Source organism: Pseudomonas sp. 30_B (genome assembly GCF_017491605.1).
GTDB lineage: Bacteria > Pseudomonadota > Gammaproteobacteria > Pseudomonadales > Pseudomonadaceae > Pseudomonas.
This window is the reverse complement of sequence record NZ_JAFGYY010000009.1, coordinates 171,825-229,495: the sequence shown is the minus strand read 5'-3', so window position 1 is coordinate 229,495 and position 57,671 is coordinate 171,825. Positions and strand designations below refer to the sequence as shown.

The 57,671-nt window shown below is 63.0% G+C and carries 45 protein-coding genes and 1 pseudogene (1 of these 46 only partly in view); 32 read left to right on the top strand and 14 right to left on the bottom strand.

The genetic code is table 11. The annotated features are described in order from the left end of the window. From J5M67_RS12670 to nudC, 6 genes are all read left to right on the top strand, one after another. Positions 1–1,544: the 3' portion of an arginine/lysine/ornithine decarboxylase gene (locus J5M67_RS12670; protein ID WP_207885683.1), read on the top strand. 709 nt of this gene lie to the left of the window's left edge; only the last 1,544 of its 2,253 coding nucleotides appear in the window; the start codon falls outside the window, past its left edge; its stop codon occupies positions 1,542–1,544. 100 nt (positions 1,545–1,644) lie between these two features. Further along, positions 1,645–3,831: a bifunctional diguanylate cyclase/phosphodiesterase gene (locus J5M67_RS12665; RefSeq protein WP_207885682.1), complete on the top strand. Its 2,187-nt coding sequence runs from the start codon at positions 1,645–1,647 to the stop codon at positions 3,829–3,831. Between the two features lie 217 nt (positions 3,832–4,048). Further along, positions 4,049–5,392: an amino acid permease gene (locus J5M67_RS12660; RefSeq protein ID WP_207885681.1), complete on the top strand. Its 1,344-nt coding sequence runs from the start codon at positions 4,049–4,051 to the stop codon at positions 5,390–5,392. 235 nt (positions 5,393–5,627) lie between these two features. Beyond that, positions 5,628–6,440 carry a crotonase/enoyl-CoA hydratase family protein gene (locus tag J5M67_RS12655; protein ID WP_207885680.1) on the top strand — a complete coding sequence of 271 codons (813 nt, stop codon included), beginning with the start codon at positions 5,628–5,630 and terminating at the stop codon, positions 6,438–6,440. Positions 6,441–6,482: 42 nt separating this feature from the next. Continuing rightward, a complete protein-coding gene (locus tag J5M67_RS12650; protein WP_207885679.1) occupies positions 6,483–8,156 on the top strand; it encodes a ferrous iron transporter B in 1,674 nt (557 codons plus the stop codon). Continuing rightward, complete coding sequence (gene nudC, locus J5M67_RS12645; protein ID WP_207885678.1) at positions 8,156–8,992, top strand: NAD(+) diphosphatase; 837 nt, start codon at positions 8,156–8,158, stop codon at positions 8,990–8,992. Before J5M67_RS12650 ends, nudC begins: the two co-directional genes overlap by 1 nt. Positions 8,993–8,996: 4 nt before the next feature. On the opposite strand, the gene J5M67_RS12640 is transcribed toward nudC, so the two are convergent. Next, the gene (locus J5M67_RS12640) at positions 8,997–9,779 is read right to left on the bottom strand and encodes a TSUP family transporter (protein WP_207885677.1); all 783 of its coding nucleotides are present in this window, start codon (positions 9,777–9,779) and stop codon (positions 8,997–8,999) included. Between the two features lie 159 nt (positions 9,780–9,938). On the opposite strand from J5M67_RS12640, the gene J5M67_RS12635 reads away from it, so the two are divergent. Further along, the gene (locus J5M67_RS12635) at positions 9,939–10,583 is read left to right on the top strand and encodes a hypothetical protein (RefSeq protein ID WP_207885676.1); all 645 of its coding nucleotides are present in this window, start codon (positions 9,939–9,941) and stop codon (positions 10,581–10,583) included. A 147-nt stretch (positions 10,584–10,730) separates the two neighbouring features. Here J5M67_RS12635 and J5M67_RS12630 read toward each other — a convergent pair whose 3' ends face one another. The 4 genes from J5M67_RS12630 to J5M67_RS12615 all read right to left on the bottom strand — a co-directional run bounded on the left by J5M67_RS12630 (position 10,731) and on the right by J5M67_RS12615 (position 13,967). Beyond that, positions 10,731–11,498 carry an SDR family oxidoreductase gene (locus J5M67_RS12630; protein WP_207885675.1) on the bottom strand — a complete coding sequence of 256 codons (768 nt, stop codon included), beginning with the start codon at positions 11,496–11,498 and terminating at the stop codon, positions 10,731–10,733. Positions 11,499–11,525: 27 nt separating this feature from the next. After that, complete coding sequence (locus tag J5M67_RS12625; RefSeq protein WP_207885674.1) at positions 11,526–12,593, bottom strand: phosphotransferase family protein; 1,068 nt, start codon at positions 12,591–12,593, stop codon at positions 11,526–11,528. 292 nt (positions 12,594–12,885) lie between these two features. Further along, complete coding sequence (locus J5M67_RS12620) at positions 12,886–13,197, bottom strand: SCP2 sterol-binding domain-containing protein (RefSeq protein ID WP_207885673.1); 312 nt, start codon at positions 13,195–13,197, stop codon at positions 12,886–12,888. Between the two features lie 59 nt (positions 13,198–13,256). Beyond that, the gene (locus J5M67_RS12615) at positions 13,257–13,967 is read right to left on the bottom strand and encodes a histidine phosphatase family protein (protein ID WP_207885672.1); all 711 of its coding nucleotides are present in this window, start codon (positions 13,965–13,967) and stop codon (positions 13,257–13,259) included. 211 nt (positions 13,968–14,178) lie between these two features. Between J5M67_RS12615 and sohB the strand changes: the two genes are divergently transcribed. Together sohB and J5M67_RS12605 are read left to right on the top strand one after the other, a co-directional pair. Beyond that, complete coding sequence (sohB, locus tag J5M67_RS12610) at positions 14,179–15,207, top strand: protease SohB (protein WP_207885671.1); 1,029 nt, start codon at positions 14,179–14,181, stop codon at positions 15,205–15,207. A gap of 62 nt (positions 15,208–15,269) precedes the next feature. Continuing rightward, the gene (locus tag J5M67_RS12605; protein WP_207885670.1) at positions 15,270–16,262 is read left to right on the top strand and encodes a YhdH/YhfP family quinone oxidoreductase; all 993 of its coding nucleotides are present in this window, start codon (positions 15,270–15,272) and stop codon (positions 16,260–16,262) included. A gap of 32 nt (positions 16,263–16,294) precedes the next feature. Here the strand turns inward: J5M67_RS12605 and J5M67_RS12600 are convergent, their stop codons facing one another. Both J5M67_RS12600 and J5M67_RS12595 read right to left on the bottom strand, forming a co-directional pair. Beyond that, positions 16,295–17,149, bottom strand: coding sequence for an alpha/beta fold hydrolase (locus tag J5M67_RS12600; RefSeq protein ID WP_207885669.1), 855 nt, complete (start codon positions 17,147–17,149; stop codon positions 16,295–16,297). A gap of 11 nt (positions 17,150–17,160) precedes the next feature. After that, on the bottom strand, positions 17,161–17,598 hold the full coding sequence (locus J5M67_RS12595) for a hotdog fold domain-containing protein (RefSeq protein ID WP_207885668.1): 438 nt from the start codon (positions 17,596–17,598) through the stop codon (positions 17,161–17,163). Positions 17,599–17,722: 124 nt separating this feature from the next. On the opposite strand from J5M67_RS12595, the gene J5M67_RS12590 reads away from it, so the two are divergent. Continuing rightward, positions 17,723–18,301, top strand: a complete 579-nt coding sequence (locus tag J5M67_RS12590; RefSeq protein ID WP_207885667.1) for a TetR/AcrR family transcriptional regulator — start codon at positions 17,723–17,725, stop codon at positions 18,299–18,301. A gap of 259 nt (positions 18,302–18,560) precedes the next feature. Here J5M67_RS12590 and J5M67_RS12585 read toward each other — a convergent pair whose 3' ends face one another. From J5M67_RS12585 to J5M67_RS12575, 3 genes are all read right to left on the bottom strand, one after another. Continuing rightward, a complete protein-coding gene (locus J5M67_RS12585; protein ID WP_207885666.1) occupies positions 18,561–19,064 on the bottom strand; it encodes a DUF934 domain-containing protein in 504 nt (167 codons plus the stop codon). Continuing rightward, positions 19,048–20,706 carry a nitrite/sulfite reductase gene (locus J5M67_RS12580; RefSeq protein WP_207885665.1) on the bottom strand — a complete coding sequence of 553 codons (1,659 nt, stop codon included), beginning with the start codon at positions 20,704–20,706 and terminating at the stop codon, positions 19,048–19,050. Before J5M67_RS12580 ends, J5M67_RS12585 begins: the two co-directional genes overlap by 17 nt. 249 nt (positions 20,707–20,955) lie before the next feature. Then, positions 20,956–21,450 (bottom strand): PaaI family thioesterase, encoded by a 495-nt coding sequence (locus J5M67_RS12575; RefSeq protein ID WP_207885664.1) that lies wholly within the window; start codon positions 21,448–21,450, stop codon positions 20,956–20,958. A gap of 941 nt (positions 21,451–22,391) precedes the next feature. On the opposite strand from J5M67_RS12575, the gene tssB reads away from it, so the two are divergent. The 22 genes and pseudogenes from tssB to J5M67_RS12470 all read left to right on the top strand — a co-directional run bounded on the left by tssB (position 22,392) and on the right by J5M67_RS12470 (position 51,243). After that, complete coding sequence (gene tssB / locus J5M67_RS12570) at positions 22,392–22,892, top strand: type VI secretion system contractile sheath small subunit (RefSeq protein ID WP_207885663.1); 501 nt, start codon at positions 22,392–22,394, stop codon at positions 22,890–22,892. 22 nt (positions 22,893–22,914) lie between these two features. Continuing rightward, positions 22,915–24,453: a type VI secretion system contractile sheath large subunit gene (tssC, locus tag J5M67_RS12565; protein WP_207885662.1), complete on the top strand. Its 1,539-nt coding sequence runs from the start codon at positions 22,915–22,917 to the stop codon at positions 24,451–24,453. 21 nt (positions 24,454–24,474) lie between these two features. Then, complete coding sequence (gene tssK, locus J5M67_RS12560; RefSeq protein ID WP_207885661.1) at positions 24,475–25,830, top strand: type VI secretion system baseplate subunit TssK; 1,356 nt, start codon at positions 24,475–24,477, stop codon at positions 25,828–25,830. Next, positions 25,827–26,498 carry a type VI secretion system protein TssL, short form gene (gene tssL, locus J5M67_RS12555; protein ID WP_207885660.1) on the top strand — a complete coding sequence of 224 codons (672 nt, stop codon included), beginning with the start codon at positions 25,827–25,829 and terminating at the stop codon, positions 26,496–26,498. The genes tssK and tssL overlap by 4 nt, the downstream gene beginning before the upstream one ends. A 2-nt stretch (positions 26,499–26,500) precedes the next feature. Next, positions 26,501–28,252 carry an OmpA family protein gene (locus tag J5M67_RS12550; RefSeq protein WP_207885656.1) on the top strand — a complete coding sequence of 584 codons (1,752 nt, stop codon included), beginning with the start codon at positions 26,501–26,503 and terminating at the stop codon, positions 28,250–28,252. Positions 28,253–28,264: 12 nt separating this feature from the next. Further along, positions 28,265–28,756 (top strand): Hcp family type VI secretion system effector, encoded by a 492-nt coding sequence (locus J5M67_RS12545; RefSeq protein WP_207885655.1) that lies wholly within the window; start codon positions 28,265–28,267, stop codon positions 28,754–28,756. A gap of 103 nt (positions 28,757–28,859) precedes the next feature. After that, positions 28,860–31,502 carry a type VI secretion system ATPase TssH gene (gene tssH / locus J5M67_RS12540; RefSeq protein WP_207885654.1) on the top strand — a complete coding sequence of 881 codons (2,643 nt, stop codon included), beginning with the start codon at positions 28,860–28,862 and terminating at the stop codon, positions 31,500–31,502. A gap of 2 nt (positions 31,503–31,504) precedes the next feature. Further along, on the top strand, positions 31,505–33,883 hold the full coding sequence (locus tag J5M67_RS12535) for a type VI secretion system Vgr family protein (protein WP_207885648.1): 2,379 nt from the start codon (positions 31,505–31,507) through the stop codon (positions 33,881–33,883). A gap of 90 nt (positions 33,884–33,973) precedes the next feature. Next, the gene (locus tag J5M67_RS12530; RefSeq protein ID WP_207885643.1) at positions 33,974–36,688 is read left to right on the top strand and encodes a hypothetical protein; all 2,715 of its coding nucleotides are present in this window, start codon (positions 33,974–33,976) and stop codon (positions 36,686–36,688) included. Positions 36,689–36,721: 33 nt separating this feature from the next. Further along, positions 36,722–37,642: a type IV pilus biogenesis/stability protein PilW gene (locus tag J5M67_RS12525; RefSeq protein WP_207885641.1), complete on the top strand. Its 921-nt coding sequence runs from the start codon at positions 36,722–36,724 to the stop codon at positions 37,640–37,642. 145 nt (positions 37,643–37,787) lie between these two features. Next, complete coding sequence (locus J5M67_RS12520; RefSeq protein WP_207885639.1) at positions 37,788–38,312, top strand: hypothetical protein; 525 nt, start codon at positions 37,788–37,790, stop codon at positions 38,310–38,312. A gap of 216 nt (positions 38,313–38,528) precedes the next feature. Further along, a pseudogene (locus J5M67_RS29925) lies at positions 38,529–38,708 on the top strand (hypothetical protein); the annotation flags it as partial. A gap of 91 nt (positions 38,709–38,799) precedes the next feature. Continuing rightward, positions 38,800–39,246 carry a hypothetical protein gene (locus J5M67_RS12515; protein WP_207885638.1) on the top strand — a complete coding sequence of 149 codons (447 nt, stop codon included), beginning with the start codon at positions 38,800–38,802 and terminating at the stop codon, positions 39,244–39,246. Between the two features lie 444 nt (positions 39,247–39,690). After that, positions 39,691–39,948 carry a PAAR domain-containing protein gene (locus J5M67_RS12510; protein ID WP_207885637.1) on the top strand — a complete coding sequence of 86 codons (258 nt, stop codon included), beginning with the start codon at positions 39,691–39,693 and terminating at the stop codon, positions 39,946–39,948. Positions 39,949–39,950: 2 nt separating this feature from the next. After that, a complete protein-coding gene (locus J5M67_RS12505) occupies positions 39,951–41,171 on the top strand; it encodes a hypothetical protein (RefSeq protein WP_207885636.1) in 1,221 nt (406 codons plus the stop codon). 9 nt (positions 41,172–41,180) lie between these two features. Next, complete coding sequence (locus J5M67_RS12500; protein ID WP_207885635.1) at positions 41,181–44,537, top strand: ImcF-related family protein; 3,357 nt, start codon at positions 41,181–41,183, stop codon at positions 44,535–44,537. A gap of 37 nt (positions 44,538–44,574) precedes the next feature. Beyond that, on the top strand, positions 44,575–46,161 hold the full coding sequence (gene tssA / locus J5M67_RS12495; protein ID WP_207885634.1) for a type VI secretion system protein TssA: 1,587 nt from the start codon (positions 44,575–44,577) through the stop codon (positions 46,159–46,161). A gap of 22 nt (positions 46,162–46,183) precedes the next feature. Next, positions 46,184–47,953, top strand: a complete 1,770-nt coding sequence (gene tssF / locus J5M67_RS12490; RefSeq protein ID WP_207885633.1) for a type VI secretion system baseplate subunit TssF — start codon at positions 46,184–46,186, stop codon at positions 47,951–47,953. Further along, positions 47,917–49,002, top strand: a complete 1,086-nt coding sequence (gene tssG, locus J5M67_RS12485) for a type VI secretion system baseplate subunit TssG (protein WP_207885632.1) — start codon at positions 47,917–47,919, stop codon at positions 49,000–49,002. The genes tssF and tssG overlap by 37 nt, the downstream gene beginning before the upstream one ends. After that, positions 48,983–49,534 carry a type VI secretion system lipoprotein TssJ gene (gene tssJ / locus J5M67_RS12480; protein WP_207885631.1) on the top strand — a complete coding sequence of 184 codons (552 nt, stop codon included), beginning with the start codon at positions 48,983–48,985 and terminating at the stop codon, positions 49,532–49,534. The genes tssG and tssJ overlap by 20 nt, the downstream gene beginning before the upstream one ends. Beyond that, positions 49,531–49,968 (top strand): type VI secretion system baseplate subunit TssE, encoded by a 438-nt coding sequence (gene tssE, locus J5M67_RS12475; protein ID WP_207885630.1) that lies wholly within the window; start codon positions 49,531–49,533, stop codon positions 49,966–49,968. Before tssJ ends, tssE begins: the two co-directional genes overlap by 4 nt. Before the next feature lie 15 nt (positions 49,969–49,983). Next, positions 49,984–51,243: an OmpA family protein gene (locus J5M67_RS12470; RefSeq protein ID WP_207885629.1), complete on the top strand. Its 1,260-nt coding sequence runs from the start codon at positions 49,984–49,986 to the stop codon at positions 51,241–51,243. Between the two features lie 148 nt (positions 51,244–51,391). Here the strand turns inward: J5M67_RS12470 and J5M67_RS12465 are convergent, their stop codons facing one another. From J5M67_RS12465 to metH, 4 genes are all read right to left on the bottom strand, one after another. Continuing rightward, the gene (locus tag J5M67_RS12465) at positions 51,392–51,607 is read right to left on the bottom strand and encodes a DUF2970 domain-containing protein (RefSeq protein ID WP_207885628.1); all 216 of its coding nucleotides are present in this window, start codon (positions 51,605–51,607) and stop codon (positions 51,392–51,394) included. Between the two features lie 76 nt (positions 51,608–51,683). Next, positions 51,684–53,009 (bottom strand): MATE family efflux transporter, encoded by a 1,326-nt coding sequence (locus J5M67_RS12460; RefSeq protein ID WP_207885627.1) that lies wholly within the window; start codon positions 53,007–53,009, stop codon positions 51,684–51,686. Between the two features lie 302 nt (positions 53,010–53,311). Beyond that, complete coding sequence (locus J5M67_RS12455) at positions 53,312–53,662, bottom strand: 50S ribosome-binding protein YggL (RefSeq protein WP_207885626.1); 351 nt, start codon at positions 53,660–53,662, stop codon at positions 53,312–53,314. Positions 53,663–53,925: 263 nt separating this feature from the next. After that, positions 53,926–57,618 (bottom strand): methionine synthase, encoded by a 3,693-nt coding sequence (gene metH, locus J5M67_RS12450; protein WP_207885625.1) that lies wholly within the window; start codon positions 57,616–57,618, stop codon positions 53,926–53,928. Positions 57,619–57,671 lie beyond the last annotated feature (53 nt).

Here is a 57,671-nt window from a genome sequence, read left to right as displayed (position 1 = left end):
ACGGCACCTCGACGGCGAACAAGATCGTCTGGCATTCCATGGTCTGCCGCGATGATCTGGTGCTGGTGGACCGCAACTGCCACAAGTCGATCCTGCACGCGATCATCATGACCGGCGCCATCCCGCTCTACCTGACGCCCGAGCGCAACGAGCTGGGCATCATCGGCCCGATCCCGCTCTCCGAGTTCAGCCGCGAGTCGATCGCCGCGAAGATCGCCGCCAGTCCGTTGGCCAAGGGGCGCGAACCCAAGGTCAGGCTGGCGGTGGTGACCAACTCAACCTACGACGGCCTCTGCTACAACGCCGAGATGATCAAGCAGGCGCTGGGAGACAGCGTTGAGGTGTTGCACTTCGACGAGGCCTGGTACGCCTATGCGGCCTTCCACGACTTCTACGACGGGCGCTACGGCATGGGCACGAGCCGCCAGGACAGCGGTCCGCTGGTATTCACCACCCATTCTACCCACAAGATGCTCGCCGCCTTCAGCCAGGCCTCGATGATCCACGTGCAGGATGGCGGCGCCCGGCGCTTCGACCGTGCGCGCTTCAACGAAGCCTTCATGATGCACATCTCCACCTCGCCGCAGTACGGCATCATCGCCTCGCTGGACGTGGCCTCGGCGATGATGGAGGGCCCGGCGGGGAGTTCGCTGATCCAGGAAACCTTCGATGAGGCGCTGAGCTTCCGTCGCGCCCTGGCCAACGTTCAACAGAACCTCGCCAAGGACGACTGGTGGTTCTGCGTCTGGCAGCCGCCGGGCGTGGAAGGTACCGACGAGGTGAAAACCCCCGACTGGGTGCTGGAGCCCAATGCCGACTGGCATGGCTTCGGCGATGCGGTCGAGGACTATGTGCTGCTCGACCCGATCAAGGTCACCCTGGCCACGCCGGGCCTCACCGCCGGCGGGCGCCTAGACGCCCGGGGCATTCCCGCCGCGGTGGTCAGCCGCTTCCTCTGGGAACGCGGCCTGGTGGTGGAAAAGACCGGCCTGTACTCCTTCCTCGTGCTGTTCTCCATGGGCGTCACCAAGGGCAAGTGGAGCACTCTGGTCACCGAACTGCTGGAGTTCAAACGCAGCTACGACGCCAACGAGCCGCTGATGGATGCACTGCCCAGCGTTGCCCAGGCCGGTGGCGCGCGGTATGCCGGCATGGGCCTGCGCCACCTGTGTGACGAGCTGCATGGCTGCTACCGCGATCACGCCACCGCCAAGGCGATGAAGCGCATGTACACCGTGCTGCCTGAAATCGCCCTGCGCCCGGCCGATGCCTACGCGCAGCTGGTGCGCGGCGAGGTGGAGGCAGTGCCCATCGACCAGTTGGAAGGGCGAATCGCGGCGGTGATGCTGGTGCCTTATCCGCCGGGCATCCCGCTGATCATGCCGGGCGAGCGCTTCACCGAGTCCACCCGCTCGATCCTCGATTACCTGGCCTTCGCCCGGAGTTTCGAGCGCAACTTCCCGGGCTTCGACTCGGACGTGCACGGTCTGCAGATCCAGGAGGTCAATGGCGAGCGGCGCTATACGGTGGAGTGCTGCAAGTGACGGAAGGGCCCTGAGGCGCAGGGCCCGCCGTTTTTTCAAAGACCAACTATTCTTGTCGGAATGGGTAAAGGGAGAAACGAGGAAAAAGGGAGGTTTCCCCATGCGTTGCCCCTCGGCATTGCCGAACGAAAGCGAACGCCTGAGTGCGCTTTCCGACTATGGATTCGACGATGAAGCCCTGGTTCCCAGCCTGGACCCGGTGGTGCAGATCGCCGTGCGCATGTTCGGAATGCCGGTGGCAGCGGTGAACATGATCGGCAGCGACCATGTGTTCTTTGCCGCGGCCACGGGGGTTGGCGAGGTGGACATGGGCCGCGACGTGTCCTTCTGCGCCCACGCCATCACCCAGGACGAGGTGATGGTGGTGCCCGACGCCTGCCGCGACGAGCGCTTCCACGACAACCCTCTGGTGACCCAGGCTTCCGGCATACGCTTCTACGCCGGGGTGCCCTTGCTCTCGGTGGAGGGCCATCCGCTGGGCGCCTTGTGCATCATCGACAGCCAGCCCCACGACGATTTCTCCGGCGAAGACCGCGAGCGCCTGCGGGAACTCGCCCGCATGGCTGCCGACCGCCTGGAACTGCGTCGCATCGAAGTGATGTCGGCGCGTACCCGGCCGCTGTTCGAGGAGTACGCCGGCAGCTCGCCCACGCCAGTGGTCTGGTTCGACTGCTGGGGTGAAATCGTGGCCTGGAACGAGGCGGCCGCCACTCTCTACGGCTATCCGCTGGAAGAGGGGGCCGGGCAGTCGTTCGAGCTGCTGTTGCCGGACAAGGGACGCGCCGCGTTCCGCAGCCTGATCAACCGCGCCATCGACGCCACTTCGCTGGACGGCATGGAGGTGCCGGCGGAGATCACCGGTGTGCGTCAGGACGGCACCGAACTGCCGCTGGGGCTCACGCTGTTCTGCTGGACGGAGAAGGGCACCCTCAAGTTCGAGGCGGTGCTCAAGGACCTGACGGTACTGCACCAGGAAGAGGAGGCGCTGCGTCAGCTGGCCAGTGTCGATGTGCTCACCGGCCTGGCCAACCGTGGGCGCTTCTACCGGGTGACGGAGGAAATCCTGGTGCAGTCGCACCCGGCTGCGGTGCTGATGATCGATCTGGACGGCTTCAAGGACGTCAACGACTCGCTGGGGCATGCAGTGGGCGACGGCATCCTGCGTGAGGTCGCCGCGCGCCTGCAGCGCCTGGCCAGCGCGGAGGCGACGGTGGCGCGCATCGGCGGCGACGAGTTTGCCATTCTCGAACCGAACCTGATCTCGCCCGAGCAGGCCATGCGCCTGGCCAAGGCGGCCATCGCGCGCATCGCCGAACCCATCGTCATCAATGCCCATGAAGTGCGGGTGGCTGCCAGTTGTGGCGTGGCGCTCGCGCCGCTACATGCCCAGGAAGCGCTGGAACTGGTCGGTGACGCCGACCTTGCATTGTTCAAGGCCAAGACTAGCGGGCGTGCCGATGCCTTCGTCTTCGTGCCGGCATTGAAGATGGAAGCGGCGGCGCGGCACCTGTATGGCATGGAATTGCACCGCGCGGTGGCCAATGGCGAGTTCCTGCTGTTCTACCAGCCCCAGGTGAGCCTGCGCGATGGCTCCCTGCAAGGGGCGGAAGCCCTGATCCGTTGGCAGCATCCGCAACGCGGTCTGCTATCCCCGGCAGCGTTCCTGCCGTCGCTGGAGGGCGGCCCGCTGGCGGCAATCGTTGGCGCCTGGATTCTCGATGAGGCCTGTGCCCAGGTTGCCTACTGGCGGCGCAATGGTGCGCCACTGATGCGCATGGGGGTGAACCTGTTCGGCGCGCAGTTCCGCATGGGCAATCTGGTCGCCCAGGTGCTCGAGGCGCTGGAGCGTCACGGCCTGCCGGCCGAGGCCCTGGAGCTGGAGATCACCGAGAACATCGCGCTCGACCATGACGACGTGGTGCTCGAAACCCTGCGCACGCTGCGCAGTTACGGTGTGGGGCTGGCCTTCGACGACTTCGGCACCGGCTATGCGTCGCTGAGCCTGCTCAAGACCTACCCGCTGAGCCGGATCAAGATCGACCGTTCCTTCGTGATCGGCATGCTGGAGTCCCAGCAGGATCTCTCGGTGATCCGCGCCATCCTCGACATGGCCCGTGGCTTCGAGCTGGAGACCATTGCCGAAGGCATCGAAACCTCGGCCCAGCGTGATCGCCTGCGTGCCGAGCGCTGCGCGGAGGGGCAGGGCTACCTGTTCGCCAAGCCGATGCCGGCCAACCTGTTCGAGCAGGTCTTCGGGATCGGCGGTCGGCAAGCGAACCTGGCCTGAGCGACGCGAGGCGAATTTTCGTCCGGTGGATTGATCTCGCACGGGGAAATCGCTCGAAGCCTGCACATTCGCGGCGGAAACTGTTTCCTCCTTTGCCTTGAGCTGACTACCCTGTAGGGCAGATCGGGACGTGACGTCCAAATCCAGACGCCTTCGCCACGAACGGCTCGGCAGGATGGAACCTTCAAAACAGGGCCGCAGACTTTAAGGAGTGCAGATGGCGGGAGCGAACAAGGGCAGCATGGGATTCTGGAGCTGCACCGCGCTGGTGGTAGGCAACATGGTCGGCTCGGGGGTGTTCCTGCTGCCGTCGAGCCTCGCGGCTTACGGTGGACTCAGCCTGTTCGGCTGGCTGGTGTCGACCACGGGGGCGGTGCTGCTGGCCTTCACCTTCGCCCGGCTGGCGCGGCTCAACCCTGGCGCTGGCGGGCCTTACGCCTATACCCGCGACGGCTTCGGCAGCTTTGCCGGCTACCTGTGCGCCTGGACCTACTGGAAAGCCGCCTGGATCGGCAACGCCGCCATCGCAGTGACCCTGGTGGGTTACCTGCGGGTGTTCATTCCGGCGCTGGCCGACCCGCTGCTGATGGTCGCCACCGCCATCGGCGCCATCTGGCTGTGCACCTTGATCAACCTGCGCGGGATCACCGCGTTCGCCCTGGTGCAGAACCTGCTCACCGCGCTCAAGCTGATTCCGCTGATCCTGGTGGGCATCCTCGGCTGGTTCCACTTCAACCCCGACTACCTGACCATCCCCGCGGCCAGCGAGCTGCCGAACATGGGCTACGCCCAGGCCATCGCCACCACGGCGGCGCTGACCCTCTGGTCCTTCATCGGCCTGGAATCGGCCACGGTGCCGGCAGATGACGTGCGCGACCCGAAGAAGACCATTCCCCGCGCCACGCTGTTCGGTACCCTGGCGGCCGCGGCGGTGTACATCCTGTCGATCACTGCCGTGCAGGGGCTGATGCCGCCGGAAGTGCTGGCCAAGTCCACCTCGCCGTTCGCCGACGCCGCGCGCATCCTGTTGGGCGACTGGGGCTACTACCTGGTGGCGGCGGGGGCGGTGATCGCCTGCCTCGGCGCACTCAACGGCTGGGTGCTGCTGCAGGGACAGATTCCGGTGGCGCCGGCCCGTGACGGGCTGTTCCCCGAGTCCCTCGGCAAGCTCAACAAGAACGGCGCCCCGGCCAACGGGCTGCTGGCCTCGGGCCTGCTGGTCACCGCGTTGGTGATGGTCGACGGCCATGGCGAGCTGGTGGAGGTGTTCAACGTCATCATCCTGCTCGGCACCATGACCGGCGTCGTACCCTATGCGTTCTGCACCGCGGCGCTGCTTCAGCTGTTGGCGGTGAAGCCGGACTCCTTCTCGCCGCGCTCGCGTCCGCAGGTGCTCGCAATCGGCTGCCTGGGCTTCCTCTACTCGCTATGGGCGCTGTACGGCACCGGCGAGCAGGCGATCTTCTGGGGCTTCCTGGTGTTCATGGCCGGTATCCCGATGTACACCTGGCGGCAGTACCGCAACCGTGCCCAGGGGCTGCCGCTGGCGGCCGGCGACTGAAAAACGCTTTCGGCATGATCTCGTCAGATCAGGTACTTGATGGCGGATTTGCAAGCCAACTCTAGCCCGATGCCGTGGGCTGTGTCACAGACCACGGCATCGACTTTTGATCTTGCCTTGTTATAGTGACGCGATTTCCGACATCTGTTTCTGACGCCAAAAAAAGAACTGTATGCCGGCCCTTGCGGCGGTCAGCCGCACCCCGGCATGAAGCAGGCATTCCCGAGGACATTCCGTGACCGAGTACAAAGCATTCCGCGTCGAACTGGCGGACAAGATCGCCCATGTGCAGATCAACCGCCCGGAAAAACTCAATGCAATGAACGCCGACTTCTGGAAGGAAATCATCGAAATCTTCCAGTGGGCCGACGAAACGGATGAAGTCCGTGTGGTGGTCCTGAGTGGCGCCGGAAAGCACTTTTCCGCCGGCATCGACCTCGCCCTGCTGGCCCAGGCTGCCAGTCATCTGGGCAAGGACGTCGGCCGCAATGCCCGCGCACTGCGCAAGGTCATCCTCGAACTGCAGGCCTCGTTCACTGCGGTGGACAAATGCAGCAAGCCGGTACTCGCCGCGATCCAGGGCTACTGCATCGGTGGCGCCATCGACCTGGTCTCGGCCTGCGACATGCGCTACTGCAGCAGCGATGCGCAGTTTTCCATCAAGGAAATCGACATGGGCATGGCTGCCGATGTCGGCACCCTGCAGCGCCTGCCGCGCCTGATCGGCGACGGCATCATGCGCGAGCTGGCCTACACCGGCCGCAACGCGGACGCCGAGGAAGCCCGGCAGATCGGCCTGGTCAATCGCGTCTACGCCGACCACTCCGCGCTGCTCGACGGAGTCATGGAAATTGCCCGGCAGATCGCTGCCAAATCGCCGATCGCCATCCGTGGCACCAAGGAAATGATCAGCTACGCCCGCGACCACCGTGTCGAGGATGGCCTGGAATACATCGCCACCTGGAACGCCGCCATGCTGCAGTCCGCGGACCTGCAGACCGCCATGATGGCGCACATGAGCAAGAAGAATCCCGAGTTCGCCGATTGATGCCCATTCATTCTTCTTGCGCGCAGGAGGCGCACTAGGCCGATGGTTACCGGAGCCACGTCCCTCAGTCTGGTTCGCGACGAATTGTTCGCCACGATGGAAGAGGCCGAACAGAACCTCGAGCACTTCATCGCCGAGCGTCAGAACGGCAACCTGCTGCAGCACTCGGTCGAGTGCCTGAGCCAGATTCGCGGCACTCTCAATCTGATCGAACTGGCCGGTGCCGAGCTGCTGGCCCAGGAAGCGCTGAACCTCGCCCATGACATTCCCGCCGGGGTCAGCGAGGATCGTGACGGCCAGTTGGCGGCGCTGGGTAATGCGCTCTACGTGCTGCGCCGCTACCTGGAAAACCTCGAGGCGCATCGCCAGGAAATCCCCGAGCTGCTGCTGCCGGCGATCAACGACGTGCGCCAGGCCGCCGGCCAGCCAACGTTGCCGGAGAGTTTCTTCTTCAGTGCGCGGCTGGACCTGCCGCGCCCGCTGCGCGCGGTGACCGTGCCGCAGGTGGAGGATCCGGAGCGCGAGGTTCGCCGGTTGCGGCAGATGTACCAGGTTGGCCTGCTCGGGCTGATTCGCGAACAGAATCTCTACCCCAGCCTGAAGCTGATGAGCCGCGCCCTGGCCAGGCTCGACCTGCTGCTGGGCAGTGCCTCGCGCACCCGCCTGTGCTGGGTCGGCGCCGGTGCGCTGGAGGCGCTGGTGGATGCCCAGATGCTGCCGCGCAAGACGCGCAAGCAGGTATTTGCCCGCCTGGACCGCGAGCTCAAGCAACTGATCGGCAATCCGCAGTACGAAACGCCGCGCCAGATGCTCAAGGAACTGCTTTATCTCACCGCCCTGGCCGATACCCGCGGCCCGCGCGCCAGTGAGTTGCGCCAGGTGTTCGGCCTGGCGCCGCTGCCGTTCACCGATCATCTGCTGGAAGACGAATCGCAGCGCCTGTCCGGCCCTGGCCAGTCGGTGATGCGTTCGTTGTCGGTGGCGATCCGTGAGGAACTCACTGCGGTGAAGGACCAGCTCGATCTGATCGAGCGCGGCGTATCCCAGGCCGATGCGTTGGGCATCCTGCATGCCCAACTGGGCAAGCTGGCCAAGACCCTGGGCATGGTCGGCCTGAACTCGGCATCCATCGCCCTGCAGCACCAGCACACGGTGGTGGCGGGGTGGGTCGCCAAGGGCGCAGCCGACGATGCGGGCGCCCTCAATGCACTGGCCGACGCCTTGCTCTACGTCGAGAGCATGGTGGGCAACCTGGAGCGCGGCGAGCGCCCGAGCACGCGTGCGGTGCCGCTGGGCGAGGAGGAATCCTTCGCTGTGCACCAGCTGGCCGAGGCGCGCATCGTGGTGATCGACGAGGCCCAGGCGGGCCTTGCGCTGGCCAAGCGGGCGATCACCGCGTACCTGGAATCCAACGGCGACAAGCTGCACCTGGCCAACGTGCCCCTCAGTCTGCAGGCGGTGCGCGGCGGTCTCTGGTTCCTGGGCCAGGAGCGCGCAGCATTGCTAGTCGGCGCCTGTGCCGATTACATTCAGGGGCAGATGATCGAGACGACGCAGATGCCGTCCGAGCAGATGCTGGAAACCCTGGCCGATGCACTGACCGGCCTGGAGTATTACCTGGAGGGTGGAGCCATGATGCGGCCTGAAGGCCAACCCGACGTGCTGGACGTCGCCAGCGAGAGCGTCAAGGCGCTCGGCCTGACGGTGGCCGCCTGATGCGTACCGGACGTTGGGAATCCTCGATGTTCGAGGTGGCTGCCAATGGTGGCTGGGCGGTTGCCCACTGCCAGCAGCAGTTCCTCGGCGACAGCAACGGCGTACTGTTCCCCCGTGACTGGCTCAAGCGCCAGGACCTGGCGGTACTCTCCGAGCATGCCATCGGCCACTTCGACGGCGAGCCGGTGTACCTGCTGGAAATCGACCGCCCGGACCCGCTGGAAGGGGCGAGCTGGATTGGTCTGCGCCAGTTCATGCTGGAGGGTGAGGAAGACATCTTCGCCATGCTTGGCTTCGCCAGCCAGATCGGCATCTGGTGGCGGCAGAACCGCTTCTGCGGCAGCTGCGGCCAATCCAACCTGCGCATGCCCCGTGACCGTGCCATGCAGTGCGAGGCGTGTGGCATCCAGCGTTATCCGCTGCTGTCGCCGAGCATGATCGTGCTGGTGACCCGTGGCGATGAACTGCTGCTGGCGCGTTCGCCGCGCTTCGTCCCCGGCGTGTACAGCACGCTGGCCGGCTTCGTCGAGCCGGGCGAGTCAGTGGAGCATTGCGTGGCCCGCGAGGTGCGCGAAGAGGTCGGGGTGGAGATCACCAATATTCGCTACATCGGCAGCCAGCCCTGGCCGTTCCCGCATTCGCTGATGTTCGGCTACCACGCCGAATACGCCAGCGGCGAGATCGTCATGCAGCCGGACGAGATCGAGGACGCCCGCTGGTTCCATATCGACGACCTGCCGCGTCTGCCGGCCGGGCGTTCCATCGCCCGCTACCTGATCGAGCTGTACCTGGCGCGCCGCGCCGGCCGGCCCGACCCCATTCTGTCCGGCGCCTGAGGTTTCAGGCGCCCGCGCTGAACCAGTGCTGCCACGCCAGGCGCACGGTCAGCGCCAGTACCACCAGGATGAACACCGGGCGGATGAACTTGGCGCCGCCGCCGATGGCGGTGCGCGCGCCGAAGTAGGCGCCGATCATCAGGGCGCTGCCCATGCACAGGCCCATCACCCAGATCACCTGGCCGGAGGCGACGAACACCGCCAGGGCGAGGATATTGCTGACGAAGTTCATGCTGCGCGCCACACCGCTGGCGCGCACCAGGTCCAGTGGGTACATCAGCAGGGTGCTGACGGTCCAGAAGGCGCCGGTGCCGGGGCCGGCTACGCCGTCGTAGAAGCCCAGGCCCAGGCCCTGTGGCCATTGGCGGCCCTGGGCGATCTTCGGATCGGCGTCCAGCGGGGCTTCCGGCGTCTTGCCGAACAGCAGGTACAGCCCGCAGCCGAACACCACCACCGGCAGCATTCGGTTCAGCCATTCCGCCGGCATCAGGTGCGCGGCCCAGGCGCCCAGTGCGGCGCCGATGGCGGTGCCGATGATGCCGTTGCGCCATTGGCGCGGGTGGAACAGCTTGCGCCGGTAGAAGGTGTAGCTGGCGACGGCGGCGCCGAAGGTCGAGCTCAGTTTGTTGGTGCCCAGCGCGAGGTGCGGCGGCACGCCGGCGGTGAGCAGGGCGGGGATGGTCAGCAGTCCGCCGCCGCCAGCGATGGCGTCGATGAAACCGGCAAGGAAGGCGACGCCGGCGAGGATGACGAGGGTGGTGGGGTCGACAACGAGTTCGAAGGGCATGGGATCGGCCTTGATCGGGGGCCCGTCGTCCCGCTCCTTTGTAAGGAATGGGGACGGCAGGGAAACGTTAACGGGCCCGAAAGCTGCGACGGTCTGGCTGGCCGCGCAGGTACGCGGTGCGCATAATGCCGGCAATTCCACGTGTAAGGAAATCATTCGATGCAGTACGACGGTCTGGCCTGGGTCATTGCCTTCGTCGCGTTGCTGGCCCTGCTGGTGGCGGGCCGCATTCTGTTCGACCGTCACTGGTTTCTCGGCTGGCTGCGGGGCATGGCGGGCCTGGCATTCATCGCCCTCGCCGTGCTGGTGGGGCTGGTGGCCTGGGATCTGCGCAGCTACGACCCATTGCCGCAGGAACGTCCGCTGGTCACGCTCAGTTTCAAGCAATCGAGTCCTCAGCGCTTCGAGGTGACGCTGCTGGAAGGGGATCAGGAGCGCCGCGTGGAGCTGGCTGGCGATCTCTGGCAGTTGGATGCTCGGGTACTGGAGTGGCGGGGGCTGGCACGGCTGATCGGCCTGGCGCCGGGGTATCGCCTGGAGGACCTCAGCGGGCGCTTCCTGGCGGTCGAGCAGCAGGCGCAGGGGCGTAAGGTACCGCTGATTGCGGACGTGTTCGGTATCGATCTATGGCGCTGGTTGCGCGACGGCCAGCATGACCTGCTGACCTTCGTCCCGAAGGCCGGGCGGGTGAACTATCTGCCGATGGCCGACCAGGCGGTGTTCGCCGTGCGCTACGGGCCGGGTGGTCTGACGGCGGAGCCGATGAATGCTGCGGCGATCCAGGCCCTGAAAACCTGGCAGTGATCCGCGTGCTTGCGTAGGAGCGGACTCTGTCCGCGATTGGCATCCGCCGTGAAGAAATCGCGGATAAATCCGCTCCTACGAAAAGCCCATGTTCCGCCCATGAAAAAGGGAGCCAACCGGCTCCCTTTTTCAATTCGGTGCCCAGCCTCAGGCGAGGAAACCGCCGTCCACGTTCAGCGTCACGCCGGTGGTGTAGCTGGAGGCATCGCTGGCGAGGTACAGCACGGCGCCGGCCATTTCGCTCGGGTCGGCCACGCGCTTGAGCGGGATGCGCTGCAGGGCGACATTGCGGATGGCGTCGTTGCTCACCAGCGCCGAGGCGAACTTGGTGTCGGTCAGGCCTGGCAGCAGGGCGTTGCAGCGGATGCCGAACTGCGCGCACTCCTTGGCGAAGACCTTGGTCATGCTGATCACCGCGGCCTTGGTCACCGAGTAGATGCCCTGGAACTCGCCCGGGGTGACGCCGTTGACCGAGGCGACGTTGATGATGCTGCCGCCGCCGTTGGCCTTCATCAGCTTGCCGCCTTCGATGGACATGAAGTAGTAGCCGCGGATGTTCACGTCGACGGTCTTCTGGAAGGCCGACAGGTCGGTGTCCAGCACGTTGCAGAATTGCGGGTTGGTGGCGGCGTTGTTGACCAGGATGTCCAGGCGGCCGAACTGCTCGCGGATCTGTGCGAAGACGCTCTGGATCTGCTCCATTTCGCCGATGTGGCAGGCAATCGCGGTGGCCTTGCCGCCGGCGGCGATGATCTCGTCGGCCACGGCCTGGCAGCCGTCGATCTTGCGGCTGGAAACGATCACGTGGGCGCCCTGTTGGGCCAGCAGCTTGGCGATGGCCTCGCCGATGCCGCGGCTGGCGCCGGAAACGAAAGCGATCTTGCCGTCGAGGTCGAACAGTTGGGTCTTGGACATGGGAGTTCTCCTTGTTCTGGGGCGCCGTTACAGGCGGGACTTGCCGATGACCTGCAGGCTCACCTGTTCCAGCAGCTTGTTGGCGTGGATGAAGGTGGCGAAGCGCTTGTCCTGGGTCTGGCCGTGGAAGAAGCGGTAGTAGATCTGCTGCATGATGCCGGCCAGGCGGAACAGGCCGTAGGTGTAGTAGTAATCGAGGTTGTCGATCTGGATGCCGGCACGCTCGGCGTAGTAGTCGGCGAACTGCTGGCGGGTCAGCATGCCCGGCTCGTGGCTGGGCTGGCGGCGCAGCATCTGCATCGGCTGCGGATCGTCGGCCTGGATCCAGTAGGCGAGGGTGTTGCCCAGGTCCATCAGCGGATCGCCCAGGGTGGTCATCTCCCAGTCCAGCACGCCAATGATCTGCATCGGGTTGTTCGGGTCGAGGATGACGTTGTCGAAGCGGTAGTCGTTATGGACGATACCCGGCTTGTGGTGGTCGGCCGGCATTTTCTCGCGCAGCCACACCTTCACCTGTTCCCAGGCCGGCGCGTCGGGGGTCAGGGACTTCTCGTAGCGGTCGATCCAGCCGCCGATCTGGCGCTGCACGTAGCCTTCGGGCTTGCCCAGGTCGCCCAGGCCGCAGGCGTTGTAGTCGACGTTGTGCAGGTCGACGAACTTGTCGATGAAGCTCTTGCACAGGGCCGTGGTCTTGTCGGCGTCGAGGTTCAGCTCCTTGGGCAGTTCGCTGCGCAGGATGATGCCGTTGACCCGCTCCATGACGTAGAACTCGGCGCCGATCACCGACTCGTCGGTGCAGTAGGTGTATGCCTTGGGGCAGTAGGGGAAGCCGTCGTTGAGCTGGTTCAGGATGCGGTACTCGCGGCCCATGTCGTGGGCCGACTTGGCCTTCTTGCCGAAGGGCGGACGGCGCAGCACCAGCTCACGGTTATCGTACTGGATCAGGTAGGTCAGGTTCGACGCGCCGCCGGGGAACTGGCTGATACGCGGCTGCCCCTGCAGGCCGGGGATGTGCTCCCGGAGGTAGCCGTCGATCACGGCGGCATCGAGTTCTTCGCCTTCGCGGGAGCGGATGGTCTGGTCAGTCAACGACATGCTGGTCCCTTCTTCTACTGGTCTTCCCCACGGGGCCCAAGGCACCGCGCGAGGTGGCGCGCAGGTCGGCGTCCGGCTCTGGCTGGATCAGACAGAGCAATGATGGCGCCGGGTGATCATTGGCTAATCTAATGTCGGCCCCTGTCCCTAACAAGCGTTCGAAGCCGTTATTGGCGCCCGTGTTGAGCCTCGATCAGGCTGCCTGATTCGCGGGCTGCACATGGGCGCGGGCATAAAAAAACCGGAGTCATGGACTCCGGTTTTTCGTGCTGCTCGGGCAGGTCGCCTCGGATCAGACCGGGAACAGTTCGCCCAGCTTCATCGCCAGCATCATGTCGCCTTCGGCGCGCAGCTTGCCGGCCATGAAAGCCTGCATGCCGTCGGTTTCGCCGCTGGTGATGCCCTTGAGGGTATCGCTGTCCATGATCAGGGTGACGTTGGGGGACTCGGCGTCGCCCTGGACGACTTCGCAGGTACCGTCCTTGACCACCAGATAGTGGTTGTCACCGTCTTCGATGTTGAACTGGAACACCAGGTCCAGGCCGGCGGCCGCGCTGGCGTTGAACTTGCTCTTCATGGTGGAAACGATGTCAGCAACGCTCATGGTTCTATTCCTTTTCTAGGTTTTCTCGCGCGACGGTCAAGGTCGCAATGGGCCGGTACTCAGCGATAGGTGATGAGTTCCGGCGCCTTCAACAATTCCAGATGCACGTGACTGTTGAAGGAAGCCAGGGCCACTTCGCTGCCGCGGAACTTCAGGCGGTTGAGCGAAGTGTTGACGATCTGCCAGTTGAGTTCAAAGGCGTTCAGCGCCGGGATGCCGGTGACCAGCTGCAGCATCGCAGTAATGGTGCCACCGGAGGTGAACACGCCGATGCTGTCCTTGCCGCTTGCCTGTTCCAGCAGGCGCTTGAGGCCGCCGTGGACGGTGTCGAGGAATTCGGCCCAGCTTACCAGCCCATCCTTGGCGTGTTCGCCGGAGACCCAGCGGGCGATCACGGTGGAGAACAGGCGCTGGAACTCGGCGCGGTGGTCGGCGGCGTTGCGCATGATGTGCAGCGCCTGCGGTTCGATTTCCAGCAGGTCCGGCAGGTGCGCGCGGATCACCGCATCGGCTTCGAATTCGTTGAAAGCGGAGTCGATTTCCAGCGCCGGGGTGGCGATGCCGGCGTCGCTCAGCCGACCCATCACCGCTTCGGCGGTATGGCGCTGGCGGCGCAGGTCGCCACTGACGCAGCGGTCGAAGCGCAGCCCCAGGTTCGCCAGGTGTTCGCCGAGGACTTCCGCCTGGCGCACGCCGGTGGGCGAGAGCACGTCGTAGTCGTCGGCGCCGAACGAAGCCTGGCCATGTCGAATCAGGTAGATGCTTCCCACGCGCAGTATCTCGGCAGGGCTGAAAGTTCCGGGGAGGTTATGAGGATCACCTGGGGCTGTCAACGAAAAAACATACGCTTGTTTGAATGCCATTCGCTGGACTGATACAGCGGTTTGCCAGCGCTGGTGGCGGGCCTGCGGCGTGGGTATGCTTGCGGGATTCGCTGCGCTCGCCTGGCGGGCTCGACCAGAATCGTAAAAGGGGATGTGAGTGGAGTTTCTAGCGGATTACGCGGGTTTCCTGGCCAAGACCTTCACCGTGGTGGTGGCCATCGTCATCGTCCTGGTGGTGATCGCCGCGCTGCGCGGTCGTGGCCGTCGCGGCGGCAGCGGACACCTGGAGGTGCACAAGCTCAACGACTTCTACAAGGAGCTGCGCGAGCGCCTGCAGCACAGCGTGCTGGAGAAGGCCAAGTTGAAGGCCCTGCGCAAGTCCGAGGCGAAGTCGGCCAAGGACGCGAAAAAGAAGAAGGGCGGCGAGAAGAACCGCGTCTACGTGCTCGACTTCGATGGCGACATCAAGGCCTCGGCCACCGAGCAACTGCGCCATGAGGTGACCGCGCTGCTGTCGCTCGCTACCCCGCGCGACGAAGTGGTGCTGCGACTGGAAAGTGGCGGCGGCATGGTCCACGGCTATGGCCTGGCCGCTTCCCAACTGGCGCGCATCCGCCAGGCCGGCGTGCCGTTGACCGTCTGCGTCGACAAGGTTGCGGCCAGCGGCGGCTACATGATGGCCTGCATCGGCGAACGCATCCTATCCGCACCCTTCGCCATCCTCGGCTCCATTGGCGTGGTGGCGCAGCTGCCCAACGTGCACCGTCTGCTGAAGAAGCACGATGTCGATTTCGAGGTGCTCACCGCCGGCGAGTACAAGCGCACCCTGACGGTATTCGGCGAGAACACCGACAAGGGCCGCGAGAAATTCCAGGAAGACCTGGAAACCACCCATGAGCTGTTCAAGCGTTTCGTCGTCCACTATCGCCCGCAGCTGGCCATCGACGAAATCGCCACCGGCGAGGTCTGGCTGGGCCAGGCGGCGCTGGGCAAGAAGCTGGTGGACGAGCTCAAGACCAGTGACGAATACCTGGCCGAACGCGCCCGCGAGGCGGATGTCTACCAGCTCAGTTACGTACAGAAGAAGTCCATCCAGGAACGCTTCGGCGTGGGCGTCAGCGGCGTGATCGACCGCGTGCTGGTGACCTGGTGGGACCGCCTGGGGCGCAGCCGTTTCTGGCAATGAATGATTGTCGTCGGGCGCCGGGATCGCGCCCGTTTTAGCGAATTCGAAAGAGGAGGGTCGAGATGAGTGCATTCAAGGCGTTGTGGGTCACCGAGTCGGCGCACGGCGTGTACGACCTGCAAGTGACCGAGCGGCAGGTTGCCGATCTGCCGGCAGGCGAAGTGCTGGTGCGGGTGAAGTATTCCTCGCTGAACTACAAGGATGCGCTGTCCGCCAGCGGCAACCGTGGCGTCACCCGCAAGTACCCGCACACCCCCGGCATCGATGCCGCCGGTGTGGTGGAGGAGTCCTCGGTGGGCGAATTCGCGGTGGGCGACGAGGTGATCGTCACCGGCTACGACCTGGGCATGAACACACCGGGCGGCTTCGGCCAGTACATCCGCGTGCCCGCGGCCTGGCTGATCAAGCGTCCGCAGGGCCTGTCGCTGCGCGAAGCCATGATCCTCGGCACCGCCGGCCTGACCGCCGCGCTGTGCGTCGACAAGCTGGAGCGCGCCGGCGTGACGCCGTCCTCCGGTCCCGTCTTGGTCACCGGCGCCACCGGCGGCGTGGGCAGCATCGCGGTGATGCTGCTGGCGAAACTGGGCTACACCGTGGCGGCTGCCACCGGCAAGCTGGAACAGGCCGAACTGCTCAACCGTCTCGGCGCGCGGCAGATCCTCGATCGCGCCACCGTTTCCGACGGCGTCGACAAGCCGCTGCTGCGCGAGCAGTGGGCCGGCGCGGTGGACACCGTGGGCGGCGACATCCTGTTCAACGTGGTCAAGTCGCTGCAATACGGCGGCAGCGTCGCCTGCTGCGGCCTGACCGCCGGCGCCGCCTTCAAGGCCACCGTGCTGCCCTTCATCCTGCGCGGCGTGAACCTGCTGGGCGTGGACTCGGTGGAGCTGCCCCTGGTGGTCAAGGCATCCATGTGGGACAAGCTGTCCTTGCAGTGGAAGCTCGACAACCTCGAAGCGGCCGTCCGCGAAGTCACCCTCGACGATCTGCCGGCTGCCATTCACCAGATCCTCGCCGGCAAGCTGGTTGGCCGGGTGCTGGTGAATCTCGGCTGATCCCTCGATTGATTCGGGGCCGGACCTAGGGGTCAGCCCAGGTCCGGCAGCAGGTAGTCCTCCCACAGCGAGTCGGCGAACTGGCGGCGAAAGAAGCCGAAGTGGCCGATGCGCTTCACGCCGATGTCTTCTGGTGCGATTCGTTTCACCGTCTTCGGCGCGCCACGGTAGAAGCCGTGCAGCGACTCGGTGTTGCGCCCGGACATCATCTCGTCGTCGGTGAAGGAGATGGAGGTGATCGGCGTGCGCACCGATGAATAGGCCTCGCGCACCGCGCCGCCTTCCGCGCCCACGGCGTATTCCGGGTCCAGGCACCAGCGCCGCCATTGCTCGATCACCCCACGCGGCAGGTCGCCGACCACGCCCAGGCGTTTGCCTGGGAAATAGCCCAGCAGCGGTGTGAGGGTTGGCGCCAGGCAATACCAGAGCAGCCAGGCCTTGTGCCGCAGCCCCTTGGTGTTCTCGCGCCAATAGCCGCTGCCGGTGGCGATGGTGAAGGCGCGCTGGATGCGTTCGTTGCCGCGCACGAAGGGCAGGATCTGCCCGCCGAGGCTGTGGCCGATCCAGTACACGGGCAGGTCGCCGGCGGCTTCCACTACAGCATCTAGCATTGCGCTGCAGTCGTGGTTGCCCCAGGCCAGCACATCCACCTCCAGATCCCGCAGGTGGCCGCTGCGGGACTGGCCCATGCCGACGTAGTCGAAGGTCACGGTGAGATAGCCGCGCTCGGCCAGCCAGTGAGCGAAGGCGCTGTAGAAGCGCTGCTCGACACCCATGGCGGGGACGATCAGCACCGCTCCACGTGCATTGCCGGGCGGGTAGTGCCAGTGGCTGGAGAGGCTGTGGCCGTTGCCGTTGTCCAGTAAGCGGGGGAGCGGGGTGATCATGGCGGGGTTCCTCAGGCCTGGCTGACGTACATGGTGATATCGGCGCGGAACACCTTCTTGTCGCCAACGTAGGCGAGCACCGGGACGACGACGTCGCCTTGCTGGCTCCAGTCGATCGCGCGGCCATCGGCCACGGCGCGGACATCACCGTCGGCCTTGGCCAGGTATTCCACCGTCATGCCACGGGGAATCCAGCGGCGGCCTTCGGGGATCGACACGTCGGTCATGGTCCCGGCGGCCAGTTCGGCCGCGTTGCACAGGGCGATGGCGTGCACGGTGCCGATGTGGTTGAGCACTTCGCGGCGTTTGGGGAAGGTGACTTCCGCATAGCCCGGGCGCAGTTCGACGAACTGCGGGGCGATGCTGGCGAAGTAGGGGGCGACCTGGCCGATCATGGCGCTGAACTGCGCGGGGCCGGCCTGCTGGTACATTTGCATCATCTGACTCATGGCAACTCCGAGGAAAAGCGGATTGAAGATGGATGCGCGCCCAGGCAGTATACGAAGACTAGAAATTAATTCTAGAAAAATATTCTAGAATTCTGTTCGAGCGGTTTTTCTCCACAGGAACCCCATGGCCCGACCTTCCCGCAAAGACGACATCCTCCAGGCCGCGCTGGCCTGTTTCAGCGAATCCGGCGTCGACGCCACCACCATCGAGATGATCCGTGACCGCTCCGGTGCCAGCATCGGCAGCCTCTACCACCATTACGGCAACAAGGAGCGCATCATCGGCGCGCTGTACCTGGCGGGCGTCGGCCAGTACGCGGCTTTGCTCGACGCGGGGCTGGAAGAGGCAAAGAGTGCGGAGGACATCGTGAAGCTGTTCGTCACGTCCTACATCGACTGGGTGTCGGCCAACCCTGAGTGGGCGCGCTTCATCCTGCACAGCCGTGGGCGCGTGGAAGCGGGGGAGGTGGGCGAAGAGCTGCGCGAGGCCAACCGCCAACACGGCCGACGTATCGCCGAACTGCTGGCCGAGCACCGCAAGGCGGGGGCGTTCAAGGCGTTGTCGGCGGAGTTGTTCAACTCCGTGGTGATCGGCCCAACCCATGATTACGCACGCAATTGGCTGGCCGGGCGCACGCGGGTGGACCTGATCGAGTGCCGCGAGCAGCTGGCGCAGATCGCCTGGGAGAGCGTACGGGCCTGACAGCTTTCGTAGGAGCGGACCTTGTCCGCGAAATCCCGACCTTGCTGAAGAGCTTCGCGGAGAAGCTCCGCTCCTACGAGAGCCGTTCGTGCCCGCGGCGAGGTGGCATGCGGGGCACCCTGTAGGAGCGAGCTTGCTCACGAACGGATTTCCCGGCGGCGCTGAAGCTGGTCGGGTTCGCGAGCAAGCTCGCTCCTGCGAAGATCAAAAGCAGAAATGAAAAAGCCCCGCAGTGCGGGGCTTTTTCATATCGACCGGATCAGGCCAGCTGACGGCGACGGAACAGCGGTTGCGGCTGGGTCACCGAGGTCTGATAGACCTCGGAGAAGTCGTCCAGGCTGGCCAGCGCGTCGTGCGGGTCGCGGTCGGCGCGGATGGCGTAGGCGTCGAAACCGCAGCTCTGCATGAAGAACAGCTGGTCGCGCAGCACGTCGCCGATGGCGCGCACTTCACCCTTGTAACCGAAGCGCTCGCGCAGCAGGCGTGCGGTGCTGAAGCCGCGGCCGTCGGTGAAGGCGGGGAAGTTCACGGCGATGACCTTGAACTTGTCCAGGTCTTCGGCGATGGCTTCGGGCTCTTCGTCCGCATCCAGCCACACGCCCAGGCCGCCGTCGCGGCCGCGCAGGGCCGGGCCGTGTTCCAGCCACAGGTTCAGCGGGATGATCACGTCGTCGCAGTTGGGCACGGTTTCCAGGGTCGCGTCCTTGGGCAGCAGGTGCCAGCGGTCGTCGACGACCTCGCGGTGCTTAATGATTCGCTGCATATACGCGCTCCTTGAAGGGGTCGATGCCGATGCGACGGTAGGTATCGAGGAAACGTTCCTCTTCGGTGCGCTGTTCCACGTAGACGTTGATGATCTTCTCGATCACGTCGGCCATCTGCTCCTGGGCGAAGGACGGGCCGAGGATCTGCGCGAGGCTCGCCTCCCGGCTGGCGCTGCCGCCGAGGGAGACCTGGTAGAACTCCTCGCCCTTCTTGTCCACGCCGAGGATGCCGATGTGGCCCACGTGGTGGTGACCGCAGGCGTTCATGCAGCCGGAGATGTTCAGGTCGATCTCGCCGATGTCGAACAGATAGTCCAGGTCATCGAAGCGACGCTGGATGGCTTCGGCCACCGGGATCGACTTGGCGTTGGCCAGGGAGCAGAAGTCACCGCCCGGGCAGCAGATGAGGTCGGTCAGCAGGCCCACGTTGGGGGTGGCGAAACCGTTCTCACGCAGTTCGCCCCAGAGGGTGAACAGCTGCGCCTGCTCGACGTCGGCGAGGATGATGTTCTGATTATGGCTGTTGCGCACTTCGCCGAAGCTGTAGCGGTCGGCGAGGTCGGCGACCACGTCCAGCTGCTTGTCGGTGATGTCGCCAGGCGCCACGCCGGTGGGCTTGAGCGACAGGGTCACGGCGACGTAGCCGGGCTTCTTGTGGGCGAAGGTGTTGCGGCTGCGCCAGCGGGCAAAGCCGGGGTGTTCGGCGTCCAGCTGGGCGAGGGCGGCGTCCTGGTCTTCCAGGGCCTTGTAGGCCGGATCGACGAAGTGGGCGGCCACGCGTTGCAGCTCGGTATCGGTCAGGGTGCTCGGACCGTCCTTCAGGTTCGCCCATTCGGCGTCGACCTTCTGGGCAAAGACTTCCGGGGTCAGCGCCTTGACCAGGATCTTGATGCGCGCCTTGTACTTGTTGTCCCGACGGCCATAGCGGTTGTATACGCGCAGGATGGCGTCCAGGTAGGACAGCAGGTGCTGCCAGGGCAGGAATTCATTGATGAAGCTGCCGACGATCGGGGTACGGCCCAGGCCGCCGCCGACGGAGACACGGAAGCCCAGCTCGCCGGCTTCGTTCTTCACCGCTTCCAGGCCGATGTCGTGCACCTCGATGGCGGCACGGTCGCTCACGGCGCCGTTGACGGCGATCTTGAACTTGCGCGGCAGGTGGGCGAATTCGGGGTGGAAGGTCGACCATTGGCGGATGATCTCGCACCAGGGGCGCGGGTCCACGAGTTCGTCGCGGGCGACGCCGGCGAACTGGTCGGTGGTGGTGTTGCGGATGCAGTTGCCGCTGGTCTGGATCGCGTGCATCTGCACGGTGGCCAGCTCGGCAAGAATTTCCGGCACGTCTTCCAGTTCCGGCCAGTTGTACTGGACGTTCTGGCGGGTGCTGATGTGCGCGTAGCCCTTGTCATAGTCGCGGGCGATCTGCGCCAGCTTGCGAACCTGCTTCGAGGACAGCAGGCCGTACGGCACAGCCACTCGCAGCATGGGCGCGTAGCGCTGGATGTACAGGCCATTCTGCAGACGCAGCGGGCGGAATTCCTCGCCGGTCAATTCGCCTGCCAGGTAGCGGCGGGTCTGATCGCGGAACTGCTTGACGCGATCTTCTACGATCCTTTGATCGTATTCGTCATATACGTACATGAATCTTCCTGCTGTCAGGCTATAGCGCTCAGGCGTACTGCGTATCCCAGCGCGCACGGCAACGCGCTCCACGCGGAGTGGGCGCACGATACCAGTTCGGGAATATGCGCAAAAGTGATGTTTGAGTATATGGCGAGAACTTTTGGATCTATGCCGCGCCAGGTCTGAAACACAGGCGGGCCGGTGCCACGGAATGGGGCGAAACTCCCGCGAGGCGCCGGTGTGTTTCACCGACGCGGGAGACGCGAATCAGGCCTCGCGGCCATGGGCGGCGTCACGCAGTTGCGCGGTGTCGACGCGCACGAAGATCGAGTCGCCGATGCAGGTCAGCACATCGCCCGCATAGACCTCGCAGATGACCCGGCTCTTGCGCCCGACCTCACCCTCGACGTGGGCCTTCAAGGTCAGCGGCACGCCCATGGGCGTCGGCTTGATGTACTTGATGCCCAGGTTGCCGGTCACGCAGTCGATGCGCGGCAGGTTGCCCGGCTCGCGGCCTTCGGCGCGGTAGTGGTAGGCCATTGCGGTCCAGTTCGAGTGGCAATCCACCAGCATGGCGATCAGGCCGCCATAGACCAGTTCCGGCCAGCCGCAGTACTTGGCTTCGGGCAGGTGCTCGGCGACGACGTGGACGCCGTCCTCGTGCCAGTGGCTCTTGATGTGCAGTCCGTGCGGGTTTCTGCCGCCGCAGCCATAGCAGACGCCTTCCGGCGCGACCGTGTCTTGCAGTGAATCCAGGTGCATAGCCTTTCCTGATTGCGTTTCGCTTGTTCTTGTCGAAGGCGCAGCCTAACGGCTTTGGCGGTATCGCGGAAAGAGGAGGTTCCTTGAGGGGCGGGCGGAGCTGGTCTTAACTCTCGGGTGTGGTCCTTCAGCCAATAACGAGAACATGGGGGAAGCATGAGCGAAGAATCGTCCAGCAAGACCAGCGACAGCGTCGTCGATGCGCGTGCCGCGTTCATCTTGATCCTGCTGGTGGTTGCCACCGCGGTGTACTGGGTCAGCCATCAGTGACAGCGATGCCGGCGGGTCGCTCTGCGCGGCCCGCTTGGCACTTTTGATATGCCTTCTTCCCTGTTTCCATATCTGAACGGCCGATTTCGGGGGCTCGACATAGCGCCTGCGCAACTGTCTGGTCGGTGAGTCTGGTTGATTTGTTGCCTCAGATGCTACCTCCCTGCTGCAAGCGAGATATTTCGCTGGATATCCGAAGATCACCTCTTCTAATGCTTCTTCTCTAACTTATTAGTCTGCGAATTGTTGTGAGAGCTCTTGCAGGGTGATTGTTCTGCCTTGGGATATTTCTCCTGCATTTCATTCTTTACTTGGATGAATGCTGTCTCTCTTCAATGGAAGAGTCAGATGTATTGAGTGGAATATTCTGTTTGAATCTGAAATTTCTGAAGGGAAGTGTAGGCTTCTTCTTGGAATTTCTATTGTTCAGTTTTTGGGATTGAATAACACGGGATTTTTGGCACTCTGCATATCTCCGGTCAGCCCTCGAATCGACTGTTAGGTGATATCTGGAAAAGTCCGAGTGAATCCTGGATGAGAGATATTCTGAATTTTCGGGTTTCGAAAGTTGATTGGGCCGCACTGTGAAATAGACGTGCGCAACGACTGTCGTCGAGTGCCGACAGCAGTGCGTGCTCGCATTAATTAAGGGATCGTAAGGCAGGATCACGATGGCATCCGAAAGTTTTCAGAATGAAGTTCCAAAGGCCCGCGTCAATATCAAGCTCGATCTGCATACCGGTGGGGCTCAGAAGAAGGTTGAGCTACCGCTCAAGCTCATGGTCATGGGCGACTACAGCAACGGCCGTGAGCACCGTTCACTGTCCGAACGTAGCAAAGTCGATATCAACAAGAATAACTTCAATAGCGTGCTCGCCGAGTTTCACCCCAGTGTGAAGCTGGCGGTGCCTAATACGCTGGTTGAGGATGGCTCCGATACCTCGGTCGAGCTGACCTTCCGCAACATGAAAGACTTTGAGCCTGAACACGTCGCCCGGCAAATGCCGGAACTTCGCGCGATGCTGGCAATGCGCAATCTGCTACGTGATCTCAAGTCCAACCTTCTCGACAACGCCACCTTCCGCCGGGAGCTGGAGCGCATCCTCAAGGATGACGCGCTGAGCGACGAACTGCGTGCCGAGCTGGCTCAGCTTGCTCCCCAAGACCGTTAACCGATACTTCAAGGAGAGACTCATGTCCGCAGAAGGGACTGTTGCGCACGCTGGTGGCGCAAGCGTTGTGACTCATGAAGGCCAGAGCGTCTATGCCACGCTGTTCGATAAGATCAACCTCAATCCGGTCTCGACACTGACCGACATCGAGATCTTCCAGGATACCGATGCACTTTCCGAAGTCTCCGCCGACGAGCGCGTCACTGCGGCGGTCAGTGTCTTCCTCGATCTGCTCAAGCGCTCCTCGCAGAAGGTCGAGCGGCTCGACAAGACCCTGCTGGACGAACATATCGCACACTTGGATGAACAGATCAGCCGGCAGCTGGATGCGATCATGCATCACCCGGATTTCCAACGGGTCGAATCGACCTGGCGTGGCGTCAAGTCGCTGATCGACCAGACCGATTTCCGCCAGAACGTGCGGATCGAATTGCTCGACATCAGCAAGGAACATCTGGTGCAGGACTTCGAGGACGCGCCGGAAATCGCCCAGAGCGGCCTCTATGTCCACGCCTACACCCAGGAGTACGACACCCCCGGTGGTGAGCCCATCGCCGCGGCAATTTCCAACTACGAATTCGATCGCGGCCCGCAGGATATCGCGCTTCTGCGCAATATCTCCAAGGTAGCGGCAGCGGCCCACATGCCGTTCATTGGTTCGGTTGGGCCGGCGTTCTTCGGCAAGGAATCGATGGAGGAGGTGGCGGCGATCAAGGATATCGGCAACTACTTTGACCGCGCCGAATACCTCAAGTGGAAATCCTTCCGTGATTCCGACGATGCCCGCTACATCGGCCTGACCATGCCCCGTGTACTGGGCCGTCTGCCTTACGGGCCCGATACCACTCCGGTGCGCAGCTTCAACTACGTTGAAAGCGTGAAGGGGCCGGACCACGACAAGTACCTGTGGACCAACGCCTCCTTCGCCTTTGCCGCGAACATGGTGAAGAGCTTCATCAACAATGGCTGGTGTGTGCAGATTCGTGGCCCTCAAGCCGGTGGCGCAGTGACTGACCTGCCCATTCACCTGTATGACCTGGGCACTGGCAACCAGGTGAAGATCCCCTCGGAAGTGATGATTCCGGAGACCCGCGAATTCGAGTTCGCCAATCTCGGTTTCATCCCGCTCTCGTACTACAAGAACCGCGATTATGCGTGCTTCTTCTCGGCCAACTCCGCGCAGAAGCCGGCGCTGTACGAGACCGCCGACGCCACGGCGAACAGCCGGATCAACGCGCGTCTGCCGTACATCTTCCTGCTCTCGCGCATTGCCCACTATCTGAAGCTGATCCAGCGCGAAAACATCGGCACCACCAAGGATCGTCGAGTCCTGGAGCTGGAGCTGAACAACTGGATTCGTGGCCTGGTTACCGAAATGACCGATCCCAGTGACGACCTGCAGGCATCGCACCCGTTGCGCGATGCCAAAGTCACTGTGGAAGACATCGAGGACAACCCCGGCTTCTTCCTCGTGAAGTTGTATGCCGTGCCGCACTTCCAGGTAGAGGGCATGGACGTGAATCTGTCGCTGGTTTCGCAGATGCCCAAGGCGAAAGCCTAAGCACTCACACGGAAGTCATCCATGAAGATCGACCGCCCCTTGTGGGGGGCGGGGGCTTTGCTGTCCCCGCAACAATTCCAGCAGCAGGCGCGCTGGGAGGCATGGACCAACGAATGCCTGGCGCATTTGTCGCGGGTTCACCCGTGGGGCGTTCAGGTCGCATCGTTCGACCTGGATGCCCTGCGGCTGGGTAAGCTCAAGGCTACCCGGCTGCGGGTGCGGCTGCCGGATGGCACGCTGATCGACAGTGATGCGACCGACCGTTTGCCGCCGGCGCTGGAGCTGTCCCGATTGGCCGAGGGGGAGGTCGCCGTGGCTACTCTGCTGCTGGCATTGCCGCTCGAGCACGCCAATGGCGGCAACTGCCTGACAGGCGACGGTAAACCCTCTCTGCCCACGCGCTATCGCCAGGATTGGCGGGAAGTGCAGGATCTCTATGGTGATGAAACCCAGTCCATGGCTGTTCTGGCGCATGTCCTGTCGCTGCGCCTGGAGAGCGATGACAACGCCGAGTACCTGACCTGCCCGGTGGCACGCGTGGTACGCGACGGGCTGGGTATCTGGACCCTCGATCCGCAGTTCATTCCGCCGCTACTCAGCTTTGATGGTCAGCCACAGTTGCTGGAGCAACTGGATAACCTCATGACCCAGTTGGCGGCCAAACGCAGCCGGCTGATGGGCATGCGTCGGGAGAGCAACCAGCGCATGGCCGACTTCGCCGTGGCCGACGTCTCGCTGTTCTGGCTGCTCAATGCGTTGAACAGCTACCAGCCGGTGCTGGCGGATCTGCTGGCCCATCCGGCGCGACATCCGGAACAGGTCTATCAGGAACTGATCAAGCTGGCCGGCAGCCTGCTGACCTTCTCCCTGGAGCATGACATCGGCGCTATCCCCGGCTACCGGCATGACCAGCTGGAAAACGTCTTCCCGCCGCTGTTCCGGCTGATTTCCACCCTGCTGGAGGCCAGCCTGCCGTCGCGTGTCATTGCGCTCGAGCTCGAACATCCCAATGCGCACCGCTGGCAGGTGGCGCTGCACGATGCCCGGCTGCGCGATGCCGAGGGTGTCGATTTCTATTTGTCGGTGCGCTCCAGTCTCCCCGCAGCGCAAGTGCAGAGTCAGCTCCCACGCTTGTGCAAGGTCGGGGCGCCGGACGATGTCGACCACCTGGTCAACGTGGCCCTCGACGGCGTGCCGCTGTTGCCGCTGAGCCATGTGCCGGCGGCGATTCCGATGCGCCTGGGCAATCAGTACTTCGCCCTTGACTTGGCCCATGCCAAGGCACGGGACATGTTGTCGTCCGGCGTCTGTGCCCTGTATGTCCCCGGCACGCTCGGGGAGGTTCAGCTGGATCTGTTCGCGGTGCTGCGCTCATGACCAGTACATACGGGAAATCCCAGACTGTGGATATCGACGTCTTGTTGCAGGACAGCTACCTCTTGGTCGTGGAGTTGCAGCAGAAAGCCGCGCCGAGGGAGGGCGCCGAACTGTGGAAGCATTGCGCAGCCCAGGTCGAGCACTGTCGCAACAGCCTGATCGATGCCGGCATGAGCCAGCGCACGATCAACCAGATTTGCTATGCGCAATGCGCCCTGCTTGACGAGACGGTGATGCGCAATGCGCCTGAACAAGCCCGTTCCGTCTGGGCCTCGAAACCCCTGCAGGCGCACTTTTTCAATCGCCATCAGGCTGGCGAGCAACTCTACGAGGACATGCGCGAAGCCCTCGCCGAGCCGGCTCCCGACCTGCGTGTTTTGACCTGCTATCAGCGTGTGCTGATGATGGGTTTCCTGGGGCGTTATTCCGAAGAAAGCGCGCCGGAGCGCGAGCACCTGCTCACTGCCCTGAGTGAGTACGTCGAACCCTTCGCTGCTGTGGGAAAGGCGCCCTTGCTGGTTCGTGCCGGCGGCGGTGGCTGGCGCCGTTGGCTCGGCATGCCCTGGCTGCACTTGGCGGCGGCAGTCGTTCTGCTCGCCGGGGTGTGGCTGCTCCTGCACCGTATGCTGGTGGATACCGTCGCCACCTTGTTGCCTGGCCAGGTGTAGAAATGCCCACGCCGTTCAAATGGGCACGTAGCCTTTGGCTCTGGGCTGGCACGCTGGGTCTGGCACTGATCCTGGCGATACTGCCGTTGTCCTGGACAGCCCGTTCGCTGGCTTCGCTTGGTGTTCTCGTCGTGGTGGCGGGGGGCTGGTTGTTCGCCGGTCGCAACGCCGCGCGACAACGTCAGTCCATTGAGCTGGCCGGTGGATATGTGCTGCCGGTCGCGGGCTTCCAGCTGCCGGTGGTAGCGGTATGCGGTGATGGCCTGCGAGCTCTGTTTGGAGAGGCGCCAGAGGATCAACTGGCGCTGCGCATCACCGAGCAGGGCTGCTACCTGCGGGTACCCCGCCTCGAACGCCTGACCGCGATCATCGACTATGTGCTGGCGAACCGTCCGCACTGGGCCGGTCAATTGAGCGCCTGCTATATCGTCAACCCCGGCGAGCAATCGGACAACGCACTGCTCGCCGGGAACGTCCAGACCTTCCGTCACCAGGTCGCCCGCGTCCGCAGAAACGGTGTGGCCTTGCCGATGCTGTTGGGTTGCTACCTGCAGGCTGCATATAGCGAGAGTGGCTGGTTCACCTGGGAGGCAGCGCACCCCGAATTGACGGTCCGCGATGGTACAGGCCACCTGTCCGCGTCCCAGTGGCAGCAGCAACCTGCCAATCTCTCCACGCGGGCCGCGCGCCTGCGCACCTGTGTCCAGATCGAGAGCCTGGGAAGCTGGTTGGTCCAAACGGTACTGCCGCATCTGTCGTCCCGTGAGCAGCGGGACCCACCCTGCCCAGCGACCGCCTGCGCCGTGGCGCTGGCGCCCGGAGCGGGGGCATCGTCGCCCGGCAATCTGTGGGCGAGCTGGCTACAGGAGCGGACGGCATTGGAACCGGCCGGGCAGGTGGCCGGTCCCGCGTCCCTACCGTTCCCCGATCCTGTACTGGCGCTGCTACCCCGCCAGCCGGGCCTCACGCCTGCACGTCGATCAGTGCTGCAAGCCTTGTGGCTATTCGTCCTTGCAGCAACCGTCGCCCTGTGCAGCTCAGCGTGGCAGAACCGTCTGTTGGTGCGCCAGGTGAGCGATGACCTGCGCCGCTATCAGGCGATCCCAGAGCCTATGACGCTCGAGCAACCCGAGCACAGGTTGAAGGAACAAGCCGTGGCTGTCCTGCGCAGTGATGCGACCCGGTTGGACCGCTACTACCGCGAAGGCGAGCCGTTGTCCCTGGGACTCGGCCTCTACACCGCCGAACGAATTCGCCCACCACTGCTGGCCGCAATCGCGGCCTACCGGGCTCCGATTCCGACACCCGCGCAGGCAAGGATTCCCGATCCAGTCCGCCTGGACAGCCTGTCGCTCTTCGCCAGCGGCAGTGCCGAACTCAAGCCCGGCTCGGCGAAGGTGCTGATCAACGCCCTGGTGGACATCAAGGCTCAACCCGGCTGGCTGATCGTCATTGGCGGACACACCGATGCGACCGGTGATCCGCAGCGCAACCTCCTGTTGTCACGCGCCCGTGCGGGTGCCGTGCGCGACTGGATGCAGCAGATGGGCGACATCCCCGATAGCTGCTTCGCCGTTCAGGGCTTCGGCGCCGATCAGCCGGTCGGCAGCAACGACACACCGGAGGGGCGCGCAGCCAACCGCCGGGTCGACATCCGCCTGGTACCCGAGACAGGAGCCTGCGCGCTTCCGACTCGGGTTTCAGGCGGTCAACCCCAGCCGCGGCTCAAGCCAGCGGCGCATTTGTCTCAGTAGAAGGAACTTCACATGGCAATTCCCGTTTACCTGTGGCTCAAAGACGACGGCGGTGCGGACATCAAAGGTTCGGTCGACGTGCAGCAGCGCGAAGGCAGCGTCGAGGTCGTGGCACAGGATCACAGCCTGTACATCCCCACCGACAACAACACCGGCAAGCTGACTGGCACCCGTATCCACACGCCGTTCAACTTCACCAAGGAAATCGATGCCTCCAGCCCCTACCTGTACAAGGCGGTGAGCTCCGGCCAGACCCTCAAGAGCGCCGAGTTCAAGTGGTACCGCATCAACGATGCAGGCCAGGAAGTCGAGTACTTCAACACCCTCCTGGAGAACGTCAAGGTCGTGAAAGTCGCGCCGAAAATGCACGACGTGAAGGACCCGACCAAGGAGAAGCACAACCACCTCGAAGAGGTTGAGCTGCGCTACGAGAAGATCACCTGGACCTACAAGGACGGCAACATCATCCACTCCGACGCCTGGAACGAGCGTCAGAGCGCGTAATCGCGTCCCGTCGACCGGCGGGCGCCCGCCGGTCGACGTTCGCGCTGAACCACCCTACGCCTTGCCTCCGGAGCAAGCCGAACGTCTCAGCAAGGAACGCCCCATGGCCCAGTCCACCCATCTGCTTCGTCGCCTCAATCCCTACTGTGCCCAGGCACTGAGCGCCGCCGCGTCGCTGTGCCAGACCCGCGCTCATCCATACATCACCGTCGAGCACTGGCTGCTCAAACTGCTGGAACAGGGGGAGGGCGATCTGACCCTGATCGCACGGCGTTACGAGTGGGACATGGACAGCCTTTGGCAGGGGCTGCTGGATCATCTGGATACCTTGCCCCGCAGCGTGCGCGACAAACCGCAGCTGTCGGCCAATCTGCAGCAACTGATCAAGGACGCCTGGCTGTTCGCTTCGTTGCACGGCGATGCCGAAACCCTACGTTCGGCGCACTTGCTGGCGGCCTTGAGGGATAAACCGACACTCCTAGAATGCGACGCCGCCTGGCCGCTGCTCAGCCTCGGCAATACCCAGATCGAACGCCTGCTGCCGTTGCTGGACGAGCAATCCCAGGAACGCCAGGCGGTGCAGCAGGAAGCCGCCCTGGCCGATACTCCACGACCTTCTGCAAACAAGCCCGCTGCAAAAGCCGATGGCAACACGGCCATTCTCGACAAGTTCACCCAGGACATAACCGCCAAGGCCAGGGCGGGCGGGATCGACCCGGTCTATGGGCGCGACAACGAAATCCGCCAGGTGATCGACATCCTCGGTCGCCGGCGCAAGAACAACCCCATCCTGGTGGGCGAGCCTGGCGTGGGCAAGACCGCGCTGGTTGAAGGCTTGGCGCTGCGCATCGCCGAAGGCAACGTGCCCGACAGCCTCAAGCCGGTCAGTGTGCGGACCCTCGACCTCGGCTTGCTGCAAGCGGGAGCCGGCGTGAAGGGCGAGTTCGAACAGCGCCTGAAGAACGTCATCGACGCGGTACAGCAATCGCCTACGCCAATCCTGCTGTTCATCGACGAAGCCCACACCCTGATCGGTGCCGGCAACCAGGCCGGCGGCGCCGATGCCGCCAACCTGCTCAAGCCCGCCCTGGCTCGTGGCGAGTTGCGCACCATCGCGGCTACTACCTGGTCCGAATACAAACAGTACTTCGAGCGAGACGCCGCGCTCGAGCGGCGCTTCCAGATGGTCAAGGTCGACGAGCCGGATGACGCCAATGCCTGCCTCATGCTGCGTGGCCTGAAGGCGCGCTACGCCAGCCACCACGGCGTGCATATCCAGGATGCAGCCGTACAAGCCGCCGTGACCCTGTCGCGTCGCTACCTGACCGGCCGCCAACTGCCGGACAAGGCCGTCGACCTGCTCGACACCGCCAGTGCGCGAGTACGCATGAGCCTCGACTGCGAGCCGCAGCCCCTGGTGACAATCAAGGCTGAACGCGCCGCTCTGGAGCTGGAGCGCCGGGCGCTCGAGGAAGACGCAAGACTCAGTGGCATCGGAGCCGGTGAGCGTCTGGCGGCCATTGCCGTAGCTGACGCAGACCTGTTGCAGCTACAGGAGCGCCTGGCGGGCCAATACCAGCGCGAGCTCGAACTGACCCGGCAACTGCTCGACGCGCGCCAGGCCGAAATGCCGGATCGCCTCGCCGTCGAGGCACTCCAGGCCAGCCTCGTCGCTGCCCAGCAGGAGCAACCGCTGCTCTCGCTGGACGTCGATGCGCGCAGCGTTGCCGAAGTCATCGCCGACTGGACCGGCGTCCCCCTGGGTAGCCTGCTCAAAGACGAGCAAGCCAGCCTACTCGACCTGGAGCAGCGTCTGGGCGAGCGCGTCATCGGCCAGGACCGCGCACTGTCCGCCCTGGCCCAGCGCCTGCGCGCGGCGAAGACCGGGCTCACCTCGGAGAACGCGCCGCTGGGCGTATTCCTGCTAGTCGGCACCAGTGGCGTGGGCAAGACCGAAACCGCCCTGGCCCTGGCGGACTGCCTGTTCGCCGGCGAAAAATCACTGATCACCCTGAACCTCTCCGAGTACCAGGAAGCCCACACCGTCAGCCAGCTCAAGGGCTCCCCGCCGGGCTATGTCGGCTACGGCCAGGGTGGCGTGCTCACCGAAGCGGTACGTCAGCGCCCTTACAGCGTGGTGCTGCTCGACGAAGTGGAAAAAGCCCACCGCGACGTCCTCAACCTGTTCTACCAGGTCTTCGATCGCGGCTTCATGCGCGATGGCGAAGGGCGGGAGATCGACTTCCGCAACACCGTCATCCTGATGACCGCCAACCTGGGTAGCGACCTGCTGCAAGCGCTGCTCGACGAACAGCCCGAAGCATCGGACGGCACCCTGCAGGAACTGCTGCAGCCGGTCCTGCGCGAACACTTCCAGCCCGCACTGCTGGCACGTTTCCAGACGCTGATCTACCGGCCGCTGGAGGCCGCCGCACTCAAGCGCATCGTCGCCATCAAGCTCGGCCAGGTCGCCAGGCGCCTGCAACGCCACTACGGCATCACCTGCCGGATCGATGATGGTCTGAGCGATGCCCTGGTCGCCGCCTGCCTGCTGCCCGACAGCGGCGCCCGCAACATCGACAGCCTGCTCAACCAGCAAATCCTGCCGGTGCTCAGCCAGCAACTGCTGCAGCGCCAGGCCGAACAGCGCAAAGCCACCACCGTCACCCTGGGCTACAACGCCGACGACGGCATCGCCCTGGAGTTCAGCGAAGAGCCCTCGGCTCTTGAGAGCCTGGAGGTCTGAAGATGCTCAATACGCTACGTACCTTTTTCGACCACAGTCGACACACCCTTAGTGTCGACTGCCTCGAAGCGCCCCTGGACGTGTTGGCGTTCGACGGCACTGAAGAGCTGAGCCAGACCTTCCGCTATGCCATCGAAGTCACCAGCCCCGTACTGGACATCCCTGCCGACAGCGTGCTTGGCAAGGATGGGACCTTCAGCCTGCGCGAGGCGCCCCCGTCGCTGACCATTCGTGGTTACACGCCGCCGGTAGCTCCCCCGCTGCGCACCCTGCACGGCGTAATCACCGGCTTCAAGCGCTTGTCCGCATCACGTGATGAGGCGAGGTATGAGCTGACCCTGGAGCCACGCCTGGCCCTTCTGAATAACGGCTGCCAATACCGTCTCTACCAAAATCAGAGCGTGCCTGAAATCGTCGAGACGATTTTGCGGCGACATGGTTTCCGAGGGCAGGACTTCCTCATCGACCTCGGCAAAACCTACGTCCAGCACGAACAGCGGCTCCAGTACGGCGAAAGCGACCTGGCCTACATCAAGCGCCTCTGCGCCGAACGGGGTATCTGGTTCAGCTTCAGCATGGACGCGCGCCTGAAGATCGATGTCGTCGAGTTCCATGACTCGCCCATGCACTACCAGCGCGGCGTCACCTTGCCGCTGCGCCCGCTCAGCGGCCTGGAAAGCATCGGCCAGGATGCCGTGTGGGATCTGCAGGCCAGCCATCAGGTCGTGCAGCAGCTGGTCAGCACCCGTGCCTACTACTCCCGCGATGCCGGCGCCAATCTCGACGGTCAGGCCGACCTCACCCGTGGCGCCACCATCACCTATGGTGAGGCCTACCACTACGCCGATGAGCCCTACCAAGTCCTGGGCGATCCGCAGGCCCTCGGCCATGAAGACGGCCACGCCGAAAGCGGGGTGTTCTACGCCCAGTTGGCTCACGAACGCTACCTGAACGAGCAGACCCGCCTGTTCGGCGCCAGCACCAGCCCGGCGCTGGCCCCCGGCCAGGTACTCAAGGTCGAAGGCGGCGCCCCGGCCGCCTTTGCCGAAGGCGCCCTGATTGTCCGCCTTCATTGCAAGGCCGCCCGCGACCGCAGCTACGAAATCCGTTTCGAAGCCATCCCCGACGGTAATTTCGCTTTCCGCCCACCGGTTCCGCCCAAGCCGCGCATCGCCGGCACCGTCCCGGCGCGGGTCACCAGCCCGCAGCAGAACGACCCCTACAGCCACATCGATGGGGAAGGGCGCTACCGCGTCAACTTCCTCTTCGACCGTGACACCTGGCCCGCCGGCCGCGAGAGTATGTGGCTGCGTCTGGCGCGCCCGTATGCGGGAGACACCTACGGCCTGCACCTGCCTTTATTGGCCGGCACCGAAGTGGCCATCGCCTTCGAACAGGGCGACCCGGACCGGCCGTTCATTGCCCACGCCCTGCACGACAACCTGCACCCCGACCACGTCACCATCCAGAACTACAAGCGCAACGTCCTGCGCACTCCAGCCAACAACAAGCTGCGCATGGACGATTCACGTGGCCAGGAGCACATCAAGCTTTCCACTGAGTACAGCGGCAAGAGCCAGCTCAACCTTGGCCATCTGGTGGATGCGCAGCGGCAGAAGCGCGGCGAAGGCTTCGAGCTGCGCACCGACGGCTGGGGCGCCATCCGCAGCGGCAAGGGCGTGTTCATTTCCGCTGACGAGCAACCGCGCGCCCAAGGCCAGGTACTGGCCATGCAGGAAGCCGTGGCCCGCCTCGAACAGGCCGGCGACGAGATGCAGAAGCTCTCCACCGATGCCGAGGCAGCCAAGGCCGATCCGGCCCAGGTACAGGCGCAACTCGACCTGCTCAAGCAGGACCTGGAGCAACTGAAAAGTGCCGTCCTCCTGCTCAGCGCTCCCAAAGGCATTGCCCTCACCAGCGGCCACCACCTGCAACTGGCCGCCCAGCGCAACCTGATGCTCAACGCCGGCAACGAAGCGGACATCAGCGTGGTGAAGCGCCTGTTCATCGGCGTGGGCGAAGGTCTGAGCCTGTTCGTGCGCAAGCTGGGCATGAAGCTGATCGCCAACCAGGGCGCGGTGCAGGTCCAGGCGCAGAACGACCGCATGGAACTGCTGGCGCGCCAGGCGCTGGACATCATCAGCACCGAGGACGAAATCCACATCACCGCCAAAAAGAAGATCGTCCTCAATGCCGGCGGCACCTACATCACCCTCGACCCGAACGGAATCGAGTCCGGTACCCAGGGTGACTACAACGTCAAGTCGGCGCACTACGCCTACCTCAAGACGCCGGTGTCGCTACCGGTGGAGATGCCAGAGGTGCCCAAGCTCACCGACAGCCCGCTGCTCCGGTTGAGTCAGCGCCCCACGTCGATCTAGCCCCAATGGATCAATGCCGCCCGCACCGGGCCCGCCTCAACCTCAGAGGCGGCGCCCAGTCACCTGGCACAGCAGAAAGGATGTGTTGATATGCCTGATACACCGACACCGACACCGACACCGACACCGCTTCAGCCGCTGAAGAGTTGGAGCCATCCGCTGGGTGACAAGTCCAACCCGCTGGTGCAACTGACCAATCTCGCCAATGCCATGGGCGGTTACTACCCCTTGGGCCGCAACGGGTTCTGGCATGGTGGCGTGCATTTCGATGCCGGCACGGCAGGCATTGTCGGCATCGATCAGACTCATGTGCGCTGCATCGCCGACGGCGAAGTGGTGGCCTACCGCATCGACTCGCAGTACCCGCTCAGCACGTTGTACATGGCACAGAACACCTGCATCCAGGCACCCTTCGCCACGGGTTTTGTACTTGTACGGCACCGCTTGCAGGCACCGAAGATTGAAGGCAGTGACGCAGCTCCGCCGGAGCTGACGTTCTACAGCCTCTACATGCACCTGCTGCATTGGGCGGCCTATCAGGAGGATGACACCCTCGCACGTCCGGCCTTCTGGCCCCGGGGCGCGGAGCTGCGCGTCAAGCAGACAGTGAACGACACCTTCGTTGGCAAGCCCGGTGTCAGAGGCCTGAACGTCCGCTGCCGGGCTGACCATAGCGCGACCCACAAGGCCCCGGTCATAGACCTGTTACCGCGTGGCACCAGGGTCACCATCAGCGGTGAAGGCGCGTACCGCAAACTGGAGTCCCCGCGCGGCCCCGCTTCGCTTATGGAGGACGGTGCGTTACGCGGTTACCTGGCCGTCCAGCATCTGAGCCATATCGAAGGCGACCTCTATCGAGTGAATGCCAATACCCTCAATGTCCGTGCCGAACCCAACAGCAACCCCGGCACGCCTATCCTCGGCAGGTTGCCGCGTGGCGCCGAAGTCACCGTCAGTGGTGAGGGCGATTTCCGCAAGCTGGAGAGCGTCAACCAGTACGTCCACTTCGAGTCGCTGGAGGGGCTGCCCGAGCCGCAAGCCCAGGACTCCATCGTGGTATTGGCCACCCCTGTCCCCATAAAGGCCGGAGAGCTGATCGGCCACATCGGCGACACTCAGAATGATGGCGATGCCCACCCACAACAGTATCTGCACCTGGAAGTCTTCAGCGGTGAGAACGTCGAAGTCTTCATCGACAAGAGCCGCAATTGGGCGAAAGACCTGCCCGACAGCGGCAGGACCAGGCTGAAGCTGGCGGCGGGCACGCCAGTCGTAGCGCACCAGGGAAGCATCGACGCCAGCCATCCTCCTGCCTCGACGCCCGATACACCCACCACCGGCACCGACATCCTGTTGCCGAAAAGCCTGCTCAACGGCCTGCGCGCGGAATACAAAATCCGGGTGCCGGCCTCGGGCGGCGCAAAACCCCGTAATTGGTACCGCCTCGACGGGCTGCTCAATACCGCTGATTTCACCAAGATCGATGGCTGGGTGTGCGAGGAGGTCGACGTAACGCCTTGGGTCAGCCCCTGGGCATGGGAAGGCTTTGCGCTGATCTACAACGACATTTCCAACCGGGAAAATCTCGCCTACTCCATGCGCGCGGCGAATGAGCTGGATCAGTTGCAACTGGAGCGTTATCACCCATTGATCGAGCGGATGGAAAAAGGTCCCTTGCAACAGCGCCTGTACGACCTGATCCCCGATGGCGACGCCAACGGAAAAATGACCGCCAATGAACTGCAGGCCGGTTTGCGTTTGCCGGCCGTTGCCCAATCCATCTCGCAACTGGTCATTCATTACGAAAGTGAATGGTATTACGAAGCGCAAAAGTGGGATTCCCTGGACGAGTTGCTGGGTCATAGCGGCTCCACGCCCAATCCCAACTGGGCGGCGGGCAAGGAACGGATGCGGAAGTTAAGTTGGTGGAGTGAGGTGGCGGCAAGTCTTGGGTTGCCGGGGAATGGGGAGGTGTTTCACTTTCATCCGGTAGGGCTGGTTTCGCGCTTTGTAAGACAGAAGTGCCAGTGCGAGGCGGTTGTAAAGGTTACAAGGTGGGGGGATCACTATGGGCCTGTTCATTGGGGAAGAACAAGACTGGCACAAGTTGATCAATGGAGTGAGCTGTTGCAGGCAGGGCAGGTAAGCCAAGAAGAGAAAGAAATAATATGTGCTATGACTGAGAATGAAGGGAAGATCGAAGCAGTACAAAGCTATGATAGTGAAATATTAACTGCCGGAGCAATGCAGAAGACTATAAATATACATGGAAGAGGAGAGCTTCCTGCTCAGGTTGATAGATTCAGAGGAATGTTCCCGGATTTGTATTTGTCAATGTTTGAAGAGCAGGGTTGGTATTTGGAAGGCGATGCCTCGGAAATTCGGATGTATTACCAGAACTCAGAGTGGAAGGGGGGCGTTAGGCTGGAAGGACAAGAGTTAAAGCAAAGCTTGCGAGAGGGGTGCTCTGCGGGGACATTCGGACACGTGATAGTTTCTCCTCCGGTTTCATCAATGTCTTGTGCAATTTCAAGTGACGAGTACACCTGTCTTCAGGTTATGGATTTTGTTAACCGACTAAGGAAGTCGTTGACGGTATTTCCAAATGGTTACGGATTTTCAGCAGGGGATTTGTTTAAATCAAGGCTTGGAAGGGCGCTTGTTTTAGATGAACATGTTAATAGGCCTGGTAATGTGGCGAATGATCTAAAGTTGGCGTTGGATGGATTTTTTCATGCTAATCCAAATGTAAGTAGAGATGTGTCGGATTGGGGGCGGATCATTCAACCTATGAGCAAGCAGTAATAGAAAGATATGGCCCTGCTCGGAATATGACGGATGCAGCTGGACGCTATGCTAATCTTAGGCAGGCTCTTTGATATGGGAATATACATTTCATCTCTGTTTATTCTTTTGTTCTCTGGGTTTTCAATTGCTGATTGTGATAGAGGTCATGCGGAGGTAGAAGGTGTCGGAAGCTCCAAGATAATTCTTTCTTCTTGGAATTGTGATGTTAGAGCTTGGGGAGATATTAGCTATCAACGCCCCGGATCGAGCATGTCGCTATATTCAACTTCCAATCCGAAAGTTTCTCAAGGTTTGCGGGTTTTTGTTTCGCCAGTGCAGGACGGTATTTCTCAAGATAAAAAAACATTACGAGTTCAACGGTTGGTTGTGGGTGATCTTTATCTTGAGGATGGTTCTAAGAAAGAGACTGAAAGCAACTATTGTGATGTTATTGACATGACAACAGGTTGTGTTTCGAAAAGTTTTCCAGCAAGTAGTTGCTCAGGACACTGGGTTGGCGGAAAGTGGAAGCTGTTCTCTGGGGATGATCGGGAAGAAGCTGGATTTGGACTGGCAACGGAATCGCCGAGGAGGATTCTTGATGAGGTTGGTAGGGTTGTAGGTCGAGAAGGTAAGGCATCTGCAATTGCAGATGGATTATACATGGGGGTTGAGTCGTATCTGGCATGTTATCCGCCTGATAATAAGAATGTCGTGGATCTTAATGATATAGCTTTCTATTTGGCGGAGGGGGGTGATAACTATAATTCACTGAAAATATATAGAGCCTTGGAGAAGATTGCGCCCTCGAGAGTTGTGCTGAAGATAAATATTGCAGATGTCTTATGGGGGGTTGGTGAGAAGGAAAGTGCGCGTGCCTACTACAGGGAGTATGCGGCGGCAATGATTAGGTCTGGTATGAAAGATGGAATTCCATCAAGAGTTGATATGCGAATTCATGATGATGAGTGATGTTGGAAGTGGTTGAGTTTTCACGGCATGTTTCTGGGGGGTGTCGTGAAGCTTGCGAATTATATACAGAGTGCGTCTGAGTATTTCACAATACGAGGGAGGCGGGGAGGGATCGTGCTTGTTACTTAATGTCTTGAGGTGCTGAATGACTTTTTTGAGAGCATTGCTCTTGATGGCTTCTGAGGCAGCGTTGTGCTTTTCCTTTGGAGTGTCTGCGGCTCCCTTAAGCAAGGCTGCTGAAGAATCCTCATCTTTTGGGGGTAAGGGGTGCTACGCAAATAGAAGCTATTTGTGCACCTATCCAAAAGACGGGAAGTCTTGTTCTAAAAGATTTTATGATTATTTGAGTGTAAATAGTTCTGCTTCTGGGTATAGAGTTAATTTGTATAGCGTGCAGGCAAATCAGAATGTTTGTGCATTTTCCATTGATATGAGTTTGGTGGGTGGTGCGCTTGTTCGAGAAACTTCGAGTGGTGTGATATCTCTGACGCGCGAAGATAAAGCGTTGAGGTTTGATTCGAAAGGGGTGGATCCAACAGCTCTGGGTCTTGGATTTTGTGGTGTGCACGCGGATATTGACGGGCTGGAGTTTCCGCTTTCCGGAAGGATTGGGCCTTCCAGTAAGTGTGTATCAAAGTTTTCATCTGTTGAGGGAAGGGGTTCTCAATGAGTGTTAAGAGCTCATAATGCTGAGGTGCAGGTTGAGTATTAGTATGATGGGGGCTCTAACATTGCTTATGGCTTCTGATGTCCTGCCCAGTTCTGCAATAAAAGATGTTTTCAGGACGGAAGGTATTTCGCACCATGACATGGTTGATTGCATGATGAATGACCTGTCGAGAAGTGAAAGTGCTATTGAATTGTTGATTAAAGAAAAAGCGCTGAATATGAGATTCCGAAAGATTTCTATCCGTCTCAAAGGGTGAGCTTACATGATAGGTGTATGTTGTACTCAGGTCTTGGAAGTCAGCGCTCTGAGATTTTAGAGATTCAATGCGAGATAGATGGGGTTAAAGAGCTTTTAGGTTTTGTTGAAAGATATATGCGGGCGGTGGATGTTAATTAGAGATTGTAGGGTGGTAGGGCTATTGGGGGGATGGGTTGACGGGATGTGAATTGTCTGTTTTTACGAAATTAACCTGCTTTGGTGTCCTGCTATGTATTTCATGATTTGTCTGTTTTTTGTTTTATTTTCATGTAGTGCGTTTGCTTGTAGCGAGATGGAGAGGTTGTCTTTTAAGAAGATTTCTGATGTGGCAATGCATGAGGTTTTAGTAAACGGCTACTTGAGCTTTGATGTGTCGGGCTTGGGGCCTCTTTGCAAGCGATGGTCATCTCGGCCGGGTAACTCCATTGTAGTGGCTCCTTATGCCTACACCGTACGTAGTGGAAAGGTTGAGGAGACATACTTAGCTGCCGTAATTGCAGTGGTGAAGACGTCAAATGGAAAGGTGGAAAGTTTAGTGAATGATAAGAGAATCGCTAGGATAGATGCTGTATATCCAACATCTGTATCTGTCGATACGGCGAAATACAGGGTGTCCAGCGATGAGGTCGCTTTTGGTGTGAGGTTTTCGCAGAAAGCCATGTCTGGTGTTGTTTAATTTGAAGAGCAATTTGTCAACTTGTATGTTAGGTCGGGAGCGGAGATCACCTCAATTGCGAGAGGTTTAAAGACGTTGTCGTACAATGTTGAGTTGAATGGGGATTGTATTCGTGAAGGCACTGGGGTGGAGTCGACTTTGTCGATAATGAATTCTGTGACAAATCAAAAGAATGATATCGAAGTGACGATGAGGAGAAGAATGATCTCGTCAGAGATGATGGGGGGAGAATGCGTTGGGGGTGACTCGCCTGATAGGGTTTCGCGTAAGGTTATTAGGTTTAATGGAATTAAGTATTATGTTCCTGAAGTTTTGAGGTCCTCGCTGTCTTTGTAGGTTAATGATATCAGTCTGAATTTGGTTTAATGATGGGTATAATTTATTTTTGATTAATTTTGCTTTTTATTTGTTAGTGGGTCTTTATTTGTTTTTTGGAGGGTGAATATGCAAGGAATAATCCGCATCGGCGACAAAACCACGAGCGGTGGCAAGGTGCTGTCGGGCTCGGAAACGATGGTTTTCGATGGTATTGGCGTGGCACGGGTCGGCGATCCGGTCAGTTGCCCGGCCCATGGTCCGACCGTGGTGGCGGAGGGCAATCCCTCCTTCAAGGACAACGGCATCCTGGTGGCCTTCCATGGGCACCGTTGTGCCTGTGGCTGTGCGCTTCTGACCTCGCTGCCCGAGGCGACGGCGGGCTGATCATGACGGTCCGCTTGGACAAGGTGCCTCCCGCGCTGGACGAGCCGGCCTCTCCGCGCCTCTGGCTGTGGTTGCTGCCGTTGCCCGCGCTGATGGCGCTGGGCGTGGCGCTGACGCTGTGGCTGGGTGGCGATGGGCTGGCTCCGACGCGTTTCTGGCCGTTCGCCCTGGGTGTGCCGGCGCTCGCCTGGATGGGCGCGGCCGTCGTGCGGGGCTTGGTTTATCTCGGCGAACTCAGCGCCGTGGAAGGTTGGAACGAAGCGCGCGAAATGGACCTGACGCAGAAGATGCGCCGTGGTCGGCGGTCGCAGCAGGTGTTGGCCGTGAGCTTGCACACGGCGTTGCGAGACCCGGCTGCGGAAAGCGGGCGGGCGCAATGCGAGGCATTGCTGGCGAATGATGGTAGTCAGTTGCGTGCGCAGCCCGGCTGGAGCAACCAGGGCATGCGTCATAGCCGTTTGCCGCCGATGGAAGGCGAGAACAAGCGACAGTTGCTGCTGCGGGTATTGTCGACCGTGCTGGAAGAGCTGGCGGTGCCTCTCGCCAAGCTTCCTCCCGAAACGCCCGTGTCACTGGTTCTGGAGATGGAAGGTGGCATCGGCGACCTGATTGCCAGCAAGGTCTGGCAGCAGGCCCTGGCCGAGTCGGGGATTCGGCAGTCCGTGACGCAGATCGAAGGCAGCGGCCTGGAGGCCATCGACCAATGGCTGGATGAGCGCATCCAGGATCAGGCGCTGCTGATGGTGGTGTCGTTCCAGATCGCGCCTTCAAGTCTCGAAGATTCCGCCGAAGCGGTGGTTGGCCTGCTGTTCGGCAATCGCCTGACGCAGGACCGGCTGCCACCGCACGCCTACCTGCACCGGCCCGAACCAGTGGGTGGGTCCGCCAAAGAGGCGGCCCTGCAAGCCGCTTCACAAGCTTTGGACTGGGTGCCAGTGCCGGCGTCATCCATCGGGCGAGTCTGGTTGGTGGGTACCGATACGGCCCGTAACGCGGCAATTGCATCGGTGGTTGATGAGGTTCATCTGCCGGCAAAGACCACTCACAACCTTGGCGCGCTTCTGGGCGACCCCGGCAAGGCAGCGCCATGGGTAGCCATAGCAGCGGCGGTGGAAGCGATAGCGAACAAGGCGGAGCCTCAGTTCCTTTTTACAGGCGACAGCGCGGAAGACGCGTGGATGTGGTGTTCGGTCGTGATGCCGGCAGTAGTACCCCAGGAGTAGGGAAGTCCGATGCGTACATGGAAGATATGGGGGCTGATCGCCCTGGTGGCGATAGTGGGGGCAGTGGTTTGCCTGCTGTTGTGGTGGCGACCGGAGCTGTTGGGTGTGCGTTCCGGAAGCGATGCACAGAAGGCAGGCTGGTGGGTTGCTTCCGGTTTTACGGTGCTACTGGTGGCCTTGTTAGGCGGCTATCGATTGATGGCGCGCAAGGTCGGGTTGACGAGCTACTGGCACGCATCGGCCGATGACCTCCCGGCGAAGTCTGACAAGGGCGCGAGCGACAAGGGCGCCAACGCCGTGCTGACGGCTCTGCGCAAGCATTTGCGTGACAACATCGGCTACTTCTGGCGCCGCAAGGTTCGCTTGCTGCTGGTGGTCGGCGAGCCGGCAGAGATCAAGGCTATCGCCCCGAGGCTGGAAGACCGGCAATGGCTCGAAGGCGAGCGCACCGTCCTACTTTGGGGCGGCAGCCTGCAGGGTGCGGTGAATGAAGAATTGCTGGAACGTTGGCGCAAGCTCTGCCCGCGCCGTCCGCTGGATGGCATCGTCTGGGCACTGAACAAGGAGCAGAGCACCGAGCCCGGGCATATGGATAATGCAGTGCTTCATCTGCGGAAAATCACCCAGGCGTTGCGCTGGCAGGCGCCGGTGCATCTGTGGGAGGTGCGGGGCAGCGAGTGGGACCAGAGCCAACGCCCGGTGGAGGCGGTGGGCTGCCAACTGACGCCGCGCCTGAGCAGTGAGCAACTGGCCGGCAGACTGGAGCGCCTGGAACTGCCACTGCGCGAAAAGGGTCTGGCGCAGATGGAGGAGAACTGCCGCCATGACTTCCTGCTGCGTCTCGCCAGCGACCTTCGTAGCGAAGGAATCGCGCGCTGGAAGGAAGCTCTGGAGCCGTTACTGCGTAACGAGGAAGTGACGCCGGGTGGGCTGTGGTTCAGCCTGCCCGTGCGTGAACCGATCGGCGGAATCGAACATGGCTGGCACGTCGACCCAGCCTGGCGTGGTGTGCTTGGCGACAATTCCCTGGGTGGTCGCCCGCGTGGCTGGACCTGGCTGCGCGGAGCCTACGCCGCCGCACTTGGCCTCGCTGGCCTCTGCCTCCTCGCCCTGCTGCTGTCCTTCGCCAGCAACCGCAGCCAGATCGCCACGGTGCAGTCGGCATTGGTGACCATCGGCAAACCGGGTAATCCGGATGCACAGCTGACCGCGCTCAACGAACTGACCCGCGAGCTGGCGCGGCTAGATTACCGGCGTGAACACGGTGTGCCCTGGTACCAGCGCTTCGGGATGAGCCAGAACGATGCCTTGCTGGCCTCGCTGTGGCCGCGTTATGCCCAGGCCAACAATCGCCTGATGCGTGACGTGGCGGCGAAGCATCTGGAAACTCAGTTGAGCGAATTGGCCGCGCTGCCGGCGGACAGCCCCGAGCGGGTGACGCGCGCAGAGGATGCCCACGGGCAGCTCAAGGCCTATCTGATGATGGGGCGGCCGGAGAAGGTCGATGCCACCTTCCTGACCAAGGTGCTGACAGAATCAGAACCCGCTCGTCCCGGCGTGGCGCCGGGCCTGTGGCAAGGCGTGTCGCCCAACCTATGGGCCTTCTATGCGCAGCATCTGGCGGCGCATCCCGAGTGGCGCATCACCGCTCAGCCGGCGCTGGTGGCCAAGGCCCGGCAGGTGCTGCTGGGGCAATTGGGCCAGCGCAACGGCGTGGCCAACCTGTACCAGCAGGTGCTCGACCAGGCGAGCAACAACTACGCGGCGATGACCCTGATGGAGATGGTCGGCGAGACCGACGCCTCCAGCCTGTTCGATACCCCCAATACGGTGCCGGGGGTATTCACCCGCCAGGCCTGGGAGGGCCAGGTGCGCAAGGCGATCGATGAGGTGGCCGAGGCGCGTCGCGAGGAGATTGACTGGGTGCTCAGCGATCAGCAGAGCACGCTCGACAGTGAGCTGAATCCCGAGGTGCTCAAGGCCCAGTTGACCGAGCGCTATTTCCAGGACTTCAGTGGCGCTTGGCTGGCGTTTCTCAACAGCATCCGCTGGCGTCAGGCGAGTAGCCTGTCCGATGCCATCAGCCAGCTCACCCTGCTCAGCGACGTGCGCCAGTCGCCGCTGATTGCCCTGATGAACACCCTGGCCTACCAGGGCAAGACCGAGGTCAAGGGCGAGGCGCTGGCCGACTCGCTGATGAAGTCGGCGCAGCAATTGCTGGAGAAGGACAAGCAGCCGGCGATCGATCAGAAGTCGGCTGAGCCGCGTGGCCCGCTGGACAGCACCTTCGGTCCACTGCTCGCCCTGCTCGGCAAGGACAAGGGCGCGGCCGCGAACGGCGACGACAGCCTGAGCCTGCAGGCCTTCCTCACCCGCGTGACCCGCGTGCGCCTGAAGCTGCAGCAGGTCACCAACGCCAGCGACCCGCAGGTTGCCACCCAGGCCCTGGCGCAGACGGTGTTCCAGGGCAAGAGCGTCGACCTCACCGATACCCTCGACTATGGCGACCTGATCGCCGCCAGCCTGGGGGCTGAGTGGAGCGGCTTTGGCCAGAACCTCTTCGTGCAACCGCTCAGCCAGGCCTGGGAGGGCGTACTGCAGCCTTCCTCTCAGAGCCTGAATCGCCAGTGGCAGCGGGCGGTGGTGGCCAACTGGGTCCAGGCCTTCGATGGCCGCTATCCGTTCGCCGCCACCGGCAGCGACGCTTCGCTGCCGATGCTGGGCCAGATGATTCGGGCCGGGAGCGGGCGGATCGATCAGTTCATCAGCACACAACTGGGCGGCGTGCTGCACAAGGAGGGCAACCGCTGGGTGCCGGACAGCGCCAACAGCCAGGGACTGCACTTCAATCCGCAGTTTCTCAAGGCGGTCAATCAGCTCAGCGCCCTGGCGGACGTCCTCTACACCGACGGCGGCATGGGGATGACGTTCGAGCTCCAGGCCAAGCCCGTGCGCAATGTGGTGGAGACAACCCTCATCCTCGACGGCGTGACCCTGGAGTATTTCAACCAGATGGAGAGCTGGCAGCAGTTCACCTGGCCGGGCGGCATGGACCACCCGGGCGCCTCGCTGAGCTGGACCAGCGTCAAGGCCGGGGCGCGGCTGTTCGGCGACTACTCCGGCACCTGGGGCCTGATCCGCCTGCTCGAACAGGCCCAGGTCACTGCCCTGGACGACAGCAATACACGCTACGAGCTGGTACTGACCGCACCGGACAAGCTGCCCCTGACTTGGCAGATGCGCACCGAACTGGGCAATGGGCCGCTGGCCCTGCTGCAACTGCGGGGCTTCAAGCTGCCGGAGAACATTTTCAATGCCGGTGTGGGGCAGCTTGATCCCTATGCCGTGGCCGATCCGTTCGAGTAGGGAGGCCGATTCAGGTGAAGGAATACAGGACACACCGATGAGTTTGCAGGGATTGATTTCGACCTGCCTGGAAGGGCAGGACGCCGTGGCGTTGGCGAAGGCTCAGGCGAGTGGCTGGGAGCCCTGGCTGACGCCGATCAGCAGTGACGTGCCTGTGGGCGAGGACCCCGGTTACGACGATGACTTCCAGCTCATGCGCGAGGAGGTCAACAAGCTGTCCGGGGCGGATGTGGACCGGGTGGCGCAACTGGCGGAGCAGTTGCTGAAGAGCCGCTACAAGGACCTGCGCATCGCCACCTATTACCTCTGGGCGCGCACTCAGCGCGACGGCGAGGCGGGGCTAGCCGATGGCCTGGAACTGCTGGCGGCACTGCTCGAACGATTCGATGGGCAGGTGTTGCCGACCCGTCCGAACAGCCGGCGCATGGCGCTTGAATGGCTGGCCAGCGGCAAGGTGCTGGACAGCCTGTCGCTATTCCCCGAGGTGGTGAAGGCGGAGGCGCAGCGCACGGTGGCGGCGCTGGCCTGGCTGGAGCAGATAGTTGCCGCCTGGCCGGAAGCCGACCGTCCGGGGTTGGGGGCACTCTACGGGGCCTTGGCCGCGCGCCTGACGCAATCGGGCGGTGTGAACGCGCTGGTGCCGCAGAACAGCGCCGCGCATCCGGAGCCCGCGCCGCACTCGACGGCGCCGATGCTGTCGGCGATCAAGTCCGGTCGCGATCTGCTGGACAGCGGCAAGGCGCTGGCCGGCTATCTACGCGACCAGCCGCAGGGCTGGCTGGCGGCCCATCGCCTGCTGACCAGCCTGCGCTGGGACACCGTGCACCAGTTGCCGGTGCAGGAGGCCAACGGCAATACCCGCCTGGCCCCCCCGCGCACGGAGTATCGCGCCCAGCTCAAACGCCTGTACCTGCAGCAGAGCTGGATCGAACTGCTGGACCAGGTGGAGCGCATGTACGCCGAAGGGGTGAATCACTTCTGGCTGGACCTGCAGTGGTACCTCTGCCAGAGCCTGGGCAAGCTGGGCGTCCCCTACGAAGGCTGGGCGGACATCATCAAGCGCGACCTGGGCATGTTCCTCGAACGCCTGCCGGGCATCGAACAGTTGCGCTGGAACGATGGCACGCCCTTCGCCGATGAGCCCACGCGCGAATGGATCATCCAGCAGGTGAGCGGCAATCAGCCCGCTCCGTGGATGTCCACGTCCGTCCCGAGTAGCGCCGTGGCGGACGACATCCTGGCCCTGGAAAGCGAAGCCCTAGCCCAGGCCGACAGCGATGGGGTCGAGGCCGCCCTGGTCTGGCTGGCCGCGCGCCCGGATGCGACGACCGGGCGACAGCGTTGGCTGCTGCGCCTGCTGATGGCGCGGGTGGCCGAGCAGTACGGCAAGAGCGACCTGGCGATCCACCTGCTGGGCGAGCTGGATGCCGTTGCGCAGCAGCAGGGGCTGAGCGCCTGGGAGCCGGAACTGGGCTTCGAGGTCAAGGCACGCCTGCTCAAGTTGCTGCGGCAGAAATCCCAGCGCAGCGATGCCGACAAGACCACCCTGGCGCGACGCATGGAAGGCCTGCTGGCTGCCCTGGTCGCGATCGACCCTGTTCGCTCGGCCGTGCTGTGCGGCTGAGCGACTTCGCGGATTCATAACGGTGAGCATGGACAATCTGACACTGCGTTATTTCGATGCCGAAATGCGCTACCTGCGCGAGGCGGGCAAGGAGTTCGCCGAGGCGTTCCCTGACCGGGCGGCGCAGCTCAACCTGGACAAGGCCGGCGCCCGCGATCCCTTCGTGGAGCGGCTGTTCGAGGGCTTCGCATTCCTCATGGGGCGTCTGCGCGAGAAGCTCGATGACGATCTGCCGGAGCTGACCGAGGGGCTGGTGAGCCTGCTGTGGCCGCACTATCTGCGCACCATTCCGTCGCTGTCCGTGGTCGAGCTGACGCCGGATTATCGCGAGATGAAGCGCTGCGAGGCAGTGCCGCAGGGCTTCGAGATCATGTCGCAGCCGGTGGGGCCGCGGCGTACGCGCTGCCGCTATACCGCCACCCAGGATGTCACGCTGTACCCGATGACCATCGACACGGTGCGGGTAACCAGCGAGCCGGACGGGCGCTCGGTCCTGCACCTGCGGTTTGCCTGCAGCCCCCTGGCGGACTGGTCGCAGATCGATCTGAGCCGCCTGCCGCTGTACCTCAATGCCGACGCCCCCCTGGCCTGCGCACTGCACCATGCCCTGACGCTGAAGGCGCAGACGCTGTATGTCCGCGTGCCGGGGCAGCCCGACCGACTGAAGCTGGACGGGCATTTCTCACCGAAGGGGTTTGGCGAGGACGATCGCCTCTGGCCCAAGGGAGACGGCGCCTTCAGCGGCTATCAACTGCTGTTGGAGTATTTCACCTTCCGCGAGAAGTTCATGTTCGTCACACTCTGCGGGCTGGAGCAGATGCCGATTGCGCCGGGCTTTTCGGGCTTCGAACTCGAAGTGGTACTGAGCGAGCAGTGGGCGCACGAGTTCGTGGTGAGCGTCGAGCATGTACGGCTGCATGCGGTGCCGGTGATCAACCTGTTCCCGCTCGAGGCCGACCCCCTGACACTATTGCCGCTGCAGACCGATTACCTGCTACGGCCGATGCGCCTGCAGGACGGGCACACCGAGATCTACTCGGTGGACAATGTGTCCTCATTCAAGCACTCGTCGAAACGCGACTACGTGCCGTTCACCAGCTTCCGCCACAAGGGCGGCATGCTGCGGGACGAAGCGCCGGAGCGCTACTTCCACACGCGGATGAAGCGCGGGGCGAACGGTATGCACGACACCTGGCTGATTCTTGGCGGTGAGGGCTTCGATGCCGACCGGCTGAGCCAGAGTGAAAGCCTGTCACTGCGCCTTACCGGCACCAACGGCCAACTGCCGCGCAAGGCGCTGCAGAGCACTCTCCTGGACTCACTGGTGAAGACGCCGCTGATGGGCCTGAAGGTGCGCAATCTCTGTGCGCCGACCCTGCCGTGCTACCCGCCCAACCAGGACCGCTTCCACTGGCGCGTGCTCAGCCACCTGGGCTCCAACTTCCTGCCGATGCTGGACAACGCCGAAGTGCTGCGCGGCACCCTGGCGCTGTACGACTGGACCCACAGCGAGCTGAACCGCCGCCGGCTGGCGGCCATCGTCGAGGTTCGCCATCACCTGATCCAGCGCTTCGAGAAGGGCTTCCTGCTGCGCGGCGTGGACATCGAGGTGACGCTGGATGCCAACGGTTTCTGCGGCGAGGGCGACATCACTCTGTTCGGCGAGATGCTCAATCGCTTCTTTGCCTTGTACGCCGATATCCACCTGTTCAACCAGCTCACGCTGGTCCTGCAACCTACCGGTAAGAGCCTGCGATGGACCGAGAACCACAGTCAGCGTATTCCCGGCTGAAGGCCAGCGGTCTGCTGGACAGGCTGGCGGCGCGGGTGTCCGAAGCGAACCTGTACCGCTTCTGCCAGCTGCTCGAAGCGGCGGCTCCGGACAATCCCCCCTTGGGGACCACGACACGGCCCAGCGACGATGCCGTGCGTTTTCGTCCGCACCCCGGCATGGCGTTTCCCGCCGGCGAGCTCAAGGCCATCGAGTTCGACGAGGAGTATCCCGAACGCCCCGCCACGGTGCGTACCCGGCTGCTCGGTTTGTACGGCGTCGACTCCCCGCTGCCCACCGCCTACCTGGACGACATTACCCAGCGCAGGGAAGGGCACGAAGCGCTGGAGGCCTTCCTCGACATCTTCAACCACCGCATCTTCACCCAGTTCTACCGCATCTGGCGCAAGTACTCCTACCCAGCGACCTTCGAGGCCGGTGGCACGGACAGCACCTCGCAGTGTCTGCTGGGGCTGATCGGGCTGGGCATTCCGGGGACGGCGAATCACGTCGCCACGCCGGTATCGCGCTTCCTCGCCTTGCTCAGCGTGATGCGCCTGCCGACCCGCAATGCCGAGGGCATCAGCGCGCTGGTGAAGCTGCTGGCGCCGAACACACAGGCACGCGTGACTGCGCACTGGCTCCGAAAGGTGCCGCTGGCACAACCTGCCAGCCTGTCGAAAGAGTGGCCCGTCAGCCTCTCCCAGGGCACGCCACTGGGCGCCGTGGGCGCGGATGCCAATAGCCAGGTGCGCCTGGAACTGGTGACTGAGGACCTTGCCGAGGCGCAAGGCTGGCTGCCGGGAAGCCAACTGCACAGCGATCTGCTGGTGCTGTTGCGGGTGTACCTGGGATGGCGATGCACCGCGAAACTGCAGCTCACTCTGCCGGTGAAATGCCTGCCGAAGCCGGTGCTGGGCGGCGCCCCGGTGTTGCTGGGGCTGACGGGCGTACTGGGGCTCGATCCCGACGCCGGGCAATCGTGCATAACCGTCAATCTGGGGCACTACCAGGGATTGAGCGAAAACATGAAGCATAGGGAGATTCAGCATGTCGCTTACCGCTTTTAGGACGCTGCTGGCCACGGCAACGCTGGGCATCCTGCTCGGCGGATGCGGGCTGACCCAGCGCGTGATGGATGGAGGCAGCGCCATTGCGCACGAGGTTTTCTACAAGCAGGTCAAGGTTCTGCACCTGGACTTCAACGCCCGCGCGGCGCTGAACACCGCCAGTACAGACATGTCGGGAATGTCGGTTTCGACACTGGTGCGCGTCTACCAGCTGAAAGACCGCAAGACACTGGACAGTGCGGACTATCAAAGCCTGCTGAGCGATGGCGACGGCGTGCTCGCTGCGGATCTGCTGGACACGCGCCGGGTGGTGGTGAAGCCGGATGAAGGCGCGCAACTGAACGTACCGATGGCTGACGACGCGAAGTTCGTCGCAGTGGTTGCACTGTTCCGCTCCCCCGACACGCAAAAGGACAACTGGCGCCTGGTGCTCCCACGCGAGGAGCTGGACCCGGATCAGCCTCGGGTGATCGAACTGGGCGACAACCAGTTGAGCGTGCTGCCGTTGCAGAAGAAGGATTCCTGGTGGTGAGTGAGCAGAACCCATCGCTCTATGAGCTGTTGCTGCAGAACTTCACCGGTGAGCTCGATCTGCATCGAGTGCACGAGGAAGATCAGGTCTTGCTCTCGGTGCTGGACAACCTGCAGCGCATCCTCAATTGCCGGGCCGGCACCCTCAGCCATTTGCCCGACTATGGTCTGCCGGACATGAGTCAGATCCTGCACGGTATGCCGGGCAGCGCACATGGCCTGATGGGCACGATGACGCAGGTGCTGCTCAAGTACGAACCGCGCCTGGCGGACGTGCGCATCGAATTGCTGCCACAGAGCCGGCCGGGGCACCTGGAATACAGCCTGAAGGTGGAACTGCGCGACGGTGCGCGTACGACCTTCGACACCACACTGACCCCGGAAGGGCGGGTATTGATGCGCCACCTGAAACAGCATGAATACCTGGCGCGCTGACGGCATGGATGCCCAATGACGACATTGTCCGAGGAAAACCTGAGCCTGGGCGGTGACCCCGCTGGGTGCGGCGAGTTTGCCGCGCTGGGGGCTGAACTGGCCAAGCTCAATCATCCGGCTTGCCCGGATGTGGACTGGCTGCGGGTCGAGCATCTCTGCCTGATGCTGTTTCGTGAGCATGGCATTGAGTTGCAGTCGGCCGCCGCCTTCGCGCTGGCCCGCGCCCAGCTGCACGGCCTGGACGGCATGGACGATGGGCTGCACCTGCTCAACCGGCTGCTGGTTCAGGAGTGGGAGCGCGTGTGGCCGCCGGCGCTGCCGGTGCGCCTGGAAATACTGGCCTGGCTGTTCAATCAATTGCAGCCGTTGCTGCGACGCCAGGGGCTGAGCGTCGAACAGATGCCGGCGCTTCGCGTCCTGGACGATGCGTTGAGGAGGCTGAGCGAGTGGCTGGAGGGGAGGGCGCAGGCGCCCCTGATCTCGCTGCTGACGTTGCGCAAGCATGTGCAGGCCATGATTCAGCGCCTCGCGCGGGATGTCGCCGCCACAGGAGAGAACTTGTCCCCGGTGTCGGTGCCAGAAGTGGCGGGAGAAGAGGAAACTGCCTCGCGAAAACCCATCGGTGCAAGGCGGCGTAAGGCTGTGGGCACGGCAGCGAGCTCCGATCCGGCCATGGAGGTACTCAAGCTGGATATTCCCGAGCAGGTACCGCCGCCCGTGCCCGGTGGTACCCCGGTGCGCAGGAGTCGGGCGCTTTGGCCCTGGCTGCTGATGCTCGCAGTCCTCATCCTTCTGACCGGTGTGTTCCTGTGGTGGGGCGGTGGTTCGCAGGCGCTGGAAGGTGCCGGTCTGGCAGCAACGCCACAGCCGTCTGCAACGGCCGATTCGCCTGAGCCGACCGTAGCCGACCCCGTTCGGCTGGACAGCGTGCTGCTGTTTCCGCCGGGAAGCGCGGAGCTCAAGCCCGGTTCGGACAAGGTGCTGATCACCAGCCTGATCAATATCAAGGCGCAGCCAGGGCGGCTGATCGTGATTACAGGGCATAGCGACTCCACCGGAGATGCTCAGCGCAATGTGGCGTTATCCCGTGCTCGCGCGGCGTCCGTTCGTGATTGGATGCAGCGGATGGGCGATATCCCGGACAACTGTTTCGTCGTGCGCGGAGCGGGCGCCAGTGAAGCCATTGCAAGTAATGATACGGAGGAGGGCCGTAACGCAAACAGGCGAGTCGAAATAACGTTGGTACGAGCTGACGGAGCCTGTGAGGCAAGGTAACAATTGACCACCGCGTCCGGAATGCGCCATCGATGGGGCCCGGCCCGATGGGAGTCGGCAAAGACGACCACGTCAGTGCGCATCCGGCACAGTGGAGCTTGGGGCGGCGCTTCGGGACAGGGGATCGCCGCCGGGCGCCGGGCGCATGCTAGACCCCGGCAAAGTGCAGCACCACCTGCACCAGCGCATAGAGCAGCAGCACGAAGACCAGCGTGAAGACGATGCCCATGGCGATGAAATGGCTGGGTTTGCCCTGGGTGAAATCGCGCGCGCGATTCTTCCCGCTCTGCACGCCGAAGGCGGCGGCCAGTACGCTGTGCAGCATCTGCCAGAAGCTCGGCGGCTTGTTCTGTTGATCGTCCATCGTTCGCACCTCCTATCTAAGAGCCTAGCTCCTGGAAACCCGGCTCCTGGAAACCTAGCCCCTGGAAACATAGCCGCTAGAGTTCGATCTGCGTCCACTCGCGCTTCTGCCACATCATCGCGAAGATCACCGAGGCCAGCCCGCGCTGGAGAATCTGCATGCTCCAGATCGCCAGCAGGCCGCCGCCCATGACCGGACCCACCAGATAGGCCAGCGGCAGGAAGAACAGCCACTGGTTGCCCAGGCTGACCGCCATCACCGTGCGCGTGGCGCCGGCGCCGAGCAGGGCCTGGGTGAGCACCAGCGCGGTGGCGTCGATCACCATGCCCAGTCCGGTAAGGGTCAGCGGCAATCGGCCCAGATCGATCAGCGCCGGGTCGCTGACGAACAGCCTCAGGATGGCTTCGGGGAACAGCCAGAACGGCGAGCCCAGCAGCGCCAAGCCGCAGGCGGCCACCTTCACCACGTCCCAGCCCCAGCGGTGCGCACTGTCGAAGTCGCGCTCGCCCATGCTCTGGCTGACCAGGGTGGTGGCGGCCATGCCCAGCCCGATGCCGGGCAGGATCAGGAACAGCGCCAGGTTGATCAGCACGTGGGCCACCGCCAGCTCGCGGGTGCCGACCTGGGCGATGATCCAGAACAGCAGGGTGATGCCGGCGGCGAAGAAGAACTGCTGCAGCGAATTGGGCAACGACAGGCGCAGCATCACTCGGATGTCGCGTTCGCTCGGCAGACGAGGGCGGAAGCCCTGGGCGCGGGCATCGCGCCAGGTGATCCAGGCGTAGATCAGCGAGCCCAGGTAGAGCGCCAGGGTGGTGCCCAGCCCGCTGCCCACCGCGCCCATGCGGGGCAGGCCGAACAGGCCGTGAATCAGGCTGTAGCTGATCGCCGCGTTGGCCAGGTGCATGACCACCAGCGTGCGCATGTACATGCCCGAGCGGCGTGTGCCGTTCCAGTAACCGCGGAACGAGAAGTTCAGCCCCACTGCCAGTACCGACAGCGCGCGCCACTCGAAGTAGGGGATGCCGACCGCCAGCACGTCGGGATCGCCGGACAGGACACGAACGATGGGTTCGGCGAACAGCAGGCAGATCAGGGTGATCGGCAGCGACAGGCCCAGGGCCACCAGAAGGCCACAGTTGAGTGGTGCGGCCTGTTCCTCCAGGCGGCCTTCGCCCCGACGGCGTGCCACCAGCGCCTGCACGCCGGCGCCCAGGCCCATCACCAGGGAGATCGCAACGAAGTTGGCGTAGCTGCCGATGCCCACGCCGGCCAGGGACTTCTCGCCCAGATGACCGACCATCGCGGCATCCACCAGGTTGAGCAGGCTCTGGCTGAGCATTCCGCCGATGATCGGCAGGCCCAGACTGAGAATGTTCTGGAGACGCTGGCGCTCTAGCATGGCGTCCTTGGAGGCAGTGAGCTTCCGGCCTGTTTTGGGAGACGGGCGCACCCGTGCCGGTCGGGTTCGTTGAGGGAAAGCCTAGCGTAACCCTCATGCTCCTGCCCGTACCGGAGGTGCTTTGTGGTCCGTGGAGTTGCTGGCGAGGAGAACTGCTTGAATGGGTGGCTGCTGTGGAGTGGCCATGTTTCAGCCGGCAATCGTTCTGCCAGAGATGGCCTGCTTGCGCCGCTCAGGTGTTGCGGTGGACGTGCGGAGGGCGCTTCCGGCGATGCATGGGCAATCGCCGGAAGCGATGGTGCTTACTCGAACAGGCCGTGCCAGCAGTCGCTCAGCTCGCCCAGTTCGAAGGACTTGCACCAGGACTGCTTTTCCAGCCACAGACGGGTGGTTTCGCGGTCGGCGTCGGTCAGGCTGCCGACGGCGTTCAGGCACAGGTAGCCAGTGAACTCGCCCTCTTCGGTGGCGCCACCGACGAAGACCCAGCCTTCGGATTCGACGAAGGCGATCCACTGATCGAGAACGTCATCCAGGTCGCCGCTGTAGTTCACTTCCAGGCTGAAGCCGAACTCCTGGAACTCGCCCAGGCGCAGCTTCTTCAGCAGGCGGCGCTTGCGCGGTTTGGCCATCTGTTCGGGGGTGAGGTATTTCATGGGTTTCTCTCTCTGTGCAGCGAAAGGAGACGGGCCGCCGGCATGGATGCCTCGTGCGCGCCAGTTAGGATGAACATCCTGTGAACCGGCGGATTATCCAGCATTTGTGGGTTCAGTGCAGCGTGGCCTTGCGGGGGCGCGCTGCAGGAAAGTCCATCATGCCCGAGCGATAGCGCGGTGACCGAACGAAAAACGCGAGGCCGATCGCTCGGCCTCGCGTTTTTATTGCCACGGGCTTGCCGGCAATCCGGCAGCGGCCCTGATCAGTTGTCGTACCCCAGGTTCGGCGACAGCCAGCGTTCGCTGGTGCTGATTTCCTGATCCTTGCGCGCGCTGTAGCGTTCGATCTGGTCCTTGTCGACCTTGCCCACGGCGAAGTACTGCGCCTGCGGGTGGGCGAAGTACCAGCCGCTGACGGCGGCAGCGGGGAACATGGCGTAGTGCTCGGTCAGGGTTACGCCGGAGACGCCCTTCGGGTCGAGCAGCTTGAACAGCGTGCCCTTCTCGGTGTGGTCCGGGCAGGCCGGGTAGCCGGGCGCCGGGCGGATGCCGACGTACTGCTCCTTGATCAGCGCCTCATTGCTGAGGTGCTCATCGGGCTGGTAGCCCCAGTATTCCTTGCGCACGCGCTCGTGCAGCCACTCGGCGCAGGCTTCGGCGAGGCGGTCGGCCAGCGCCTTGACCATGATCGCGCTGTAGTCGTCGCCCTTGGCCTCGTAGGCCTTGGCCACTTCCTCGGCGCCGATGCCGGCGGTGGTGATGAAGCCGCCGACATAGTCCTTCACGCCGCTTTCCTTCGGCGCGACGAAGTCGGCCAGGCTGAAGTTCGGCTTGCCGTCGGGCTTGATGGTCTGCTGGCGCAGGTGGTGCAGGGTGGCCAGCTTGTGGCCGTCGTCGCCGTAGACTTCCAGATCGTCGTGCTGTACCTGGTTGGCCGGCCAGAAGCCGAAGACGGCCTTGGCGCGAATGAGCTTCTCGTCGATCAGCTTCTTCAGCATCGCCTGGGCGTCGTTGAACAGGCTGGTGGCCGCTTCGCCCACGACTTCGTCGGTGAGGATGCGCGGGTACTTGCCGGCCAGGTCCCAGGAGATGAAGAACGGCGTCCAGTCGATGTACGTGGCCAGCACGTTGAGGTCGATGTCATCCAGCACTTTCACGCCGGTGAAGCTCGGCACCGGCGGCTGGTAGCCGGCCCAGTCGAACTGCGGCTTGGCGGCGATGGCCTGCTCGTAGCTCAGGCGTTCGGTGCGTGCGCTGCGATTGGCGGTGCGCTCGCGCACTTCCGCGTATTCCTCGCGCAGCTTGCGGGCGTACTCGGGCTTCATTTCCTTGGACAGCAGGGTAGTGGCCACGCCCACCGCGCGGGAGGCGTCGGTGACGTAGACCACCGCATCGTTGCTGTACTGCGGGTCGATCTTCACCGCGGTGTGCGCCTTGGAGGTGGTGGCGCCACCGATCATCAGCGGCAGCTGGAAGCCCTGGCGCTGCATTTCCTTGGCGACGTGGACCATCTCGTCCAGCGACGGGGTGATCAGGCCGGACAGGCCGATGATGTCGCACTTCTGCTCGCGGGCGGTCTGCAGGATCTTCTCCGCCGGGACCATCACGCCCAGGTCGACGATGTCATAGCCGTTGCAGCCCAGTACCACGCCGACGATGTTCTTGCCGATGTCGTGCACGTCGCCCTTCACCGTGGCCATGAGGATCTTGCCCTTGGCCTCGGGCTTGTCGCCTTTCTCCGCTTCGATGAAGGGGATCAGGTGGGCAACCGCCTGCTTCATCACGCGGGCGGATTTCACCACCTGCGGTAGGAACATCTTGCCGGCGCCGAACAGGTCGCCGACCACGTTCATGCCGGACATCAGCGGGCCCTCGATGACCTCGATGGGGCGCGCGCATTTCTGCCGGCACTCCTCGGTGTCCTCGACGATCCAAGTGGTGATGCCCTTGACCAGCGCGTGCTCCAGGCGCTTCTCGACGCTATGGCTGCGCCATTCTTCGTCTTCCACTTCCTTGGTGGCGCCGCCGCCCTTGTAGTTGTCGGCAATCGCCAGCAGCGCCTCGGTGGCGTCCGGGTTGCGGTTGAGCACCACGTCCTCGACCTTGTCGCGCAGCTCCTGCGGGATCTCGTCGTAGATCTCCAGCTGGCCGGCGTTGACGATGCCCATGGTCAGGCCGTTCTGGATCGCGTAGTAGAGGAACACCGAGTGGATCGCCTCGCGCACCGGGTTGTTGCCGCGGAACGAGAACGACACGTTGGACACCCCGCCCGAGCTCAGCGCGTAGGGGAGGTTGTCGCGGATATAGGCGCAGGCGTTGATGAAGTCGACCGCGTAGTTGTTGTGTTCCTCGATGCCGGTGGCGACCGCGAAGATGTTCGGGTCGAAGATGATGTCTTCCGGCGGGAAGCCCACTTCGTTGACCAGGATGTCGTAGGAGCGCTGGCAGATTTCTTCCTTGCGCGCCTGGGTGTCGGCCTGGCCGGCTTCGTCGAAGGCCATCACCACCACGGCGGCGCCGTAGCGCTTGCACAGGCGGGCGTGGTGCTTGAACTGCTCGACGCCTTCCTTCATGGAGATGGAGTTGACGATGCCCTTGCCCTGGATGCATTTGAGGCCCGCTTCGATCACTTCCCACTTGGAGGAGTCGATCATGATCGGCACGCGGGAGATGTCCGGCTCGGAGGCAATCAGGTTGAGGAAGGTGACCATGGCCGCCTTCGAGTCCAGCATGCCTTCGTCCATGTTGATGTCGATTACCTGGGCGCCGGCTTCCACCTGCTGCTGCGCCACTTCCAGTGCTTCGGCGTAGTTTTCCTCGCGGATCAGGCGGGCGAACTTGGCCGAGCCGGTGATGTTGGTGCGTTCGCCGACGTTCACGAACAGCGAGTTGCGGTCGATGGTGAACGGCTCGAGGCCGGACAGGCGGCAGGCGCGCGGAATCTCGGGGATCGTGCGCGGGGCGTACTTGGCCACGGCCTTGGCGATGGCTTCGATGTGCGGCGGGGTGGTGCCGCAGCAGCCGCCGATGATGTTGAGGAAGCCGGATGCGGCGAATTCCTCGACCACTTCGGCCATCTGCGCCGGGCTCTCGTCGTACTCGCCGAAGGCGTTGGGCAGGCCGGCGTTGGGGTGCGCGGAGACGTGGGTCCCGGCCTTGGTCGCCAGTTCTTCCAGGTAGGGGCGCAGCTCTTTCGCGCCGAGGGCGCAGTTCAGGCCGACGGAGATCGGGTTGGCGTGGCGCACCGAGTTCCAGAAGGCCTCGGTGGTCTGGCCCGAGAGGGTGCGGCCGGAGGCGTCGGTGATGGTGCCGGAGATCATGATCGGCAGCTCGACACCCAGCTCTTCATAGACGCCCTGCACGGCGAAGATCGCGGCCTTGGCGTTGAGGGTGTCGAAGATGGTCTCGATCAGGATCAGGTCCGCGCCACCCTCGATCAGGCCGCGGGTGGCTTCGCTGTAATTCTCTACCAGTTCGTCGAAGGTGACGTTGCGGAAGCCCGGGTCGTTGACGTCCGGGGAGATCGAGCAGGTGCGGCTGGTCGGGCCGAGCACGCCTGCGACGAAGCGCGGCTTGGCCGGGTTCTCGGCGGTCTTGGCGTCGGCGACCTGGCGGGCCAGGCGCGCGCCCTCGACGTTCATCTCGTAGGCCAGCTCTTCCATGCCGTAGTCGGCCTGGGACACGCGGGTGGCGTTGAAGGTGTTGGTCTCGAGGATGTCCGCGCCGGCGTCCAGGTACGCCTTCTCGATCGCCTGGATCACATCCGGGCGGCTGAGCAGCAGCAGGTCGTTGTTGCCCTTCACGTCGCTCGGCCAGTCGGCGAAGCGCGCGCCGCGGTAGTCCTCTTCCTGCAGCTTGTAGCTCTGGATCATGGTGCCCATGCCGCCGTCGAGGATCAGGATGCGCTCCTTGAGGGCTTGCTGGAGGGCTTGCAGGCGAGCGGCGCGGTCGGACATCGGAGGTACCTAGAAGGAGGCGTGACAATGGGTCACTGATGATAACAAAGCTG

Bases quoted from the DNA above. Each gene is read 5' to 3' on its own strand.
- tssK (WP_207885661.1), top strand. From the start codon at position 24,475: ATGAAGATCGACCGCCCCTTGTGGGGGGCGGGGGCTTTGCTGTCCCCG.
- J5M67_RS12575 (WP_207885664.1), bottom strand. From the start codon at position 21,450: ATGCACCTGGATTCACTGCAAGACACGGTCGCGCCGGAAGGCGTCTGC.
- J5M67_RS12500 (WP_207885635.1), top strand. From the start codon at position 41,181: ATGCGTACATGGAAGATATGGGGGCTGATCGCCCTGGTGGCGATAGTG.
- J5M67_RS12620 (WP_207885673.1), bottom strand. From the start codon at position 13,197: ATGAGCGTTGCTGACATCGTTTCCACCATGAAGAGCAAGTTCAACGCC.
- J5M67_RS12660 (WP_207885681.1), top strand. From the start codon at position 4,049: ATGGCGGGAGCGAACAAGGGCAGCATGGGATTCTGGAGCTGCACCGCG.
- tssC (WP_207885662.1), top strand. From the start codon at position 22,915: ATGTCCGCAGAAGGGACTGTTGCGCACGCTGGTGGCGCAAGCGTTGTG.
- J5M67_RS12580 (WP_207885665.1), bottom strand. From the start codon at position 20,706: ATGTACGTATATGACGAATACGATCAAAGGATCGTAGAAGATCGCGTC.
- J5M67_RS12465 (WP_207885628.1), bottom strand. From the start codon at position 51,607: ATGGACGATCAACAGAACAAGCCGCCGAGCTTCTGGCAGATGCTGCAC.
- J5M67_RS12585 (WP_207885666.1), bottom strand. From the start codon at position 19,064: ATGCAGCGAATCATTAAGCACCGCGAGGTCGTCGACGACCGCTGGCAC.
- J5M67_RS12635 (WP_207885676.1), top strand. From the start codon at position 9,939: ATGCAGTACGACGGTCTGGCCTGGGTCATTGCCTTCGTCGCGTTGCTG.
- tssA (WP_207885634.1), top strand. From the start codon at position 44,575: ATGAGTTTGCAGGGATTGATTTCGACCTGCCTGGAAGGGCAGGACGCC.
- J5M67_RS12455 (WP_207885626.1), bottom strand. From the start codon at position 53,662: ATGAAATACCTCACCCCCGAACAGATGGCCAAACCGCGCAAGCGCCGC.
- J5M67_RS12595 (WP_207885668.1), bottom strand. From the start codon at position 17,598: ATGAGTCAGATGATGCAAATGTACCAGCAGGCCGGCCCCGCGCAGTTC.
- J5M67_RS12600 (WP_207885669.1), bottom strand. From the start codon at position 17,149: ATGATCACCCCGCTCCCCCGCTTACTGGACAACGGCAACGGCCACAGC.
- J5M67_RS12590 (WP_207885667.1), top strand. From the start codon at position 17,723: ATGGCCCGACCTTCCCGCAAAGACGACATCCTCCAGGCCGCGCTGGCC.
- J5M67_RS12545 (WP_207885655.1), top strand. From the start codon at position 28,265: ATGGCAATTCCCGTTTACCTGTGGCTCAAAGACGACGGCGGTGCGGAC.
- J5M67_RS12640 (WP_207885677.1), bottom strand. From the start codon at position 9,779: ATGCCCTTCGAACTCGTTGTCGACCCCACCACCCTCGTCATCCTCGCC.
- J5M67_RS12530 (WP_207885643.1), top strand. From the start codon at position 33,974: ATGCCTGATACACCGACACCGACACCGACACCGACACCGCTTCAGCCG.
- J5M67_RS12470 (WP_207885629.1), top strand. From the start codon at position 49,984: ATGACGACATTGTCCGAGGAAAACCTGAGCCTGGGCGGTGACCCCGCT.
- tssG (WP_207885632.1), top strand. From the start codon at position 47,917: ATGGACCGAGAACCACAGTCAGCGTATTCCCGGCTGAAGGCCAGCGGT.
- J5M67_RS12520 (WP_207885639.1), top strand. From the start codon at position 37,788: ATGACTTTTTTGAGAGCATTGCTCTTGATGGCTTCTGAGGCAGCGTTG.
- J5M67_RS12535 (WP_207885648.1), top strand. From the start codon at position 31,505: ATGCTCAATACGCTACGTACCTTTTTCGACCACAGTCGACACACCCTT.
- J5M67_RS12605 (WP_207885670.1), top strand. From the start codon at position 15,270: ATGAGTGCATTCAAGGCGTTGTGGGTCACCGAGTCGGCGCACGGCGTG.
- tssJ (WP_207885631.1), top strand. From the start codon at position 48,983: ATGTCGCTTACCGCTTTTAGGACGCTGCTGGCCACGGCAACGCTGGGC.
- J5M67_RS12630 (WP_207885675.1), bottom strand. From the start codon at position 11,498: ATGTCCAAGACCCAACTGTTCGACCTCGACGGCAAGATCGCTTTCGTT.
- J5M67_RS12650 (WP_207885679.1), top strand. From the start codon at position 6,483: ATGGTTACCGGAGCCACGTCCCTCAGTCTGGTTCGCGACGAATTGTTC.
- J5M67_RS12510 (WP_207885637.1), top strand. From the start codon at position 39,691: ATGCAAGGAATAATCCGCATCGGCGACAAAACCACGAGCGGTGGCAAG.
- tssB (WP_207885663.1), top strand. From the start codon at position 22,392: ATGGCATCCGAAAGTTTTCAGAATGAAGTTCCAAAGGCCCGCGTCAAT.
- J5M67_RS12505 (WP_207885636.1), top strand. From the start codon at position 39,951: ATGACGGTCCGCTTGGACAAGGTGCCTCCCGCGCTGGACGAGCCGGCC.
- nudC (WP_207885678.1), top strand. From the start codon at position 8,156: ATGCGTACCGGACGTTGGGAATCCTCGATGTTCGAGGTGGCTGCCAAT.
- J5M67_RS12625 (WP_207885674.1), bottom strand. From the start codon at position 12,593: ATGTCGTTGACTGACCAGACCATCCGCTCCCGCGAAGGCGAAGAACTC.
- J5M67_RS12460 (WP_207885627.1), bottom strand. From the start codon at position 53,009: ATGCTAGAGCGCCAGCGTCTCCAGAACATTCTCAGTCTGGGCCTGCCG.
- J5M67_RS12515 (WP_207885638.1), top strand. From the start codon at position 38,800: ATGTATTTCATGATTTGTCTGTTTTTTGTTTTATTTTCATGTAGTGCG.
- J5M67_RS12525 (WP_207885641.1), top strand. From the start codon at position 36,722: ATGCAGCTGGACGCTATGCTAATCTTAGGCAGGCTCTTTGATATGGGA.
- J5M67_RS12550 (WP_207885656.1), top strand. From the start codon at position 26,501: ATGCCCACGCCGTTCAAATGGGCACGTAGCCTTTGGCTCTGGGCTGGC.
- tssL (WP_207885660.1), top strand. From the start codon at position 25,827: ATGACCAGTACATACGGGAAATCCCAGACTGTGGATATCGACGTCTTG.
- J5M67_RS12665 (WP_207885682.1), top strand. From the start codon at position 1,645: ATGCGTTGCCCCTCGGCATTGCCGAACGAAAGCGAACGCCTGAGTGCG.
- metH (WP_207885625.1), bottom strand. From the start codon at position 57,618: ATGTCCGACCGCGCCGCTCGCCTGCAAGCCCTCCAGCAAGCCCTCAAG.
- tssH (WP_207885654.1), top strand. From the start codon at position 28,860: ATGGCCCAGTCCACCCATCTGCTTCGTCGCCTCAATCCCTACTGTGCC.